The organism is Aquabacter sp. (assembly GCF_965279295.1).
GTDB lineage: Bacteria > Pseudomonadota > Alphaproteobacteria > Rhizobiales > Xanthobacteraceae > Aquabacter.
In genome coordinates, this window is sequence record NZ_CBDIHQ010000009.1 from 57672 (window position 1) to 115342 (window position 57671).

The 57671-nt window shown below is 64.3% G+C and carries 44 protein-coding genes and 1 tRNA gene (2 of these 45 cut by a window edge); 22 read left to right on the plus strand and 23 right to left on the minus strand.

The features are described from left to right. The 4 genes from ADADO0_RS03245 to ADADO0_RS03260 all read right to left on the minus strand — a co-directional run. On the minus strand, positions 1–486 hold the start of the coding sequence (locus ADADO0_RS03245; RefSeq protein ID WP_511303655.1) for a Na/Pi symporter. Its footprint begins 1110 nt before the window's first position; only the first 486 of its 1596 coding nucleotides appear in the window; the start codon lies at positions 484–486; the stop codon falls past the left edge of the window. Positions 487–711: 225 nt separating this feature from the next. After that, positions 712–11229: an autotransporter-associated beta strand repeat-containing protein gene (locus ADADO0_RS03250; protein ID WP_511303656.1), complete on the minus strand. Its 10518-nt coding sequence runs from the start codon at positions 11227–11229 to the stop codon at positions 712–714. A 170-nt stretch (positions 11230–11399) separates the two neighbouring features. Further along, positions 11400–12551 carry a hypothetical protein gene (locus ADADO0_RS03255; RefSeq protein WP_511303657.1) on the minus strand — a complete coding sequence of 384 codons (1152 nt, stop codon included), beginning with the start codon at positions 12549–12551 and terminating at the stop codon, positions 11400–11402. 11 nt (positions 12552–12562) lie between these two features. Beyond that, on the minus strand, positions 12563–14659 hold the full coding sequence (locus ADADO0_RS03260) for a tetratricopeptide repeat-containing sulfotransferase family protein (protein ID WP_511303658.1): 2097 nt from the start codon (positions 14657–14659) through the stop codon (positions 12563–12565). Between the two features lie 258 nt (positions 14660–14917). Here ADADO0_RS03260 and ADADO0_RS03265 point away from each other — a divergent pair, with 258 nt between their 5' ends. Further along, positions 14918–15814, plus strand: coding sequence for a dienelactone hydrolase family protein (locus tag ADADO0_RS03265; protein WP_511303659.1), 897 nt, complete (start codon positions 14918–14920; stop codon positions 15812–15814). 70 nt (positions 15815–15884) lie between these two features. Beyond that, positions 15885–17030 (plus strand): PQQ-dependent sugar dehydrogenase, encoded by a 1146-nt coding sequence (locus ADADO0_RS03270; protein ID WP_511303660.1) that lies wholly within the window; start codon positions 15885–15887, stop codon positions 17028–17030. 45 nt (positions 17031–17075) lie between these two features. Here the strand turns inward: ADADO0_RS03270 and ADADO0_RS03275 are convergent, their stop codons facing one another. Further along, positions 17076–18197: an LVIVD repeat-containing protein gene (locus tag ADADO0_RS03275; RefSeq protein ID WP_511303661.1), complete on the minus strand. Its 1122-nt coding sequence runs from the start codon at positions 18195–18197 to the stop codon at positions 17076–17078. A gap of 67 nt (positions 18198–18264) precedes the next feature. Then, a complete protein-coding gene (locus tag ADADO0_RS03280) occupies positions 18265–19224 on the minus strand; it encodes a Bug family tripartite tricarboxylate transporter substrate binding protein (protein WP_511303662.1) in 960 nt (319 codons plus the stop codon). Positions 19225–19462: 238 nt separating this feature from the next. Between ADADO0_RS03280 and ADADO0_RS03285 the strand changes: the two genes are divergently transcribed. After that, on the plus strand, positions 19463–20419 hold the full coding sequence (locus tag ADADO0_RS03285) for a LysR family transcriptional regulator (RefSeq protein ID WP_511303663.1): 957 nt from the start codon (positions 19463–19465) through the stop codon (positions 20417–20419). 47 nt (positions 20420–20466) lie between these two features. Here ADADO0_RS03285 and solA read toward each other — a convergent pair whose 3' ends face one another. The 11 genes from solA to ADADO0_RS03340 form a co-directional block, all read right to left on the minus strand. Beyond that, entirely contained in the window at positions 20467–21672 is a 1206-nt protein-coding gene (gene solA / locus ADADO0_RS03290; RefSeq protein ID WP_511303664.1) for an N-methyl-L-tryptophan oxidase, read from the minus strand. A 24-nt stretch (positions 21673–21696) separates the two neighbouring features. After that, the gene (locus ADADO0_RS03295; protein WP_511303665.1) at positions 21697–22707 is read right to left on the minus strand and encodes a membrane dipeptidase; all 1011 of its coding nucleotides are present in this window, start codon (positions 22705–22707) and stop codon (positions 21697–21699) included. Between the two features lie 23 nt (positions 22708–22730). Beyond that, entirely contained in the window at positions 22731–23519 is a 789-nt protein-coding gene (locus ADADO0_RS03300) for a polysaccharide deacetylase family protein (RefSeq protein ID WP_511303666.1), read from the minus strand. A gap of 2 nt (positions 23520–23521) precedes the next feature. Beyond that, positions 23522–24931 carry an MmgE/PrpD family protein gene (locus ADADO0_RS03305; protein WP_511303667.1) on the minus strand — a complete coding sequence of 470 codons (1410 nt, stop codon included), beginning with the start codon at positions 24929–24931 and terminating at the stop codon, positions 23522–23524. After that, complete coding sequence (locus ADADO0_RS03310) at positions 24928–25953, minus strand: ABC transporter ATP-binding protein (RefSeq protein WP_511303668.1); 1026 nt, start codon at positions 25951–25953, stop codon at positions 24928–24930. Before ADADO0_RS03310 ends, ADADO0_RS03305 begins: the two co-directional genes overlap by 4 nt. After that, positions 25937–26923: an ABC transporter ATP-binding protein gene (locus ADADO0_RS03315; RefSeq protein ID WP_511303669.1), complete on the minus strand. Its 987-nt coding sequence runs from the start codon at positions 26921–26923 to the stop codon at positions 25937–25939. The genes ADADO0_RS03310 and ADADO0_RS03315 overlap by 17 nt, the downstream gene beginning before the upstream one ends. Before the next feature lies 1 nt (position 26924). Further along, a complete protein-coding gene (locus tag ADADO0_RS03320) occupies positions 26925–27797 on the minus strand; it encodes an ABC transporter permease (RefSeq protein WP_511303670.1) in 873 nt (290 codons plus the stop codon). After that, a complete protein-coding gene (locus ADADO0_RS03325; RefSeq protein WP_511303671.1) occupies positions 27794–28774 on the minus strand; it encodes an ABC transporter permease in 981 nt (326 codons plus the stop codon). The genes ADADO0_RS03320 and ADADO0_RS03325 overlap by 4 nt, the downstream gene beginning before the upstream one ends. 57 nt (positions 28775–28831) lie before the next feature. Continuing rightward, complete coding sequence (locus ADADO0_RS03330) at positions 28832–30427, minus strand: ABC transporter substrate-binding protein (RefSeq protein WP_511303672.1); 1596 nt, start codon at positions 30425–30427, stop codon at positions 28832–28834. A 127-nt stretch (positions 30428–30554) separates the two neighbouring features. Next, complete coding sequence (locus tag ADADO0_RS03335) at positions 30555–31577, minus strand: LysR family transcriptional regulator (RefSeq protein WP_511303673.1); 1023 nt, start codon at positions 31575–31577, stop codon at positions 30555–30557. Between the two features lie 30 nt (positions 31578–31607). Beyond that, positions 31608–32666 (minus strand): AI-2E family transporter, encoded by a 1059-nt coding sequence (locus ADADO0_RS03340; RefSeq protein ID WP_511303674.1) that lies wholly within the window; start codon positions 32664–32666, stop codon positions 31608–31610. A 350-nt stretch (positions 32667–33016) separates the two neighbouring features. On the opposite strand from ADADO0_RS03340, the gene ADADO0_RS03345 reads away from it, so the two are divergent. Next, positions 33017–33907, plus strand: coding sequence for a DMT family transporter (locus ADADO0_RS03345; RefSeq protein WP_511303675.1), 891 nt, complete (start codon positions 33017–33019; stop codon positions 33905–33907). A 185-nt stretch (positions 33908–34092) separates the two neighbouring features. Here the strand turns inward: ADADO0_RS03345 and ADADO0_RS03350 are convergent. Beyond that, positions 34093–34168, minus strand: a tRNA-Phe gene (locus ADADO0_RS03350). 415 nt (positions 34169–34583) lie between these two features. Between ADADO0_RS03350 and ADADO0_RS03355 the strand changes: the two genes are divergently transcribed. Further along, positions 34584–36023 (plus strand): class II 3-deoxy-7-phosphoheptulonate synthase, encoded by a 1440-nt coding sequence (locus tag ADADO0_RS03355; RefSeq protein WP_511303676.1) that lies wholly within the window; start codon positions 34584–34586, stop codon positions 36021–36023. A 108-nt stretch (positions 36024–36131) separates the two neighbouring features. Here the strand turns inward: ADADO0_RS03355 and guaD are convergent, their stop codons facing one another. Then, positions 36132–37529, minus strand: coding sequence for a guanine deaminase (gene guaD / locus ADADO0_RS03360; RefSeq protein WP_511303677.1), 1398 nt, complete (start codon positions 37527–37529; stop codon positions 36132–36134). A 174-nt stretch (positions 37530–37703) separates the two neighbouring features. Here guaD and ADADO0_RS03365 point away from each other — a divergent pair, with 174 nt between their 5' ends. Beyond that, a complete protein-coding gene (locus ADADO0_RS03365) occupies positions 37704–38429 on the plus strand; it encodes a transaldolase (protein WP_511303678.1) in 726 nt (241 codons plus the stop codon). A 19-nt stretch (positions 38430–38448) separates the two neighbouring features. On the opposite strand, the gene ADADO0_RS03370 is transcribed toward ADADO0_RS03365, so the two are convergent. After that, positions 38449–39057, minus strand: a complete 609-nt coding sequence (locus ADADO0_RS03370) for a LysR family transcriptional regulator (protein WP_511303679.1) — start codon at positions 39055–39057, stop codon at positions 38449–38451. A gap of 187 nt (positions 39058–39244) precedes the next feature. Between ADADO0_RS03370 and ADADO0_RS03375 the strand changes: the two genes are divergently transcribed. The 4 genes from ADADO0_RS03375 to ADADO0_RS03390 all read left to right on the plus strand — a co-directional run bounded on the left by ADADO0_RS03375 (position 39245) and on the right by ADADO0_RS03390 (position 44348). Then, positions 39245–39922 (plus strand): L-2-amino-thiazoline-4-carboxylic acid hydrolase, encoded by a 678-nt coding sequence (locus tag ADADO0_RS03375; RefSeq protein WP_511303680.1) that lies wholly within the window; start codon positions 39245–39247, stop codon positions 39920–39922. A gap of 450 nt (positions 39923–40372) precedes the next feature. Further along, positions 40373–41569: a DMT family transporter gene (locus ADADO0_RS03380; RefSeq protein ID WP_511303681.1), complete on the plus strand. Its 1197-nt coding sequence runs from the start codon at positions 40373–40375 to the stop codon at positions 41567–41569. Between the two features lie 234 nt (positions 41570–41803). After that, on the plus strand, positions 41804–42421 hold the full coding sequence (locus ADADO0_RS03385; RefSeq protein ID WP_511303682.1) for a TRAP transporter small permease subunit: 618 nt from the start codon (positions 41804–41806) through the stop codon (positions 42419–42421). Positions 42422–42545: 124 nt separating this feature from the next. After that, entirely contained in the window at positions 42546–44348 is a 1803-nt protein-coding gene (locus tag ADADO0_RS03390) for a TRAP transporter large permease (RefSeq protein WP_511303718.1), read from the plus strand. A 66-nt stretch (positions 44349–44414) separates the two neighbouring features. Here ADADO0_RS03390 and ADADO0_RS03395 read toward each other — a convergent pair whose 3' ends face one another. Then, a complete protein-coding gene (locus tag ADADO0_RS03395) occupies positions 44415–45188 on the minus strand; it encodes an IclR family transcriptional regulator (RefSeq protein WP_511303719.1) in 774 nt (257 codons plus the stop codon). A gap of 131 nt (positions 45189–45319) precedes the next feature. Between ADADO0_RS03395 and ADADO0_RS03400 the strand changes: the two genes are divergently transcribed. From ADADO0_RS03400 to ADADO0_RS03430, 7 genes are all read left to right on the plus strand, one after another. After that, positions 45320–46162 carry a cyclase family protein gene (locus ADADO0_RS03400; protein WP_511303683.1) on the plus strand — a complete coding sequence of 281 codons (843 nt, stop codon included), beginning with the start codon at positions 45320–45322 and terminating at the stop codon, positions 46160–46162. A gap of 78 nt (positions 46163–46240) precedes the next feature. Further along, entirely contained in the window at positions 46241–47176 is a 936-nt protein-coding gene (locus ADADO0_RS03405) for a 3-hydroxyacyl-CoA dehydrogenase family protein (RefSeq protein ID WP_511303684.1), read from the plus strand. Between the two features lie 200 nt (positions 47177–47376). Then, positions 47377–48516, plus strand: a complete 1140-nt coding sequence (locus ADADO0_RS03410) for an ABC transporter substrate-binding protein (protein ID WP_511303685.1) — start codon at positions 47377–47379, stop codon at positions 48514–48516. Between the two features lie 28 nt (positions 48517–48544). Further along, positions 48545–49429: a branched-chain amino acid ABC transporter permease gene (locus ADADO0_RS03415; protein ID WP_511303686.1), complete on the plus strand. Its 885-nt coding sequence runs from the start codon at positions 48545–48547 to the stop codon at positions 49427–49429. A 2-nt stretch (positions 49430–49431) separates the two neighbouring features. Further along, complete coding sequence (locus ADADO0_RS03420; protein WP_511303687.1) at positions 49432–50475, plus strand: branched-chain amino acid ABC transporter permease; 1044 nt, start codon at positions 49432–49434, stop codon at positions 50473–50475. Beyond that, entirely contained in the window at positions 50472–51263 is a 792-nt protein-coding gene (locus ADADO0_RS03425; RefSeq protein ID WP_511303688.1) for an ABC transporter ATP-binding protein, read from the plus strand. Before ADADO0_RS03420 ends, ADADO0_RS03425 begins: the two co-directional genes overlap by 4 nt. A gap of 1 nt (position 51264) precedes the next feature. Beyond that, a complete protein-coding gene (locus tag ADADO0_RS03430; RefSeq protein ID WP_511303689.1) occupies positions 51265–51978 on the plus strand; it encodes an ABC transporter ATP-binding protein in 714 nt (237 codons plus the stop codon). 185 nt (positions 51979–52163) lie between these two features. On the opposite strand, the gene ADADO0_RS03435 is transcribed toward ADADO0_RS03430, so the two are convergent. Together ADADO0_RS03435 and ADADO0_RS03440 are read right to left on the minus strand one after the other, a co-directional pair. Next, a complete protein-coding gene (locus ADADO0_RS03435) occupies positions 52164–52760 on the minus strand; it encodes a flavin reductase family protein (protein ID WP_511303690.1) in 597 nt (198 codons plus the stop codon). A 62-nt stretch (positions 52761–52822) separates the two neighbouring features. Continuing rightward, positions 52823–53563 carry a GntR family transcriptional regulator gene (locus tag ADADO0_RS03440; RefSeq protein ID WP_511303691.1) on the minus strand — a complete coding sequence of 247 codons (741 nt, stop codon included), beginning with the start codon at positions 53561–53563 and terminating at the stop codon, positions 52823–52825. Positions 53564–54093: 530 nt separating this feature from the next. On the opposite strand from ADADO0_RS03440, the gene ADADO0_RS03445 reads away from it, so the two are divergent. The 5 genes from ADADO0_RS03445 to ADADO0_RS03465 all read left to right on the plus strand — a co-directional run. Next, entirely contained in the window at positions 54094–54789 is a 696-nt protein-coding gene (locus ADADO0_RS03445) for an amino acid ABC transporter permease (protein WP_511303692.1), read from the plus strand. An 8-nt stretch (positions 54790–54797) separates the two neighbouring features. Continuing rightward, on the plus strand, positions 54798–55556 hold the full coding sequence (locus tag ADADO0_RS03450; RefSeq protein ID WP_511303693.1) for an amino acid ABC transporter ATP-binding protein: 759 nt from the start codon (positions 54798–54800) through the stop codon (positions 55554–55556). A 23-nt stretch (positions 55557–55579) separates the two neighbouring features. Then, positions 55580–56446, plus strand: a complete 867-nt coding sequence (locus tag ADADO0_RS03455) for a substrate-binding periplasmic protein (protein ID WP_511303694.1) — start codon at positions 55580–55582, stop codon at positions 56444–56446. Positions 56447–56601: 155 nt separating this feature from the next. Then, positions 56602–57501, plus strand: coding sequence for a polysaccharide deacetylase family protein (locus ADADO0_RS03460; protein ID WP_511303695.1), 900 nt, complete (start codon positions 56602–56604; stop codon positions 57499–57501). Between the two features lie 140 nt (positions 57502–57641). Beyond that, positions 57642–57671 carry the start of an FAD-dependent monooxygenase gene (locus ADADO0_RS03465; RefSeq protein ID WP_511303696.1) on the plus strand. It continues 1056 nt past the right edge of the window, so 30 of the gene's 1086 nt are visible here — the first part of the coding sequence; its start codon is at positions 57642–57644; the stop codon falls past the right edge of the window.

Genomic DNA, 57671 nt, shown 5'->3' on the forward strand with positions numbered 1-57671 from the left:
TGCGGCGTCGTTGATGGAGACGCCCTGCGGCGCCCCCTTGATGAAATCCAGGCCGAGGAACAGCAGGGACAGTCCCAGCGCCACCGCCATCCACTCGCGCCGCGCCGGGGTGCGGTCGATCTTGAACTGGTAGCAGAGCCCCACCAGGGCGACGAGGTAGAGAACCGCGACCTTCAGATCGATGGCGGCGATGAACACCAGGGCGGATGTGCCGACATTCGCGCCCGCCACCACGGCGATGGCATCGCGGGTGGTGAGCGCACCGCCGCGCACCAGGTTCGCGACGATCAGGGTGACGGCATTGCTGGATTGGGCGATGGCGCCGGTCAGCGCGCCGCAGGTGAAGCCGGTGATGCGCGATCGCGTGGCGCGCTTCAGCAGCGCGCGCACCCGCCGGCCCATGGCCTGCTGAAGATGCGCGCTCATCAGCTTCAGGCCGACGAAAAGAAGCCCCAGGCCTGCCAGCAATTCAGCCAGAACGAGCATTCACACCCTCGAAAAACCACTGCGATGGTGGCTTCATAGCGCCTCTGCGCCGCCGCGTCGCCACGCCGGTCCGGACCCCGGAACGAAGCGTTGAAATCGTTTGATTTTATCTCTCGCCGACGGAGCCGGCGGCATGGTCCCGCCCCCGCACGCAGACAGCACCGACACAAGCAAAGGGGGAGGTGATGGCTCACCTCCCCCTTTTTTACCGTGTGCGGTCCGCGATCAGAACTTCAGGGAGAACTGCGCGGTGAAGGCGTTCTGGCTGGCTTCGCTGGCGATTTGGCCGACGTAGTTCACCTGGAGTGTGGCGAGGTCGGAGAGGGCGTAGGCCAGCCCCGCGCCCATCAGCAGCGTGTTTTCGGCAATCGGCACACCCGAGACCTGGAACGGTGTCGCCCCGCCCTGGAACAGCATGTTCGCGGTCGGCGTCGTGTCGCCGAAGGCGTGCTGCCAGCCGAGGGTCGCGCTCGGGGTGAGCGCGCGCCCGCCGAGCATGAAGGAGGTCGCCGCCCGCACGCCCAGGGTGGTGTAGAACGTGTTCTGGTCGTTGGTGTTGACGTTCAGGCCAGCGCCGGAGCTGAGCAGCCCGCCTTCGGTAAGCGACCCGCCCGAGATGTTCACGTAGGCAAAACCCGCGAACGGCTCGAACGCATAGCTGCCGACGCTGAAGTCGTAGCCCACTTCGCCGAACACCTGGGTGGTGCCCACGTTGTAGCCGCCGTTGGTGGCGCCGGAGAAGCCGGGGAACACCACGGAGCGCGTGACCGAGATGTCATGCCAGGTGTACGAGGCGCCGCCGCGCAGCGCCCAGGCGCCGAACTGGCCGCCCGCGTAGAGCCCGATGTCGTAATTGTCCATCGAGCCCGAGGAGTTGCGGGCGTCCACGTCGAACTGGGTCTGGCTGAAGCCCGCAACGACGCCGACCCGCACATTGTCCAGGACGCCCACGTCCACACCGGCGAAGAAGCCGCCGATGGTGCTGGAGATCGAGGCGGCATTGGTGTTGCCGAAGGCATTGCCCCAGCCGCCGTAGCCCTGCATCCACAGGGTGGGCGTCAGATCCTGGCTCAGCTTGGCGGTGGCCGGGCCGGCCGCTTTCGCGGCATAGCTCAGCGCCGTGTTGCCTTGCGGCGTCACGGACTGGCGCAGGCGCGTGCCCACCGCATCCCTGAGGTAGTTGGTCTCCTGCTGGATCACGGTGTTGACCGAGGGATAGATCTCGCCGGAGAGCTGGTTCAGTGCGGGCGCGACAGCCCCCACCGACAGGCCCATCAGCGCGTCGAACACTGGGTTGCCCCCGCCCAGCGTCTGCGCCGCCACCGCCACATTCACCTGGTTCGGCGTCTGCGCGTAATAGACGAAGTCGACGCCGGTGTAGGTGAGGACTAGGTAGACGTTGTTCAGGTCGTAGCCGAGTTCTGGCTGGAGGAAGGCGTAATCGGAGGTCACGCCGCCAAACGTGCCGGAGACGGTGCCCGTGGTGGTGATGATCGGGATCATGCTTTCGGCGGGGTAGCGACCCGGCACCGCGAGCACCTGCACCGTCGCGCCGGAGGACAGGGTGACGTTGCCGGTGGCGAGGATGAGGTCGTGGGCGCCCGAGGGCGTCACGTCGACCGCATAGACCGAGCCGGAGTTGAATGTGACAGGCCCGCTCACCGTCAGCGTGCCGGGCGAGTAGCCCGGTGCCACCGTGCCGCCGCTGTTGACCGTCAGAGAGCCGATGGTGGCCGTGCCGCCCAGCACGCCGCCGTCATTGACGGTGAACGGCGAGGTGGTCGTGGAGCCTTGCTGAAGCTGCACGAAGCTGTTGTCGACCGTGATCGGGCCGGTATAGGGCGCGGAGAACTCCACCGTGCCGCCGCCCATGAAGGTCACCGCACCGTTGCCGGTGATCGCCCCCGTGAAGGTGTAGGTATCGGAGCGGTTGAACACCAGATTGGCGTTGTTCACCACATCGCCGCTGATCGCGCCGGTGGTCCCGCCGTTGCCGATCTGCAGCGTGCCGTCGGAGATCGTGGTCACGCCGGTGTAGGTGTTGGTGCCGGTGAGGATCAGGAGGCCCTCGCCGATCTTGACCAAGCCGCTCGAGCCACTGACCACGCCCGACAGGGTGAGGGCCTGGCTGGCGTCGACCTCGAACGTGCCGACGCGCGACGGCGCCATCGGCGCGCTCTCGCTCAGGGGCAGCCCGAGCGTCACGCCGTTGCCATAGGTGAAGGTGCCGCTGGCCCGCAGGATGCCCGACCCGCCGACCGTCAGGTTGCCGGTGCCGAGCGGGGCGGCGCTGGTCACCTGCAGGGTGCCGCCGGTGATGGCGGTGCCGCCCGAATAGGTGTTCACGCCGGTGAGGGCCAACGTGCCCGCGCCGGTCTTCAGCACCGAGCCGGTGCCGGAGATCACGGCGGCGAAGGTGATGTCGTCGCTCCTGTTGAAGGCCAGGGCGGCGTTGTTGACGATGTCGCCGAGGACCGAACCAGAGGTCCCGTTATTGCCCAGTTGCAGCGTGCCGCCGGAGATGGTGGTGCCGCCGGTGTAGCTGTTCGCCGCAGTGAGGATGAGCTTGCCGAAATCGGCCTTCTCAAGCCCGCTGGTGCCGGTCAGCTCCGAGGCGATGGTGGCGACCGTCGAGGTGCCGTCCACGGTGCCGTCACCGACGCGGATGACCGCCGGCGTTGCGCCGGCGAGCGTGATCGATGCGCCGCTCACCACATAGCCGCTGGTGACGAACTGCATGCCGGCGGCCGAAACCTGGCCGAGGCTGCTGTCCACCGTGACGAGGCCGGCATCGCCCTGGAACACCGCGAAGCCGCTGTTCCAGGTCCGGGAGATCGTGCCGTTGGCGTTGGTCCAGTTGGTCTGCGTGTTCGCCTGCCAGACGCCGTCGCCGCCCACCACGGTGCCCGTGGGGCTGAGGGTGGTGCCGTTCCAGAAGGCGATCGGGCCGTTCGGGCTGTCGATGAACAGGTTCACCTGGTTGTTGATCGAGGTCTGGATGCCGCCGGCATAGCCCTCCGGCACATTGCCCACCTCCATGCCGTTGTTGGTGAGCATCCCGGAGTAATTCATGATCCGGTAGACGCCGAGGCCGAAGCCCGTGGTCGCCGTCACGTTCAGCGTGCCGGCGAGGGTCAGGTCGCCGGTGACGTTGAACATGGCCGAGCCGCTGGGCGCGCCGAGCGTCACGTTCACGTTCGCGCCCGAGGCCAGGTCCAGGCCGCCCATGGTGAGGACGGTGCCCTGCACGCCCGCGAGGGTGCCGCCGCTCTGCACCGACACCAATTCGGTGATGGTGCCGCCGCCCGAAAGCGTGCCGATTTCGCCGACCGTGACGGGGCTGCCGGTGAGGCTGCCGTTCACGATCAGGTTTCCGCCCGCTACGAGGGTGGGCCCGGTGTAGGTGCTGTCCCCGGCCAGCGTCAGGGCGCCGGTGCCGGTCTTGGTCAGACCGCCGGTGCCACTGATCGCGCCGCCGAAGGTGGTGCTGGCATTGTTGCCGCCGGTGATGAGCGAGGCGCCGTCCAGAACCACCGCGCCCGTGCCGGCGATGGAGCCGACCGTCTCGGTGCCTTCCTGGAGGAGCAGTTGCGCGCCGGCGGCGATGTTCACCGCACCGGTGTCGCTGAGCGCATTCCCGCCGACCGCATTGAGGATGCCGGCGTTGACGTTGGTGGCACCGTTATAGGTGTTGGTGCCGCCGATCAGCAGGGTGCCGGTGCCGGTCTTGTTGAGGTCGCCGTCGCCGGAGATGGTCCCGGTGAGCGTCAGGATTTCACCTTCATCCACCGAGAAGCCGCCGGTCAGGCCCGCGGCCAGGGAGAAGGTGTTGCCATAGACATAGGTGCCGCTGGAGCGCAGCACGCCCGCGTCTTGCAGCGCCACGTTTCCGGTGCCGAGCGCGCCGGAGGAGCCCAGCACCACGGTGCTGGCATCCGATATCGTGGTGCCGCCGGTATACTCGCTGGGGCCGGCGAGGGTCTGCGTGCCGGTGCCGGTCACCGCGAGGCAGCCGGAGCCGCTCATGTTGCCGGAATAGCTGCTGGTGAGGCCGCCCGCCACGATGAGGCAGTAAGAGTTCAGCACCACGGCACCGGCGCCCGACAGGGCGCCGACGGTCTCGTCGGTGTCCATCAGTTCCAGCGTCGCGCCGCTAAACACGGTCACCAGAGCGGTATCGGACAGCGAGGAGCCGCCGCCGATGAGCAGGCGCCCGGCGACGACGCTGGTGGCGCCGCTGAAGCTGTTGGTGCCGGTGAGCGTGAGGGTGCCGGCGCCATTCTTGAAGAGCCGGCCGGTGCCGGAGATCACGCCCGCATAGCTGATGTCGTTTGAGCGGTTGAAGTTGAGAATAGCATTGTTGACGATGTCACCCTGGACCGAGCCGGTGGTGCCGCCGTCGCCAATGCCCAGCACGCCCTGGGAGATCGTGGTGTTGCCGGTATAGGTGTTCTCGCCCGTAAGGATGAGTTGCCCGCGGTCGGTCTTATTGAGACCTGATGTGCCCGCGAGGACCGAGCCGATGGTCGCGTGATACGCCCCCCCCGGTACGGTTCCATCGCCGACCCGAATGACGGTCTGGCCGCTTTCGGCCGCCAGCACGATCGTGCCATCCGATACGTTGTAGCCGTCCACAGCGAACTGCATGCCGGTGACAACCACAGGGCCGCTTTCGCTGTCCACCGTCACCGTGCCGGGCGCACCCATGAACACGGCGAAGGTCCCGGCGGCATAGGGGCCGTTGACCGCGCCGCTGGCGGTTGTCCAGTTGTCGGCCTGCGGTCCGACGGTCATGTTGGTCCAGATGCCATCGCCGCCGTTGACTACGCCGTTATTCTTCGGGCCGGCGCTGCCGTCCCAATAGCTCAGGCTCTGGCCGTCCGTATTGACCAAATTGATCTGTCCGGGAACGGCAACCTGAATGAAGGTGGTGGATCCGGTGGGCATGGTGCCCAGCACCAGGCCCTGGTTGGTGAGGTCGCCGTCGTAGCTGATGACGCGATAGACGCCCGCCCCAAAGGTGCCGCCTTCCGATTGCGTGACGTTCAGCGTTCCCGCGAGGGTCAGGTCGCCATGCACGATGACGAGGTCGTTGAGCGAACCGCCGACCGTGTTGGCCTGGCCGAACTCGAAGTTCAGGATGGAATTGCTTGCGAGGGTCAGGCTGCCGTCGATGGTCAGCGTGCCGGGGCTGTTGCCCGGCGCGAGGATGCCGTCAGTGATGCTCACCGAGCCGCCGAACGTGCCCCAGCCGGCCAGAGTGGCGCCGCCGCTCACCGCGAGGGTGCTGGTTGGACCGCCGAGCCAGCCGTTCAGGACCAGCTTCGTGCCCGTCACGGTGATCGCCCCGCCGATCGGGGCCGTGTCATCTATCGTGGCGGCCCCGCCGTAGCCCGACACCACCAGAGTGCCGGCGCCGACGATGTCGAAGCCGAGGGGGTCCGAGCCGAGTTGCAGGACCGGCCCCGAAAGCGTCAGCGACCCGGCATCGACCGATATGCGGGTATTGCTCTGAACCGCGACCAGACCGGCCCAGCTATTGTCGCCGCTCACGCTTTCAAGCGCGCCCAGGGCCGCACCTGTCCCGTTGAGGGCCAGGATTTTGTTGCCCACGGCAATGCCGCCCTCAAGCTGAAGCGTGGCGCCGGCATTGAGAAACGCCGCGTTATTGAAGGCACTGGTCGCACCGAGGGCGGACCCATTGGTGATCTTTAGGATGCCGCCGAGGACAAAGGTGTTTCCGAGGTAGGTGTTGGTGCCGGTCAGCGTCAGCGTCGTGGTGTCGGATTTAAACAAGCTTGCGGTGCCCGCCAGGACCGAACTGATCGTGGCGTCCGTCGTATTGAATGCCAAGCTATTGGATGCGGTGATGGTGCCGGAATTGACCGTGCCGCCGGAGTAGTTATAGGCCGCCGCCGAGACATCGGCGTTCAGAACGCCGCCGGACTGCGCGAAATCATTCTGCGAAACCGAAAGTCCCGCAGTAATGGTGCCGCCGGAAAAGACGACAGAGCCCTGGGTTATGGTCTTGCCGCCGAGATCCAGCATACCGCCGGACTGGTTGTAGGCGCCGAGCACGGTGACGTCGTTGGCGAGCGAAATGGTCGCGCCGGTGTTGAACACCGAAAACCCGGTGACGTCGATATTGTCGTTCAGCAGCACGTTGCCGGAAAACACCAGATCGGACCCGGTGTTGCTGATTTGACCCATATCGGCGACGTCGAGCGTGGCGCCTGCGCCGGTCAGCGTTCCGAAGGCGCTGCCCGACCCACCGACGATGGTGAGGTTCTCGGCGGACGCGTTGTTGATGGCGCCGGCGATCGTCCCGCTGTTGATGATGGTCGTCAGGGTGCCGCTGGAATAGTTGTAGATGGCGATGGCGCCCTGGATCAGGCCGCTGTTGGTCAGCGTGCCGATCAGGCCGCCGTTCGCGATGGCGGTTCCCGTCACGGCCTGGATCAGGTTGCTGTTGTCCAGGCTGGCGATCACGCCGCCGTTGTTGTTGTAAATGCCAACGAACCGGCCTTGGATCGTGCCGGAATTGCTGAAGACATCGATCGTCGAGCCATTATTATTAATGGCATAATAAGCATTGGAAATGATCTGACCTTCGTTGGTCAGGGTGCCGATCGTACCGTTATTCCAGTTGCTCAGTGCGGAGGCTGAGCCTCTGCTAAGGATCAGTCCCGAGTTGATGATCGTGTCGATCAGGCCGCCATCATTAAATACACCGCTGTTGCCGTCGATCGTTCCCGAATTCGTCAGGGTACCGATGTAGTTCTGATTCAGGATCGCGGTCGCCGCGGTCGATATGATCTGACCTTCGTTGAGAATGCTGAGTATGACGCCGCTATAATTGTAAATAGCCTGCCCCGTTCCGCCCTTGATCGTGCCGGTGACGGTATTGTTCAGCGCCTCAATGGTCGTGTCGGAATATACGTTATAGATACCCCGGTAACCCGAAATGATCTGCCCGCTATTGATAATGGTGCCGATTGTGGAGGTTTCATCATTATAAATAGCGACATTATCCGCGCTGATCAGGCCGGAATTATTCAAAGTCAGAATTGTCGATTGGTAGTAATTGCGAATGCCGTCATTGCCCTGGATTATTCCAGTGTTAAGCAAGCTCGCAATTGTATTCGCGTAATTATAAACCGCAGCCGAGGTTATCCCTAGTATGCGGCCACTGTTGTCAAGCGTTCCAATATATTGGTCATTTTCAATGCCAATGCCGCCGGATATCAATCCAGTATTCAAAAGGCTTAAAATGGTGCCGGCATTGAGGATGCCGATGCCGCTGGTGCCACCCGTTATGAACCCGGCGACGATGATTCCGTCGATCACGGTCCCGGTATTGGTCAGCGTGCCGATGGAGCCGCTATTCTTGATCGCGGTACCGGAGGCGGATGAGATCAAATTCGAGTTGCTAAGCGACAGGATCGTGCCGCCAGCGTCGTTCCATATCCCCTGCCCACCGCCTTCAATCACGCCTTCGTTGATAAAGGTCTCGATGAGAGCGTCGGAGAGGCCGTTATAGACGCCGCGATAGGGAGAGCTGATCGTGCCGGTATTCGTCAGGCTGCCGATGGTGGTGCCTTCGTAATTGACAAGCGCGGTACCTGACGTGCCCAGAATCAGGCCAGAGTTGTTCACAGTTCCGATCGTGGCAAGATAATAATTGTAAAGACCATAGTAACCCTGGATGGTTCCGGAGTTCACTAGGCTTTCAATCGTTCCGCTATAGTTGTAGAGGCCAACCGACGAGGCGCCAATAATTGTGCCGCTATTATTGACGCTCTGGATAAAGCCGCCCGAATTGTAGAGGCCCCTATAAGCCGAATCTATCTGTCCGGTATTGATCAGCGTGAGGATGGTGCCGGAGGTATATACGCCTGTTGAGTAATCCGCCGTTACTTTTCCGCTGTTGTTGAAAGTGTCTATCTGCCCGTAGTTTGCAACGCCGAGATTGCCGCTGATCTCGCCGGAATTTGTGAGGGTGCCAATCGTGCCGGTGTTATAGACCCCGGTGCCCGTGGCGGATATTAGGCCGCCAACAAGTGCGCCTTCGGCGTTGAAGGCATTATTTTCAAGAGTATCGATATTACCTGAGTTGAAAATGCCGTCAGAGCCCGAAATCACGCCGGAATTCACGACAGATCCGATGGAGCCTGTATTGTTAAGGGCTGAGGATGAACCCGAACTGATCGTGCCGATAACGAGCATGACACCATCAATGGTGCCGATATTCCTCAGGCTGGTGATGAGCCCGGACGTGCTGATGCCGTAACCGCTGGTGCCTTCGATCGTGCCGGTGTTGGTGAGCGAGGTGATGGTCCCCTCACTCGCCAGGCCGACCGGACCGGTGATCAGGCCGGAATTTGTGAGGGTGCCGATGGAGCCGGTGTTGTAGAATGCGGTGGTGCTGTTGCCCCTGACGATGCCGCCAACGAGAGCGCTCCCATCATAAAGCGCGTCATTCTGAAAGAGTGTGAGGTTGCCTTCGTTGGCGAAGCCGCCGTAGCCGGAAAGCAGGCCGGAATTGATGATGGTGCCGATCGTTCCGCCGGCATTGTAAACCGCCGTCGTCGAGCCTGCTGTGATGATGCCGCCGGCGAGCGTTCCGCCGCTGACCGAGCCGACGTTTTCGATGAAATCGACCGTGCCGCTATTGCGGATACCGTACGTCCAACCCGAAATCACACCAGTATTGGATATTGTATTGATGCTTCCGCCAAAATTACGGATGCCATCGCCATTGGCGGTGCTGATAAGCCCGGAGTTGGAGAGGACGCTGATGCTTCCTTCTTCCAGATAAACGCCGCTGCTGTAGCTGGATATCGTTCCGCTATTTGTCAGGGTTCTGACAGAGCCGCCTTCGACGCTGATGCCGGTGCCCGAGTTGGACGATATGAGGCCGGCGTTTGTGAGCGTGCCGATGCCACCGAAATTGCGCACGCCGATGCCGGTGTCGGCGGAAATCACGGCGTCGGCGAAGTTATGCAGCGTTTCGATGTTGCCGCGGTTGAAGACGCCGTTGCCCCTGCCGCCGCCGGTCACCGTTGAACTGATGGTGCCGCCGCTCAAATTCTCCAGGGCCGAAATGGTCCCGGAGTTGAAGACGCCGGCAATGATAGCGGTCGAGCTGCCGGTATCGGCGACCACGTAAATCACGCCGGCGTTCGTAAGAGTGGTGATCGTGCCGTCGAGGTTGCCGACGCCGAAGACCGACTGGCGCGGGCCTGCGACGAGCTCGGCTGTGGCGTGAATGTCGCCGGAATTGCTCAGGCTGCCGATGACGCCGCCTGCGTTCAAGACGCCGGCGAGGACATTGCTGGAGCCGACCGTCAGCCCGCCGCCGCCTATGATGGCGGCGCCGACTTGGTTCGTCAGGCTGTTGATGGTGGATTGAACATTCAGGAGGCCGCCCAGGAGCTGCCCCGAACCGGTCGCCTCGGCCTGAAACGACCGTATGGTGCCGCCCGACTCGTTGGTTATGCTGTTGACGGCGATCGTGGACAGCGCATTCGCTATGCCGGCTTTTTTGCCCTGAATGAGACCGCTGTTGCTCAGGGCTCCGAGCGTTGAATCGTACGCGCTGACAAACCCCGTCGATCCGGCGGTGATGATCCTGCCGGAATTGTGCAGGGTGCCGATGCTGCCGGAATTGACGCTGACGACGCCGTTCAGGTCGCCGCTGATCGTGCCGGAGTTGTTGAGTTCGCCGATCCGCCCGCCGTTGGAGAGCACGCCGGTGCCGCCCGAACCGCTCGATCCGCCCCGGATCGTGCCGGAATTCGTGAGCGTGCCGATCACGCCCGAGTTGTTGATGCCGGTAACGCCGACAATCAGCGCGGTATTCAGAAAATTCGTGATGGTCGCGGACGGCCCTGTGGCAACCGCTGCGCCGGCATTCGAAGATATGGTGCCGTTATTGGTTGCGCCGGAAATCACACCGGCCATGACGCCGAGCGCAACGCTGCCGCCGCGCGTTGCGGTGATCTGGCCGCTGTTGGTCAGCGAGCCGATGCTGCCCGAACTGATGATGCCGCTTCCACCCGAGATGATGCCCTCATTGGACAGGATCCCGATGCTTCCGCTCGCGGCGTTCAGAATGGCGATGTCATACAAGCCGTTGTCGGCTTCGCTGAGGATGGTTCCAGTCGACGCATTGGTCAGTGTGGAGATCACGCCGGTATTGTAGACGGCGGCGAAAATCCCGGTTTCGTCGGCCGCAACCCCTGCCGCCATGATGGTTTCGCTGTTGTACAGCGAGATGATGGTGCCTGCGATGTTGGCGACGCCGGCGACGGTCTGCCCCACATTCTGGCTGTTACCGCTGCCCCGGATGGTGCCGGTGTTGCTCAGGCTCCCCATGAGCCCGCCGCGGTTCATCACGCCGACGAAAATCACTTCGGAGCTTTGCTCCGACGTCGAGTCGGCGATGATCTGACCGGCGTTGGTCAAGGTCTGGCCGCCGGTGAGGATCGCGTCCACGCCGATGGTGGTCGAGGGGCCGCCGACGACACCGTTGCTGGTGATGGTGAGGTCGCTGCCCGTCCAGATCACGCAGGGGACGGTCTGGGCAGTGATGATCGTGGTGTCCGCCGGTACCTGTGTACATGCCTGGGCGAAGGCGGGGTCTATGCTGCTCAGGCTTGCGGACGTCGCGATCAGGGATACCCCGGCCAGAAGCTGCCAGCGGGTGGAGCGGCTCGTGGAGCGCTGCTTGTTTTGATTCATTTTTTCCCCCGCGACGGTTCAGGCAAAGAACCGGCACATAAACGTCGACATTTCACCTTATTTCCGCACGGGGAGAGTGTGAAGGCGTATTCATCCGCCGCTCACCTGATTCCGGCTATACGAATGGGTAGATGCAATTTTGTCACGGAAGTCAGCGCTTTCGAGGCGCTCTATCCGTGCAGCGCGGCCAATTCGCCCCTTAGGCGCGACATGACGCCGGCCCAATCGCCAAGGCTTGGCTGACGGAACAGCCGCAAACTCGGGTACCAGGGCGAATCGTCCCGGCCGAGCAGCCAGCGCCAGTCGGGAACCAGCGGCAGCAGAACCCACGCCGGGCGGCCCAGCGCGCCCGCCAGATGGACCGGTGAGGAATCCACCGAGATCAGCAAATCGGCCACGGTGAGGATGGCCGCCGTGTCCTCGAAATCCCGGATGGTCTCATCGAGCGCCTTGATCCGCATGCCCTCGGGCGGGCTATCGGCCTCGGCGGCGCTCGGTCCCTTCTGCACCGCCAGAAAGGTGCCCTCGAAGCCATCGGCCAGCGGGGCGAAATCATTCAGGCGCATGGAGCGGTTGGCGTCATTGGTGTGCGTGGGGCTTCCCGCCCACACCAAGGCCACCCAAGGCCGGGGCAGATCGGCAAGCTTGCGCCGCCACGTCTTCACCCGCGCGGGGTCGGCGGTGAGGTAAGGCATCGGCCCCGGTAGGTCGTCCAGGGTCAGGCCCATCACCATGGGCAGCGACATGAGTTCGCAAAAGCTGTCGAACGCCGGGGGCAGGGTGCCGCGTTCCAGAATGGTGTCGAAGCCGCCCATCCGCTTTGCTAGGGAAAACAGCGGCGGCGTCACCTCCAGCACCAGATTGGCGCCGCTGCGTGCCTTCGCCTGCCGCGCCAGACGCATGAATTGCAGCGTGTCGCCGAAACCCTGCTCGTCGTGGATCAGCAGGGTTTTTCCCGGCATCGGCGCGCCGTTCCAGCGCGGGCGCTGCACCTTGCGCTCGATGCGCGTGGTGTGGGGCATGGAGTAGCGCCACTGGTATTCCCGCCAGCCGCGCTGGAAGTCGCCGAGCAGCAGCAGGCTCTCCGAGAGGTCGAAGCGCCCGGTGAGATCGCCGGGCAGGGCCTCCACCAGCTTGGCCTGGATGTCCCGCGCCTCGGCGATGCGCCCCTGGGCGCGAACCGCGCGGGCCAGCAGCCGCCACGTCTGCGCCGGCCCGACACCGGCGGCGATGCGCGCCGCGAGAATGCGTTCCGCCTCGCCGAAGCGGTTCTGCGCCATCAAGGCCACCGCCTGCTGTTCGGCGGCGTTTCCGGCGTTCATCGCGCCGCCACTCATTGGGGCTGGCCGAGCGCGTCGAGGAGGGGCTGGAGGTGGGCGGCATACGCCTTCCAGCGCCCGGCGGAGGTCTTGTAGATCGGCTGGCGCACCTGCGTCATGCTCGCGGTGCGCACCGGGCGGTTGGTTTCATGGAAGGCGAGGCACCGGTCGTCCCACGGCAGGCCGAGCGCCTCCAGAAGGCGGCGGGACTGCCCTTCCTGGTCCGCCACCATCTCCTGATAGTCCACCTCGATGAAGTGGCTCGCGGGCAGCACGGCCCGCCAATGATCCATCAGGGCTTCGTAGTGGCGATAGAACTGCCCGAGTTCCGTAAGGTCATAGGTGAAGCGTTGCTCGGCGGCGAACAGCTTGGTGTAGCAGGACAGGCAGGTGTCGACCGGATCGCGCCGTGTATGGATGATGCGGGCATTGGGCAGGATCGCGTGGATCAGGCCGGCGTGGAGGAAATTGGCGGGCATCTTGTCCACGACGTGCCGACGTCCCAGGGAGAGCGGGGTGATGCGGTCCATATAGGCCGAGCCCAATGCCGCGATCTGCCCGGAATCCAGTGTCTCGGCGGTCTTGGGGTAGGCGCCGGTGGCGGACGCCAGGGATTCCATGAAGGGCAGTTCCCCCGCCCCGTGGACCGCCGGATGGGACGCCAGGATCTGCTCGATCAAGGTTGTCCCGGAACGGGGCATCCCCAGGATGAAGATCGGCATGTCGGAGGCATGGCCTGCGCCGGCGAACTTCTGAAGCAGGGCAGGCGAGAAGGTTTCGGAAATCCCCCGCATCCAGGTTCCGGTCTCCGCGCCATTATAGCTGAAGGTGGAGCGTTTCCTGCGGTTTCCCGCATCGAGATGGGTGAAGGCAAGGTCGCCGTCTCCCGCATCCATATAGGCTTTGCCCAGGGCGAAATGGATCGCGATGCGGTCATTGATCGGCTGGCGCCCCTCTGGACCCAGCAGCGCTTCCATCTGCGCGATGTCCGGGTCGCCCTTTGAGAAACGCTTGAGTTCCGTGCGGTTGGCCCAGGCCGATATGTTGCGTGGATTTTCCTGGAGCAGCGCATCGAATAGCTCAAGCGCCTGCTGCTTGGCCCCAAGCTCCATGTGCAGGGACGCCTTGTTGGCGATGGCGCTCTCGCGCGCCCGGCCGGGGATGGTGGCGGCCTTGTCAAAGGCGGCGATCGCCTCGTCGTGGCGGTTGGCCGCCTGAAGCATCTCGCCAAGCACATTGTGGGTATCGGAGCTTTGCGGCGCGCTCGCCACCGCCCGCCGCGCCGCCTCCAGCGCCGCTTCCATCCGGTCCACGCGCTTAAGCAGGCGAGCCTGTGCCACCAGCGCACCGAAATGGGCCGGGGCGAAGGAGAGCAGCGCATCGAGCCAGCGCAGCGCATCGGCATAGCGCAGCCGGGACAGTTCGACGCCGGCCAGATTGATATAGGCGTCGGGAAGCCGGGGGTTGAATTCGATGGCGCGGCGCGCCGCCTCTGCGGCTTCGTCCAACTGCCCGAGTTCGTTCAGCAGGAAGGCGATGTTGCTTTCCGCTTCGGCATAGCCGGGGCGGATCGCCAGGGCGCGCGCATAGTGAAGCCGCGCCTTTTCCAGTTCGCCAAGGCGATTGTAGGTGTTGGCGAGATTGTTGTGTGCCTCTGCGCTGTCCGGCTGCAAGCGCACCACCCGCTCCAGGCAGGTGACGCTTTCCTCGAACTTTCCGGCCTCTTGCAGCACGATGCCGAGGTTGTTCCAGGCCGAAACCAGCGTGGGTTCGAGCGCGGTCGCGCGCCGTCCCGCCTCCTCGGCCTCCGCCAGCAGACCCTGCTGCCGGCACATTTCCGCGAGGTTGCTGAAATAGAGCGCCGGCGCCCGTGGCGAGAGGCAGGCCTGGCGCAGATGTTGGATCGCCAGCCCGTGATTCCCGAAGGCGTGGGCCATCAGGCCCAGGATATGCAGCGCATCCGGCTGGCCCGGCCACGCGGCGAGCACACGCTGGCAGAGAAGCTCGGCCTGTTCGGCCTGCCCGGCGTTCCAATGCTCATTGGCGCGCTGGAGCGCCTGCTGGATGGTGAGACTCTGGGGTTGCGCGACAGGAACGGGTTTGCGGGTCATAAGCACCAACAGACAAGGCCAGGAGGTCGAGATAGGCACAGCGGCGCCCGGAAGAGACACCCGGCGCACGGTCTTTGCGTCCCGGTCTCATCTCCCGTCACCTGCATTTTCCTATACCCCATCTCGCAGGTTTTTAAGGGGCCTTTTGTCGGCCTGCGATTCCGAAGCCGCCTGCGGCCGGCCTGCTCTCCAGAACTTGTTTGTCGCTCCGCGCCGGTCCGTGGCATGACCCACGCGGCAATTGACGAGGAGACCGCCATGGACGCCCCACACACCACCCGTTCTCCCAACCCCGCGCTTCAGGGCCTCGATGGGCTCGCGCGCGAGCCTTTCACCCGCCGTATCTTCGTCATGTCGAGCCTGATCACGGGCTTCACGCTGGCGACCGACGTGGTCCACGCCCAGGCCATCCGCACCGACGACACCGCCCTCGTGGCGGGCGACGTGCAGATCCCCACCGCCGACGGCAACATGCCCGGCTATCGCGCCATGCCACAGGGCAACGGCCCGTTCCCGGTGGTGCTGGTGGTGGAGGAAATCTTCGGCGTCCACGAATACATCAAGGACATCTGCCGCCGCCTCGCCAAGGACGGCTATTGCGCGGTGGCGCCCGAGCTTTATGCGCGCCAGGGCGACCTCTCCAAGATGACCGACGCCAGCCAGATCGTGCGCGACGTGATCTCGAAGGCCCCCGACGCGCAGGTCATGTCCGACCTCGACGCGACGGCGGCCTGGGCGGTGAAAAGCTCCAAGGGCGACCAGAACCGCCTCGGCGTCGTCGGCTTCTGTCGTGGCGGCCGGGCGGTGTGGCTTTATTCCGCCCACAATCCCAAGCTCAAGGCAGGCGTGGCATTCTACGGCCCGCTGGGCGGCCAGCGCACCGATATCCAGCCGAAGACCGCCTCGGACGTGGCGGCGGACGTCAAGGTCCCGGTGCTCGGCCTCTACGGCGCCAAGGACACCGGCATCCCCGTGGCGGACGTGGAAAAGCAGCGCGACGCCGCGCGTGCCGCCGGCAAGAACGTGGAGATCGTGATCTATCCCGAAGCCGGGCACGGTTTCCACGCCGATTACCGGCCGAGCTACAACAAGGCGGCGGCCGATGACGCCTGGGCGCGCATGCTTGCCTGGTTCAAGCAGAACGGCGTGAGCTGAGCGGTATAACTCTGCCCGGCGGCGCTGCGGCCGGGCAGGCGCGTTTCCATACAATACGGCGGGAGGGACCATGGCTCGTCGCACCTGGATCGTAGCGTGGGCGGCGCTCGCCGTGGCACTGCTGATCCATGCCTCCGCGCACGCCGACAGCATCAATGCCGGCGGCCGCAGCATCAGCCCCAATCGCCCCTTCGCGACGCAGGCTGTGGCGGAGTTCAATACCCCCTGGGCCCTCGCATTCCTTCCCGATGGGCGCATGCTGGTCACGGAGAAGCCGGGCCGCATGTTCCTGGTCACGCAGGAGGGTGTGAAGACGCCGATCGGCAATGTTCCGGCGGTTGCGGCGCAAGGCCAGAACGGCCTGCTCGACATCGCGGTCGCCCCGAATTTCGCGGCCAGTTCGACGCTCTATTTCACCTATACCGAGCCGGGCGAGACAGGCAGCCGGCTCGTGCTCGCCCGTGCGCGGCTCGACCTCTCCGGCGGCGCGGCGAAGCTGTCCGATCCGGCGGTGATCTGGCGCCAGAGCCCCGCGGGCGGCGGCGGCCAGCCCGGCGGCATCATCGCCTTCGATCCACAGGGCACCCATCTGTTCCTGACGGTCGGCGACCGCATGGTGCCGGGCAGCGCGCAGGACCCGAAGCAGGCGCGCGGCAAGCTGCTGCGGCTCAATCTCGATGGCTCGACCCCGCCCGATAATCCCAATGCGAGGGCGGGCGGTGTCCCGGCCCAGACCTGGAGCACGGGGCATCGCAACCCCTATGGCCTCGCCTTCGCGCCCGACGGCAAGCTCTGGCTCCACGAGATGGGTCCGCGCGGCGGCGATGAACTCAACCTCATCGCGCCTGGAGTGGACTACGGCTGGCCCCTCGTCTCCAACGGCGACAATTACGACGGCACGCCGATCCCGCGCCACGCCACCCGGCCTGAATTTGCCGCGCCCGCGCTCTATTGGACCCCGGTGATCGCCCCCGCCGGTCTCGCCTTCTACGAGGGCGCGATGTTCCCGCAATGGCGCGGCTCGGCCCTGATCGGCGGCCTGCGGGTGCAGGCCCTGGTGCGTGTCAGCTTTTCGCCGGACGGCCAGCCCGACGAGGCCGACCGCTGGGACATGGGCGCCCGCATCCGCGACGTGGCGGTCGCCGCCGATGGCGCCGTCTGGCTCATCGAGGATGCAAACCCCGGCCGCCTGGTTCGGCTGACCCCGGCACGCTGAGGGCACACGACGCCACCTGACCCCGGCGGCGTCGTGATGGGGGTGTCAGATGCGCTCGATGATGGTGAAGCCGCGCTGGCGGTCGGTCAGATAGACCAGCCCGCGCGTGTCGATCGTCACATCGTTGCTCTGAACCCGCTCCGCGCCCGTAGGCACGTCCGGGACGAAATAGGCAGCCTCGCGCAAGGCATGCGGGTTTGAGATGTCCACCACCCGCACCCCATGGGCGAACCATGCCACGGGAATTTCCGTGCCGGTGATGATCTCGCATGGCTGATGGCAGGCGGTGGCCAGCGGCTGGGGACCATCCTCTATGCCCTCCACCTGGAAGCTGCCGACCGGCATCGGCGCGCGCTCGTCGGTAATGTCGACCATCCAGAGGAAGGCGGGGACGCCGTCGAGCGGGCGATACACGTCCTCGTCCGCCACCACCATGTAGCGCCGGCCCCGGATATCGAAGGGCACGGGAAGCGCCGTGTGGGTCGGGCAATGGAAAGGCGGCGACCAGTCCAGGCCGGAAATGCGCTGCGGCTTGGTGAGGTCATCGATATCAAGAATATGAAAGCCGGCCTGCCAGTAGCTGGTGTAGAGGCGATTGCCCATCCGCAGCGGATGATGGCAGCGGTGGGCGGTGCGATCCCAATTGGGAGTTTCGCCACCGGCGGTCCACTGGCCCGGCATCCACCAGCGGCTGACTTCGACGGGCTTTGAGGGGTTTTCGAGGTCGAGGATGATTACGAAGTGGCCGAGATACCCGTCCGCGGTTGAGGAAAGATAGGCATATCGTTCGTCCAGATCGAACCTGTGAACGCCTTGCCCGCCGGTTTCCCACCGGCTCAGCAGGCGCGGCGCGGCGGGGTTGGAGATGTCGTAGATGCAGACGCCGCCCTTGAAGTCGGGAGAGGGCAGGCTCTTGTCGTTGTTGTTGATCTCTTGGTTGATGACCATGATGTCGCCGGCCACCCGCACCTTGTGGGAATGGGTGCCGGGCGTCATCGGCAGTTCGGCGAGAAGCTTGGGGTTCTTCGGGTCGCGCACATCGACGATCGACGTGCCGTGCGGCGCGCGCATATGGCCGACATAGGCGATGCCGTCACGCACGACGATTTGGCCGCCCCCCGCGCAATCGAAATAACCCGCCTGCTTCATGCCAAGGGACTTCGCCATTGGTCTTATCCTTTTCTGATCCTGGGTACGCTGTGCTTGGGTCGTCATTGGTGCATCGGCGCCGGCTTCAGGGCTTGATCCCCGCCGCATTGATGACCTTGGCCCATTTGTCGATCTCGGCCCGCACATAGACCGCAAACTCTTCCGGCGTGCTGCCGATGGCGTCGATCCCCTGGGTCGCGAACGCCGCGCGAACGTCATCGGACTTGATGGCCTCGTTGGCGACGCGCGCGAGCCGGTCGATGATGGCCTTGGGTGTGCCAGAGGGGGCAAAAAGCCCGAACCACACGCCGGTGTCGAACCCCTTCAGGCCGAGTTCGTCCATGGTCGGAAGGTTGGGTGCCGCGCCGGCCCGCTTGAGCTGGGTCGAAGCCAGCGGGATCAGTTCACCCGATTTCTGCGTGAGCACGGTGGGGGCGGGAACGAACATCATGCTGGTGCGCCCGGCGATCAAATCCTGCATCGCCTGCGAACTGCCTTGATAGGGGACATGCACCAGCTTCACGCCCGCCATCAGGCCGAACAGTTCGGCCGATAGGTTGGGCGATGTGCCATAGCCAGATGAAGCGTAGAGGATTTCATTGGGCCGGCTGCGCGCCTTGGCGATCAGTTCGTCCAGGGTCTTAACCCCCAGCGAGGGGTGCACCATCAGGATGTTCGGCACTGTCGCCAGGAGCGCGATCGGGGTCAGATCCTTGACGAAATCGAACCCCGCATTCGGCGCGAGCGTCACGTTGACCGTGGTCGCCGCCGACCCGAACAGCAAGGTGTAGCCGTCCGGTTGCGCATGGGCGACGAAGCCGGTGGCGATGTTGCCGCCAGCCCCGGTCCGGTTCTCGATGACGAACGTCTGGCCGAGCAATTGCCCCATCTTCTGGGCGACGATGCGCGCGGTCACGTCGGTCGAAGACCCGGCGCTGAGCCCCACGACCAGCTTCACGGTCCGGCTGGGATAGGCGTCCTGCGCCATCGCAGGCACGGCGAACAGACCCGTTATCAGGGAGATGAAAACCGCTCTCCAGCGCATAGGCGTTTCCTCCAGGTTGAGTGACGTTTCGGCGCGACACGAGGTGCCGCGCCGCCTGACGTCGGCCCTTCTTCGGGGCTTTGTTCTTGAAGGATGACCCGGCACGGTCCGCGTATCTCTCTCGAAGCCGATGGCTTCATCCGCGGGGCGCCGAAATTCCCCCTTCCTGAGCGAGTTATGCCGTTGCAATCCATTAGCGATAGGTAGAGTTTTGTGATGGGGATATAAGGCATAGCTAATGACTGACGGGGCGGGCTGGGAGTGGAAAATCGGCCGCAAGCTGCGGCTGCGCGATCTCCATGTTGTCTTCACCGTTGCCGAGTGCGGCAGTATGGCAAAGGCGGCCACCCAGCTTCATGTCACTCAATCCGCCGTTTCTCAGATCATCGCGGAGGTGGAGCAGGAGCTGGGTGCGCAATTGTTCGACCGAAGCCGGCGCGGGGTCCAGGCAACCGCCTACGGGGAGGTGCTGCTGAGGCGCGGGAGGGCGGCGTTCGACGAGCTTCGCCACGGCATCCAGGAGATCAATTATCTCAAGAGCGAAGGCACGGGCGAAATCCGCATCGGCTGCCCGGAAACGCTCGCCGCATCGGTGCTTCCGTCCGCCATCGATCAGTTTTCCAGCCGATGGCCGGGCGTTACGTTCGAGGTCGAGACCTTCACCGGGGCGGCAGCGGCCACGAAGCTACGCGACCGCAGCATCGATCTTGTCTTCGCCCGGGGCGGTCCGGGTCTCAATGCGTTGGCCACATCCGACGACTTCAAGATCACGAAGCTGTTCGATGATCGACTGACCGTGGTCGCCGGCTCCCAAAGCCGCTGGGCTGGTCTTTCGCCTATCGACCTGCCGGATCTGGTCGAGGCATCATGGATCGTCCTGCCTTATGGGTGGGGTGAAGAGGCTGTGCCTGACGCCTTCCGGCTGCGGGGCCTTCCACCCCCGCGCATCGCTCTGAAGACGTTCTCCATTCACCTGCGCCTCCACCTGCTGGTGACGGGACGGTTCGTGAGCGCGCTTCCGGCGTCGGTGCTCCGCCTGCATCAGGCAAGTTTCGGGCTGAAGGAGCTGGGAATCGCGTTGCCGCAAACCCCCTATTCGGTCGCGATCGTCACCTTGAAGAACCGCACGCTGAACCCGGTGGTGGACCACTTCATTCGCTCCACCACCGAAATGCTCGCGCCGCGCGTCCTTTGAGAGGGCGCGAGGGCGTTTCGATCAGGCAGGCGAAATCGCACGAGTGGTCAGATGGTGGCGGCGGCGTTTGCGAGGCGTATCAGGCGTCCCGCGCCGAATTCTCCCAGGAGCGGCGTTTCTACCTGCGTCAGGTGACGCGCCACCATCTCGCCGATGCCGGCGGAATGCTTGAAGCCGTGGCCGGAGCAGGCGGAGACCAGGATCACGTTGTCCAGATCCGGGTGGGCATCGATGAGAAAGCCGTGGTCGAGCGCGGTGGTGTAGAGGCACACGGCCGTGCGCACCGCCCGCGCCGAGACGCCGACCACCTTGCCGCGCACATGCCGCTCGTGCATCCGCGCCACCTCTTCGGGGCTCACCGTTCGGTCGACCTCGGCGATATTGCAGGCGAGGCTGTATTGCTCGGTGGCGAGCTTGACGGTGCCGGGGCTCGCCGAGGGCGGGAAGCCGTACACATAGTCTTCGTCGCTGGCGCCGTGCATCCAGATGAACACCGGGCTATCCGGCGGCAGAAGGTCGGGCTGGGGCAGGTCGAACCAGTAGAGAACCTGGCGGTGCACCGCAAAGGCGGGGTGCAGGTCCGGGCTGAGGAACGCCCCGACCCACGGTCCTGCCGCCACCACCACCTTGCCGGCGCGCAGCGCTCCCTTGTCAGTCTGGATCCGAACCCCTGAACCGTCCCGTGACAGCATCGTCACCCGCGTGTCGGTGTGGATGTCCGCGCCCAACTCCCGCGCCCGGCGTAACTGGGCGGCGATGCAGGCTTCGGGCCTGACATAGCCGCCGCCAGGCTCGAAATAGCCGATCTCGTCGCCGCCGAGCCCGATGAATTGGGGAAAACGGCGCTGGATGTCCCCGGCGTCGAGCACGTCATGGGCGATGCCGTTGGCCTCGGCGACGGCGATTGAACGCCGGACGAAATCGGTCTTGCCGTGATGGGAATTGGGCGCGTTGGCCGATGCCATGACCAGTGCGCCGGACTGGACCAGCAGGGTGTCGCCGGTCTCGTCTTCCAGTTCCCGCCAGATGCGGTGCGATGCCCGCACCAGCGGCACATAGGCCGGCCCCTCGCCAACCGCCTCGCGGGTGATCCTTGTATCCCCGTGGCTCGACCCCATGTCGTGCGGCGGCGACAGGCGATCGATGCCGATCACCCGCACACCGCGCTTTGCAAGCTGGTAGAGCGCGGCGCCGCCCATTGCGCCGAGCCCGATCACGGCGACATCCCAGGATGCTGACGCGAAGCTGTTCAAGGTGAGGGTCTCCGTGAACCGCGCTCAGGCGCGCCAGTCGCCGGGCAGGGCCGCGCCGGAAGGCTCCAGCGCGCTTTCGAGGAAGCGCAGCCAGTTTTCGCCCATGACGCCGCGAATGCGGGTCTCGCTCCAGCCGGCCTGCTCCATGGCGCCGGTCAGCGCGCCATAGCCGGCCAGCGTCTCAAAACCCTTGACGGTGGGCGCCGTGCCCTTGGACGGCACCATGCGGCGGGCATAGCCCTTGTCGTGGCGCAGCCAGTCGAAGAAGCCCTCGTCCTGGTTCTGGGTGAAATCCGTGCCGATGCCCACATTGGCCTCGCCGCAGATGTTCATCATGTAATCGAACAGCCCGATGCAGTCGGCGAGGGTCGTGTCCGCCCCGGTCTTCAGGAAGGGGGGATAGGTGGCGAGGCCGACGAAGCCGCCTCGCTCGACGATGAAGCGCAGTTCTTCGTCGCTCTTGTTGCGGGGATGGTCGAACAGGCCGCGCGGGGCGACGTGGGAATAGGTGCAGGGCCGCTTGGACGCCAGGATCGCCTGACGTGTGGTGTTCGGCCCCACATGGGAGAGGTCCACCAGCATGCCGAGCCGGTTCATCTCGCCGACCACCTCGTGGCCGAAGCCGGAGAGCCCGCCGTCATTTTCCTCCCAGCAGCCGCTGCCGACGAGGTTCTGCGTGTTGTAGGTGAGCTGGACCACGCTGATGCCGAGATCCTTGAACAGGGCCAGCGTATCGATGCGGTCTTCCAGGCCCGTGGTGTTCTGCCAGCCGAGCATGATGCCGACCTTGCCCAATTCCTTGGCGCGGCGGATGTCGGCGGCGCTGCGCACCTGCATGATGATGTCGCCATGCTCCACGAACCAGCGTTTCCACTGGGCGATGTTCAGCATGGTGTCGCGGAAGTTTTCCCACACGCAGCAGGTGCAGTTGGCGGCGGTGAGGCCGCCGGCATGCATGGCCTCGAACACCTCGCGGCTGAAATTCGAGATGATCAGGCCGTCGATCACGATGGCGTCGTCGTGGAGTTTGGTCATTGCGATGTGTCCGGGGTTCGGCGTCAGGCGACGGTCTGCGCGATTTCGGAAGCGGTCATGAAGCGCACGCGCGAGCGCGCCTTGATGGTGTCGATGTGCCGGGCCAGCATCTTCAGCCGGCCGGGATGGCCGATCATCTCGACGTGCAAGGTGAGGTGGTAGAAGGCGCCGGGCCAATCATAGAGGCCGTCGAATTCGTCTTCCCAGATGGTCTGGACTTCACCCGCCGGGCGGATGACGCGGCCGACCTGCCCGCCATAGGTGAAGAACGGCGCATCGGCGAGATGCCACTGCACCGGCACTTCGACCAGCGGGACGGGCTTGCCGTCTTTCATGTGGCGGTAGGGGCGGGCGCGGTCGTGGAAATTGGTGGAGACGGTGACGCCCTCCGCCAGCACCAGGTCCAGCGTGCGCTCGGACCAGTCCCAGCCGGCGGAGCGCCAGGCGGTGGGGCGGATGCCCGTTACATGCTCCAGGGCCTCGATGCCGCCGACCAGCTCGGCCTTTTCTTCTTCCTCGCTCAGCCCTGATACGCCGCGATGGTTCAAGCCATGGCTGCCCAGCTCATGCCCGCGCTTGGCGACCTCACGCACCGCATCCGGGTGACGGTTGCTGGCGAGGCCGGGCACAAAGAAGCTGGCCTTTACGCCCTTCTCGTCCAGCAGGTTGAGCAGGGGGGTGAGCCCCTCGTAGATGCCGAACGTGCCGTTCGAAAGCATCACGGGGCGGTTGGCATTCTTGGGATCGCGGCCGATCCAGGCGGCTTCGGCATCGAGGCAGATGCCGAACACCACGGGGAAGATATCGCTCATGTCTATCCTTGCCTTCTGATGGGCTTTTCCTTGCCGGCCGCGGCCGACAGAAGCTGGTTGACGCGGGTGAGGTCCGATTGGCTGGAGAGCGCGAACAAGGCGTCGCGCAGGCCGCGCGCGGACGCGGGGTCGAGGGCATCGCCGATGCAGGCATCGAACTTGGCTGTGAGGTCTTCATCGCTCATCGGCGCGCGGGGATGGCCGGAGGGGAAGATCACCTGTTCCTCCAATAGCCGGCCGTCCTTGAGCCTCACCTTGAGGCGGGTACGCTCGCGGCCGATGGCCGGCGCGCCGGGGGCGGCGAGGTCTGGATCGATGCGCATGGACACCTTCGGCCAGAACGCCCGCAGCGCCGGATCGGCAAGAGCGGGCGGGTCGAAATCGCCGGAGGCGACCTCGTCCTTGCCGGCAACGATGGCGAGGCAATGGTTGAGACTGAAGCGCGCCTGCATGGGCGAGGTGGGCACGGCATACATCAGATTGCCGAACACAATGGCCGACACGTCCGCTTCGGCCGAGACCACATCCTGGGGCGTGAACGGCACGCGGTGGCGCAGGTTCTTCAGCGCGTCCATGGGGCGGTGGGCGCTGGCGCAGCAGGGATAGGCTTTCAGCCAGGCGCCGAACGCCTCCATGGCGGGCGGCCCGGCGAGCCGCTCGGCCATCGCTGCGAGCCCCGGCATGCCGTCGCCGCCGAACAGATCGGTGAACGACCAGCGGCCATCGAGGATCGCCTCACCGGCGGCGCTGATGCCCGCTTCCGCGAGGCAGGCGGCCATGATGCCGGCCTGTGCCGCGAGCCCGGCGTGGATCGGCTTCATGTCGCTGCCGAATTGCCGCTTGGAGCCGCTGGAGAAGCTGGTGGCGGCGCTGATGGCGACCGCCGTGCGCTCGGCATCCAGCCCCAGTAGCCGCGCGCATCCGGCGGCGGCGGCGATCGGGCCGAAGGTGAGGGTGGTGTGCCAGCCTCGGTCGTAATGCACCATGTTCATGGCGGCGGCGAACGCGGCCATGACGTCGAACGAGATCAGCAGCGCATCGGCGAGACGAGCACCCGATGTGCCCCGCTCCGCGCCGAGCGCGAGGAGCGCGGGCACGAACACGGCGCTGGCATGAGCGGCGGCGGGTTCCAGCACATCGTCGAAGTCGAGCGCATGCGCGGCCGTTGCGTTCACCAGCGCCGCCGCAGGCGCGGCGAGGCCGGTGCCGCCGGCAATCTCTATGGCTGCGCCGGGCGCGGCCCAGGGCGCGAACACCGCCCGCGCCTTAAGGGTCGCGGGGTCGGCGCGCCCGGCCACCATGCAGGCCACCGTGTCGACATAGGAGCGCGCCGCCGCGTGGCGCAGGGCCGGGCTCCAATCGTTCGGACGGTCCGCCGTGTGGCGGGCAAGCTGCATCAGAGGACCGCTCATGCCGCGATCTCCGCGCCGGCGCGGCCGAACGGCCAGCTTGGTGCCTCATGCGCGAAATGGCATCGCGACACCTGCCCATCGGCAAATGCCATGGCGGGCGGCGTTACCGTCTTGCAAATGTCCCGCACCACCGGGCAGCGGGTGTGGAAGCGGCATCCCGGCGGCGGATTGAGCGGCGAGGGAATGTCGCCCGCCAGCGGCGGCGCCGGCCGGGCCCTGGCGCGGCGCGGGTCGGGCAGCGGGCAGGAATCGATCAAGGCGGCGGTGTAGGGATGGCGCGGCTGCGCGAAGATGAGGTCGGTCGGCCCCTCTTCCATCACCTGCCCGAGATACATCACGCACACCCGGTCGCACAGCGAGCGCACGACGCCGAGATCATGGGTGATGAACACGTAGGACAGGCCGAGTTCGGTCTGAAGCGTCTTCATCAGGGCGAGGATCTGGGCGCGGATGGAGATGTCGAGGGCCGAGACGGCCTCGTCGGCCACGATCACCCGGGGGCGCACGGCGATGGCGCGGGCGATGCAGATGCGCTGGCGCTGGCCGCCGGAAAACTGGTGCGGGTAGCGGTCGAGATAATCCTCGCCCGGCGCGAGACCCACCGCATCCAGCAGGCGCGCCGCCTCGGTGCGCAATTCGCTGGGCGGCACGATGCCGTGGATCTTGAGCGGCTGCGCCAGGGTGCGGAAAATGGTCTTGCGCGGGTTGAGGGATTCGAACGGATCCTGGAACACCATCTGCACCGAGCGTCGGTAGCGCCGAAGCTGATCCGTGGTCAGGTCCAGCAGCGGCGCGTCGTCGAGGCGGACCTCGCCGCCGGTGATCTTCACCAGCCCAAGCATGGCGCGGGCGAGTGTGCTCTTGCCGCAGCCGCTCTCGCCCACCACGGCGAGGATTTCGTTGCGCTGGAGCGACAGGCTGACCCCGTCCACAGCGTGAACCGTGCCGCGCGCGCGGCGGAACAGGCCGCCGCCGACCGCGAAATGCACCTTCAGGTCGCGCACCTCAAGCAGCGCGGTCATCGGCGCCTCCTTCGGCCAGCCAGCAGCGTGAGCGGGTGCCCGCCGCGACATCGAACAGCGGCGGCGCCTCGCCCATGCAGCGTGAAAAGCGTTCCGGGCAGCGCGGGTTGAAGCTGCACCCGGGGGGAAGATGCGCGAGGTTGGGCGGATTGCCCTGGATCGCCTCGAACGACGTCACGCGCCGCTCCGGCCCAAGGGTCGAGCGCATCAGGGCACGGGTGTAGGGATGCTGCGCCCGGTAGAAGATGTCCTCGACGGAGCCTTCCTCGACGATCTTCCCGGCATACATCACATAGACCCGGTCACAGAATTCGGCGACCAGGCCGAGATCGTGGGTGATCAGCAGCATGGCGCTGCCGAGGTCGCGCCGCAGCCCCGCGAGGAGGCGCATGATCTGCGCCTGCACGGTGACATCCAGCGCGGTGGTGGGCTCGTCGGCGATCAGCAGGCTTGGGCGCGCGGTGATCGCCATGGCGATCAGGATGCGCTGGCGCATGCCGCCGGAAAGCTGGTGCGGATAATAGTCGATCACGGTCTCGGCGGCGGGAATGCGTACCAGCTTCATCGCCTCCAGCGCCTCCGCCCGTGCGCCGGCGCGCCCAACCTTGCGATGCAGCCGGACAGCTTCGGCGATCTGGTCGCCAACCCGCATGAGCGGGTTCAGATAGGTGGCGGGGTCCTGGAAGATCATGCCCATGCGCCCGCCGCGCACCGATCGCATCTGACGCTCGCTGAGGGTGAGTAAGTCTTGCCCCTCGAACATCATCTGGCCGGACAGGATGCGGGCCGGAGGGCGCGGCAAGCGCATCAGGGACTGGGCGGTCATGCTCTTGCCCGAGCCGGATTCGCCCACCAGCGCCACCGCCTCGCCGGGCTGGATATTCAGCGAGACGCCGTCCACCGCGCGCACCCGGCCGCTGTCGGTGAAGACGTGGGTGACGAGGTTTTCCACGGTCAGGAGCGCGGCCATGTCAGCGGTCCCTCGATCGCGGGTTGAGCACATCGTTCAGTCCGTCGCCGACCACGTTCAGCGAGAGCACGGCGAGGAAGATGGCGATGCCGGGAAAGGCGGTGGTCCACCAGGCGGTGCGCATGATTTGCTGGGCCTCCTGGAGGATCAGGCCGAGGCTCACCTGCGCCGGGTCGCCCAGGCCCAGATAGCTCAGCCCCGCCTCCAGCAGCATGGCCTGCCCCACCAGCAGGGTGGCGTTGACCACCACCGGGCCGAGCGCATTGGGCAGGATCTCCACGAAGATCAGCACCCCCGGCGGCGCCCCCGCCACCCGCGCCGCATCGACGAACTGGCGCGAACGCAGGGTGAGGAATTCCGCCCGCACCAGCCGGGCGATGTCTGGCCAGCTCAGGATGGCGATGGAGGCGATGATGTTCCAGATGCTGGCGCCGAAGAACGCCACCAGAACCACCGCGAGGAAGAAGCGCGGGATCACCTGGAACACCTCGGTGATGCGCATAAGCAGGTCGTCCACGAGGCCGCCCGAGAAGCCGGCGATGCCGCCCACGAAAATACCAACGGCGGTGGCGATGCCGGCCGCACCGAAGCCGACCATCAGCGAGACGCGGAGCCCGAACAGCACCCGGCTGAGCACGTCGCGGCCGAGTTCGTCGGTGCCGAACAGATGCGCCATGCTCGGCGCCTCCATGGCCGGGCCGACCCCAATCGCACCGGGCTCGAACGGCGCCAACAGCCGGCAGGCCACTGCCGCCAGGAGCAGCGCGCCCAGGATCACGGCTGCGATCGACGCACTGCGGTTGCGCCCGAAGATGCGCCAGGAGGACACCGCGCGGGGCGGCGGCGGGGTGGTGGAGATCTCGACGGCGCTCATCGGTACACCACGCGCGGATCGATGGCGGCATAGATGAGATCGGTCACCACATTGGCGGCGATCACCATCAGTGACAGCACGGTGAAAAGGCCCATGAGAACGGGATAGTCCCGCGCCTGGATCGCCTCGTAGAGCAGCCGCCCCATGCCGGGCCAGGCGAACACGGTCTCGGTGAGGACCGAGCCGGCGAGCATGAAGCCGAAGTTCATGCCGATCACCGTCACCACCGGCAGGACCGCATTGCGCAGGGCATGGCGATAGACCACACGCCCCTCCGGCGCGCCCTTGGCGCGGGCGGTGGTGATGAAGTCGAGTTGCAGCGTTTCCTGCATCTTGATGCGGGTCAGGCGATAGATCAGCGCTAGATGATAGAGGCTATAGGTCAGCGCCGGCAGCGCGAGATGGTGCAGCACGTCGAGAATGCGGCCCCAGCCCTGGGTGGGTGCCCGCAGGCTGTACATGCCCTGGGTGGGAAACCAGCCGAGGTGCAGCGAGAAAACGATCAACACCAATTGCCCGAGCCAGAACACCGGCATGGAATAGCCAGCCAAGGCCAGGAAGGTGCTGGCCTGGTCGGTCACAGAATAGGGCCGCCGCGCCGCCACCGCGCCGAGCAGGACACCGAGCACCGAGCTAATCACCAGCGCAGTCACCATGAGCAGAAGGGTCGCCGGCATGCGGGTCAGGATCAGGTCTAGCACCCCCTGCCGGTAGCGCAGGGAATAGCCGAGGTCGAAATGCGCCATGCGGGCGAGATAGGCCCAGAGCTGCGTCATGAGCGGCTGGTCGAGCCCGAACTCCTTGCGCAGCCCGTCGATATATTCCGGGCTGGCATCCATGGAGCCGACCAGGAAGTCGATGGGGTCGCCGGGCGCCGCGTGGATCAGGAAGAAGTTCAGCAGGATCACGACCAGGATCAGCGGAACGGCCTGCGCGAGGCGCCGGATGACATAGATGAGTATGTCAAAGGATGGCATCGCGCCTGCCTTTCGCTGTGAGATGTGCCTGGAGAGTGAGGTGGGGCAAGAGGTGCCTCACTTCACCTCGTAGGCATCTTCCCGGCTCTGGATGTAGCCCTGCGGCCCGGTGATCACGTCCTTGAACTTGGCCGAGACCGCATTCACCGTGGGCACTTCGAACAGGGGCAGGGCGGGCATGTCGGTCATGAGGATCTTCTGGATCTCCTTCCACATGACGGCACGCTTCTCCCGGTCCAACTCCTTGAACTCGGTGTCGAACAGGGCGTCCGCCGCCGGGCTCGAATAGCCCATGGCGTTGACGTAGGGCGCCTTCTTGATCTGGTTGGAGTGGAACCGCGGCGTCACCGAGAACGTCGGATCGGGGCCGGTTGTGAACAGCTGGTTGGCGAGGTCGAAGTCCCAGTTGCGGAACACCTTGTCCACGAAGGCGAGGCGGTCCATCACCTGCACCGTCACGTCGATGCCGACCGCCTTGAGATTGTCCTTGATGATCTCGGCGGCGCGGCCCTCATAGTCGCGGCCGGTGCCCCAGGCGATGCGCAGGGAGAAGCGTTTGCCGTCCGGCCCGCGCTTGAAACCGGCCTCGTCCATCAGCGCGTTCGCCTTGGCGACATCGAGCGGGTAATTGTACTGGTCGGTGAAGATCCAGCCGAGGCCGCTGTTGATCGGGCTTTTCGCGACCTTGCCTTCGCCGAACAGCGCCTTCTTGCGGATGTCCTCGCGGTCGATGGCATAGGCGAGCGCCTGCCGGACGCGCACGTCCCTCAGGTACTCGTTGCGCATGTTCATCAGCATGAAGCCGTTGGTGGCCGGTGCCTCGCCGCCTTTGTCGACGACGACGAACCGCTTGTCCTTCCGCAGCTTGGCAACCTGGTCGTAAGGCACGATGTACCAGTGCAGGAAGTCTAATTCGCCGCGCTCGAAGGCCAGCATGCGCGCGCTGGAATCCGGCACGATCTGGAACACGATGCGGTCGAGATAGGGCTTACCCTTCTTGAAGTAGTCGGTGTTCTTGACCACCTCGATATGGCTGCCGCGTTCCCAAGCCGCGAACTTGAACGGACCCGAGCCGATCGGCTTCTGGTTCGCCGGGTTGGTCTTGGGATCGGTGCCGGCGTAGATGTGCTTGGGCAGGATCAGCAGGCCGCTCGACAAGGGCGAGGCCAGCAGCGTCAAGAACGGCGCGTAGGGCGTTTTCAGCTTGATCTCGAACGTGTTGGGATCGAGCGCCTTGGCATATTCAACGTTCGGCCACCACGAAGCCGCGCGCGGATGCGACTTCGCCACCGCTTCGTTGAAGGTATATTCCACATCCTCGGCGGTGACGGGCTTGCCGTCGTGCCACTTGGCGTTCTTCACCAGATTGAAGGTGTAGGTCAGGCCGTCGGGCGAGACCGACCATTTCTCGGCGAGGTCCGGCGTCGGCTGGAAATTATAGTCCAGTCCGATCAGGCCGCTGTAGATGTTGGTGGCGGGGATGAACGCCACCGTATCCGTGGTGGTGTGCGGCGCCAGCGTGCCCGGTTCGCTCTCCAGGGCAATGATAAGCGTGCCGCCCGGTTTCGGCTGGGCGACGGCGGGCGTCATCACGCCGCCAAGGATCATGGACAAAGCGAGCGCGCCGCTCGCGATCAGGCCGGAAATGCGCATCGGATCCCCTCTGGATTATGGGCAACGTGCGACGGGAAGGCTTAATGCCTCTTATGGATGTTACATTATGCGGCAGTGGGGCTTTTTGAGCATCATGAGAAAAAATGTCGATCAACATGAATTGAATTCATGTTCGGTCGGCTGGAATGGTCACCTCCTCCGCGAGCCACAGGGCGACGGCGGCGAGTTCCGCCTTGCAGCGGGTTGCCACGATCTCGCGCGCCGCGACGGCGATGCGCACCGGAAGATCCGAGAGTTCGTCCTGATGTGAGACCACGGAAATCTTGCGGCGCAGACGCGGGAAAGGCAGGGGCTCGATCCGCAGGCGCGGGACATGCATGGCGCTCTGGAGCAGGCAAAACGGGGTGGTGATGGTCCAGCCGATGCCAGCCGCCACCATGCCCAGCACCGCGTCCGAGGTATCGAATTCAAACCGTCCGGTGGCGTCGATCCGCAGGCGGCGCAGATACTGCTCGATATCCTGGCCGGTGAGCGAGCGCGCGCTGTAGCGCACCAGATTGAGCTTGTCCCCGATCGCCTGGAGCGAGCCGATCGGGCCGACGAAGGTCGAGGGCAGGGCGACCACATACGGTTCCGAGAACACCTCGTGGATCTCGTACACCGTGTCGTCCAGATTGGTGTTGGACGTCACGATCAGATCGACCTCACGCGTGATCAGCGATTGGATGTGGTTCAGCGACAGGCCGGACCAGATCGACCATTGCGCCGCCTCCTGATGCAGCAGCCGCACCAGATGCGGACCTACGGTCGAAACCACGGAATCGGCCATAGCCACGCGCAGGCGGGGCACCGCCTGATAGCTGGAGGCCCGCACCCGCACCGCCGTCTCTCGGGCATCGCGCAGCAGCGCCTCGGCCCGCTCCAGCAGCACCCTGCCGCCGGCGGTGGGGGCGATGGGGCGAACCCGCCGGTCCAGCAATTCGGTGCCGAGCGTCTTCTCAAGGGAGGCGATGGCGTGGGAGACGCCCGATTGCGTGAGGCCGAGCCGCTGCGCGGCCAGCGTCATTGAGCCGGTCTCCAGGACGCCGACGAAGATTTCCAGCGCGCGCAGGTCGAAGATCGGGTCCCGTGTCCGCGCGCTGGGTGCGGAGAAGGGCGCGCGATCCTGATCCCGTGGTCTGCTCGGCATGCCGCTCTCCGCCCGCCCTTGCGAGGGTCCTCACACGCTGCTGTGATCCTGATCCTGCGCCAGCAAAGACCAGACCGCGACGAACAACGCCGCGATCAACGGTCCGATGACGAAGCCGTTGACGCCAAACAGCGACAGGCCCCCCAGCGTCGAGACGAGAACCACGTAATCCGGCAGGCGGGTGCCCTTTCCGACCAGCGGCGGCCGCAGGATGTTGTCGATCAAGCCGATCACGAACATGCCGACGCCCATCAGGATGGCGCCCTTCAGATAATCGCCCGAAATCAGGAGATAGGCGGCCGTCGGCCCCCAGACCAGGAACGCACCGACCGCCGGCACCAGCGACAGCATGGCCATCAGCACGCCCCAAAGCAGCGCGCCGTTGATGCCGAGCGACCAGAAGGTGAAGCCGCCAATCGCCCCCTGGATCAGGGCGATGATGACATTGCCCTTCACCGTCGCCTGCACGACATCGGAAAACTTGCCGAGGATGCTGTCGGTGTAATGCGCGCTCAGCGGGCTGGTCCTGCGGATCTGGGCGGCGAGCGAGCGGCCGTCCCGGAACAGGAAGAACAGCACATAGAGCATCACGCCGAGGCTGATAAACAGCTGTGCGGTGCCCTGGCCGATGCTCAGAGCACTGGCCGCAATGGTCTGTGATGCCTGCCCCAGCAACGATGAGAGCCGCTCGCCGATCTCGCCCACGGTGCTGAGATTGAAGGTCGGCAGAAGGTCGCGCAGGAAGTCGGGCAGAGTCTCTTGGAACCGGGTGAGGATCTCCGCCAGATTAAACTCGCGGGTGGAAATGCGATGGTAGAGCCCGGTCGCTTCCTGGGCCAGCGAGGCGAGGATGATCGCCCCTGGAATGACGACGATGCAGATGCACAGCAGGACGTTCAGGCCGGCGGCGAGGTTTCTCCGCCCGTTCAGGGCGCCGACCAGCCACCGCTGAATCGGATCGAACAGGATCGCCAGGATCACCGCCCAGAGCACCGCGCCGAAGAATGGGAGGAGCAGCCAGAAGAAGGCCGCCGTGACCCCGACGATGACCACCATGAAGCTGATCTGCTGAACGTTTGGCGATGGCATCAGAAAACGTGCACCCCTGCTTCGAGCCCTGGTCCCAACGTTTACATCAATCGCCCCGGCGCGGACATGGCCGCCCTGTCGGATTGTCCCGGCCGAGATCGCCGGGCACGCGGGTTGGAGCCCCGCGAGGCGTTAAACACCGCTACCCTCTCTAAGGTCCATGCCTGTCTTCAAGGTGCGCCGCGCATCAAGGCGATGATGATGGCGGCGGCCTTGCATCCGAGGAACCGCGCGCGAACACCCAATTGCCCGCTACACCTCCCCCGGGTGTTTGGATTAGACAGCAGCGTGTTGGCTGACGCGGCAGAGGTTTGCGCGCGGCCATCATTCAATTGAGGCGACGCCGTTTCATGCTCTGGGCTGTTTTCACGATCATCGCCGCCGCCGCGCAGACAGCCCGCAACGCAATGCAGCGGGAACTGACGGCGAAGCTTGGCACCGCCGGCGCGACGCATGTCCGGTTCCTGTTCGGCTTTCCATTCGCGGTTCTGTTTCTGATCGGAACGATGGCGGTCACCCGCCTGCCGCTGCCCTCGCTTGCAACGCCTCTCTTCTGGCCGTGGGTCGCTGGTGGTGCGCTGTCGCAGATCATCGCCACCGCGCTGATGCTCGCCGCCATGAACCGGCGGTCTTTCGTCGCCGCCACCGCTTACATCAAGACCGAGCCGGTGCAGGTCGCCATTTTCGGACTGGTTTTTCTGAACGAACGCATCGGCGCCAGCACAGCCGTGGCGATCATCATCGCTACCGCTGGGGTTGTTATCATGTCGATGAAGCCGGCCGCCGCCGGCACCGCGCGCCTCGGCTCGACCCTGCTCGGCGTCGGAGCGGGCGCGATGTTCGCGCTTTCCGCTATCGGCTATCGCGGCGCCATCCTCTCGCTCGGCTATCCGGACTTCGTGATGGCGGCGACCTTTACGCTGGTGGTCAGTCTTGGCATGCAAGCGGCCGCTCTCACCCTATTTCTTGCCCTGCGCGATCCGCGCGTCTTGCAGATGATCCTTCGGTTGTGGAGGCCATCCTTGCTCGCCGGCTTCATGGGCGCACTCGGATCTCAATTCTGGTTTCTGGCATTTGCCATCACTGCCGCGGCGAACGTGCGGACGCTGGCCGTTGTGGAAGTGTTGTTCGCACAAGCGATATCTAAGTTTGTTTTTAAGCAGGCGACTTCGTTTCGAGAGGTCGGCGGTATCGGTCTGATCGTCGTCGGCGTCGTCATGCTTCTTTGGACCACGCATTAGACATGCTGTGGTCAAAGTGCTTCAGAGCCGGCCGCAGGCAAAATTGAGTGGGCGTTCGCCATGCCGATAAAGAGGCCTATAAAACGCGTTGCCATGCCATCGCGTGATGCCATCTGGCCCGCAATCGTCCGCACAAAGCCTTTATTCTAAAGGCTTTTTAGCGGTCTGGCATCTGAAGAGGGCAATGGTGCCCAGGGCCGGAATCGAACCAGCGACACTGCGATTTTCAGTCGCATGCTCTACCAACTGAGCTACCTGGGCGCCGGGGGAAGCAGAGAAGCTGTCCGGAGCGGGGTGTGTATAGAGAGTTCGCGGGGACCTGTCCAGAGAGGCCGGATGCCGGGGTGGCAGCCTGTGGATACATCGACGCGGAAGGCCGTGATAGCCGCGATTTCGGCGTCGTCCGCCGTGCGGGATTTGCTGGCCGCAGGTTTGGAGCAGGTGCTGGTCCTGGGGCGGCTGCGGGTGGTGCATGAACGCAGTTCCGACGCTGAACCCGCCGATAGGCCAGGCTCGCGCTCGGCATATTCTCCCGCACATTCCTGGGCGCATTTAGGTGAAACCACGCGGGTTACTTGCGCCCTCACACTGGTGTATAAGCCCCGGCTCCGGCTGAAGGAAAGCCGTGCCGTCCCATGAAGGCCGGCGCAGCCGGAAAGACTTGATGGAGAGTGTTATGCCGACCCGTCCCGTTTCCGACCGCACCCCGAGCGCTGAGATCACGTCTCGCCGCGCCGAAGGCTGGCGTCCGGATACGTGGCGATTTTCGCCCTCGGTGCAGATCCCGGCCTATCCCGACCCCGCGCTGCTCATGAGCGTCGAGGCGAAGCTCGCGAGCTATCCACCGCTGGTGTTTGCGGGCGAGGCGCGTCGCCTGAAGGCCGAGCTTGCCAAGGTCGCGCGGGGCGAGGCCTTCCTGCTCCAGGGCGGGGATTGCGCCGAGAGCTTCGACGAGCATAGCGCCGACAACATCCGCGATTTCTTCCGCGTGTTCCTGCAGATGGCGGTGGTCCTCACCTTCTCCGGCGGTTCGCCGGTGGTGAAGGTTGGCCGCATCGCCGGGCAGTTCGCCAAGCCGCGCTCGGCCGACACCGAGATCGTGGATGGCGTGGAACTGCCGAGCTATCGCGGCGACATCGTCAACGACATTGCCTTCACCCCCGAGGGGCGCATTCCCGACGCGCGCCGCCAGCTCGATGCCTACCGGCAGTCGGCGGCGACGCTGAACCTGCTGCGCGCCTTCGCGAACGGCGGCTATGCCAACCTGTCCAACGCGCACCAGTGGATGCTGGGGTTCGTGAAGGATTCACCTCAGTCTCATCGCTACCAGGAACTGGCGAACCGCATCACCGAGGCGCTCGACTTCATGCGCGCCTGCGGGATCGATCCGCAGTCCCATCCCGAGATGCGGACCACGGATTTCTTCACCAGCCATGAGGCGCTGCTGCTCGGCTACGAGCAGGCCATGACGCGGGTGGATTCCACCTCCGGCGACTGGTACGCGACCTCCGGCCACCTGCTGTGGATCGGCGACCGCACCCGCCAGCCGGACCACGGGCATGTGGAATATTTCCGCGGCATCCGTAATCCCATCGGCATCAAGTGCGGCCCATCACTGACGCCCGACGGCCTCATCCGCCTGCTGGACGTGCTCCAGCCGGACAATGAGGCGGGCCGCATCACCCTGATCTGCCGCTTCGGCTCGGACAAGGTGGGCGATGCCCTGCCGGCGCTGGTTCGGGCGGTGGAGCGGGAAGGCCGCACGGTTGTGTGGTCGTGCGATCCCATGCACGGCAACACCATCAAGGCGGCCTCCGGCTACAAGACCCGCCCGTTCGAGCGGGTCCAGTCGGAGATCCAGACCTTCTTCGATGTGCACGCGGCCGAAGGCACTTACGCCGGCGGCGTGCATCTGGAAATGACCGGCAAGAACGTCACCGAATGCACCGGCGGCGCGCGGGCGATTTCGGATGAGGACCTGCGGGATCGCTACCACACCTATTGCGACCCGCGTCTCAATGCCGATCAGGCCATCGAGATCGCTTTCCTGGTGGCCGAGTTGCTGAAGCGCGAGCGTCAGGCGCGCGGCCGTCCCGAGGTGGTGGCGGCAGAGTAGACCTCGCCGGTTTCATTCGGGTGATGACGTCATGAAATGCTCCGGCTCAGTCCGGGGCATTTTTTTGAGCGGACACCGGCGCCGGGGTGCTTTGATGTCGTTGTAACGTCATCTTTTCTTGTACATGCGCCGGCCCATCACCCAGGTTTCGTCGACCGCGCGATCATCGCTGATCATCATGAGCGCGAACAGAACGTCGGCGGCCTCCTCCATGGTCTGCGGCCCGTCCGATCCGACCGCCAGCGACTGATGCCAGGGCAGGGCCATGGGGCCGGCGTTCCAGTCGAGCGCGACGAAGTCGGCTTCCTTGCCCGGCTCGAAATTGCCGAGCACGTCGTCGATATAAAGCCCTTCCGCGCCGCCCAGGGTGATCGACCAGAAGCCGCGATAGGGCGAGATTTTGTTGCGCTCCGCTTCGGCGAGATTCTTGCGGGCGGGCTCCAGGCTGCCGTCCAGCCGGGTGTTGTTGCACATGCCGACCTTGTAGGCGTCATCAAGAACATTGAGCATTGAGAAGCGGTTACCGGCGCCGATGTCCGATCCGAAGGCCATGCGCACCCGGCTGTCCGGGTCGGTTGCGCGGCCGATGCGGAACAGGCCGGAGCCGAGAAACAGGTTCGAGCAGGGGCAGAACACCACCGTCGCCCCGCTCCTGGAGAGGCGGGAGAATTCATCATCGGAAAGCCAGATGCCGTGGCCGCCGGAGAATTTCGGGCCGATCAGGCCATAGCGTTCATAGACCCCGAGATAGTCGGCGCACTCGGGATGGACTTCGAGCACCATGCGGCATTCGGTGGGGTTTTCGGAGATATGGGTGTTCACCCAGCAGTCGGGGTGTTCCTGCTTCAACTGCTGGCAGCGCCGCAAAAGATCATCGCTCGCGCCGACCGCGAAGCGTGGGGTGATGGCGTAGAGATTGCGCCCGTGGCGGTGATAGCGCGCGATCAGTTCCTTGCTGTCGCGGTAGAAATTGTCCGGCGTGTCGGCGTACTCGGGCGGTGCGTGGCGGTCGATGCCGGTGAGGCCGGCGATCACACGCATGTTGCGGCGGCTGGCTTCCTCGAAGAATTCCTCGGTCGCCACTGGCGCGGTCGTTGTAAAAGCCTGGCAAGTTGTGGTGCCGGATGCCAGCAATGTATCGAAGAACCGCCGGGCGCCATCGCGGGCATAATCGCGGTCGTGGTATTTGATCTCCTCCGGAAAGACCCATTTCTCAAGCCAGGGCAGGAGTTGCTCGCCGAAAGCACCAAGAACCCGCGTCTGGGGGAAATGAATATGGCCGTCGATGAAACCGGGTAAGATCAACCGGTTCGTGATGTGGGTGATTTCCAGTCCCGGATAGCGTGGCGCGAGGCGGGCGAAGGGTCCGAAATCGGCGATGATCCCGTCCTGGATGACCATCAGCCCATCCGCATGGAAACGCGCGGCCTCGGCTTCCCGGCCGATGTATTTCCAGGGATCGTCGAGGAAATCGAAGAAGGCCCCGCGGATGCCGAGAGTGCTCATGGGCGCAGGATTCCAGCCATTGGCGATGGTACTCCAGGGAGCGTTCCGAAGGTTAAGCGGAGCGTGCCGGGTGCACAATGGCCGTGTTGGCAAGGGCTTGGCAGGCTGGCCTCGGGGAAGGTTTTATGCCACAAGCACGCCCGCTCAGGATGTCTGGAAACCGGGAAGACCGCGATGGATGTCGCCTCGTTGAACGTCAAGATCTACGCCGATGGTGCCGACCTCCAAGGCATGATCGACACGTATCGGACGTACCCCTTCGTCAAGGGCTTCACCACCAACCCGACCCTGATGCACAAGGCCGGCATCACCGACTATGAGACCTTCGCCCGGAAGGTGCTCGAAGTGATCCCCGACCGGCCGATTTCGTTCGAGGTGTTCTCCGACGATTTCGCCGAGATGGAGCGCGAGGCGCGGTTCATCACCACCTGGGGCGAGAACGTCTATGTGAAGATGCCGGTGACCAACTCGGCCGGCGAGAGTGCGGCGCCGCTGATCCGCCGGCTGGCCGATGCCGGGGTGAAGCAGAACGTCACCGCCATCATGACCATCAAGCAGGTCTACACCACCGCCGAGGCACTGGCGGGCGGGCCGGCGTCCAACATCTCGATCTTCGCCGGTCGGGTCGCCGACATCGGCATCGACCCCATGCCGATGATGTATGCTGCCGCCGAAATCGTCGCCTCCGAGCCGCAAATCGAACTGATCTGGGCGAGCGCGCGCGAGGCGGTGAACATCGTTCACGCCCACCAGGCGGGCTGCCACATCATCACCGCCACCCCGGACCAGATCGCCAAGGCCGCCGCCTTCGGCAAGAAGACCCCCAACGATCTCTCGCTGGACGCCGTGCGCGCCTTCCGCAAGGATTCGCTGGCTGCCGGGTTCACCCTGAATTTCTAGGCGCCGGCGCGCGCTGTCCTCAGTCCTGGGACGGCGGACAGTCGCCGATCAAAAGCGCCCGCGCGCGGGTGAACTCGCGGCAGCTTGCGAGGCCGGGCCAGACCACCAGCGACGCCGTCTTGTGCGTTCCGAAGCCGGGCGCGAGCGTCAGCAGTTCGGCGTGCAGGCCGGGGTAGGGGCCGGGGCCGGGCCGGAGCAGGGCATCGAGCCGGCCGGCGAGAAGGTCGGCCACGTCGTCCGTTGCCACCCCGCGCACATAGTCCGGCGAGCGCCTCGTGCCGGCGAGACGGGCGAGCAGGCGGTCGGGTTCCTCACTCAGGGCCGGCGAGATGCCGAGGCGCAGCGGCTTGGTCTTCAAAGCCTTCGCCACGGTGTCGCTGGCCCTCGACAGGCGTCGGAAGGCGTCCCCCACCTCCGGCAGCAGAGCCTCGCCCTGGGCGGTGAGGATCAGGCTGCGATGCAGACGCTGAAACAGCGGCACGCCGAGCGCCTGTTCCAGATGCTTCACCTGCTGGCTCACGGCGCCGGGCGTGACGGAGAGTTCCATGGCGGCCGCCTTGAAGCTCAGGTGGCGGCCAGCGGCCTCGAAGGCGCGCAATCCGTTCAGCGGCGGCAGGCGATGGCTCATGGGTACGGTCCCGGCATGACGGTGGCGGCTTCAGAATAGAAAAACTCTTCCAGGGCGTCAGAAACAATCGGTTGAGCGGGGCACGGACGTGCGGGAGAACTCACGCAACGATGTCTGGAAGATCATCATGCCCCAGCGCAACATCAATGCCGAAACCGTTCGCCGCCAATTGTGAGAGAGATGCCCAATGGCTGAGACCATCCATCCCTTTTACGCCGCCCATCGCGAAGCGATGGAGGCGGCCATGCGCCATCGCCTCGACCTTGCCGAAGCGATGTTCGGCGCGCGCGCACATCTCACCGATATTGCTGCGATCCGGCAGGAGGTGATGGACGAGTTCGACATCGTCCTCACCCAGATGCCCTATGTTGGCGGTGCGGCCAGCCGCATGAGCGATTTCTTCATGCGCCTCATGGGCTTCATGGCCATCAGCCGGGTGCTCCGGCGGCACGGCGTGACGCTGCCGGTGATCGGCGACATCGAGCGGGAAACCTACACCGCGCAATTGCTCACCACGCCTGAAGCCGAACGCCTTGCCTCGGGGCGCCAATTCATGTCGCCTGAGAACCAGGCTTTGCTGCGCGCGCAGGCTTTAGAAAGTCATCGAGAAGAATTTCCGGAAGACTTCGTCTACGATTTCATCGCGCCGGGTCCGGCCGACACCTTCGCGTTCGGCATCGACTACAAAGCCTGCGGCTTCTGCAAATTCGCGGCCCGCCATGGCGATAAGGACATCCTCCCCAACATTTGCGGGCTCGATTTCGACGCCTATGCCACGCGCGGCATCCACCTGGAACGCACACAAACCCTGGCCGGCGGCGCGAGCCACTGCAATTTCAGGTTCTCGCGGCTCTCCCCGGATTAGGGAGTGTTGCGTCATGCGCGGTGGCTCCCTCTCCCGCTTGCGATAGCCCTGCGAAAGGGATCTCGCAAACTCCCACGGTTCGTTAAGTGCCGAGGCTGGGCTGTTTTCAACCTCGCCCCGAGGGGGAGAGGTCGGCTGCGAAGCAGCCGGGTGAGGGGGCTCCGACATTTCCGGACTGGAAAGAGTTGTCCCCCCTCACCCCAACCCTCTCCCCCCCGGGGAGAGGGGGCATCGCGCGGTCACTCAAGCAACATCACGGATCCCCGCCAGCTCCTTTCGCAGAAGTCTCGCTTGCGGGGGAGGGCTGGGGAGGGGGTAGCAGCCCTAAGAAGAGGCTCTGCACCCGGCCATGTCTCACCAATTCCCCCTCCCTACCCCTCCCCACAAGCGGGAGAGGGAATAACGCAATACTCCCGATTAGGGCGACGTGTGCTTCCGCGCGTTCATCAAGTGAACAGCACATCGACAGGCGATGTGCTGTCTTTGATTCCCGGCAGCAAAATCCTGAACGCGGAAGGACCGAAAGGAGCCCATGGCGATCATCGTCTTTCGGCGGAGCGGATGCCTCAGCAAACACGCTTGAATGGGGTCAGGCTGCTCGCTAACATCGGCGCATCGACCGAGTGGCAACTTAGGGTTCCGGGCGGCAGCGCCGTCGCTGGACCGAGCGTCGCAGAAACCGTGGGTGTTCCACGGCTGCACCCGAGGGATAAAAACCCAGAGGCGGAGACGTCGAGATCAACCAGCGTCAATGGCGCTAAGGAGGTCTCGATGGCATTTGCCTCGCTGCTGCTCGTGGTCCTTGCATCCTTCATCCATGCAAGCTGGAATCTACTCGCCAAACGGGCTGCATCGGTCGGCCCGATTTTCGTCTTCGCCTACAATCTCATCGCCTGCGCGGCCTACGCACCGTTGGTGCTTTATCTGCTCCTGGCAGGCAGCGGCATAGCCTGGAACTGGGTCGGCGTCGGCTTCGTCCTGATTAGCGGCCTGATCCATCTGGCTTACAGTCTTTGCCTACAACGCGGATATCAGGTGGCGGATTTGTCCGTGGTCTATCCGGTCGCGCGGGGCACCGCCCCGATGCTCTCGACTTTGGGCGCTTTCCTGATCCTTGGGGAAACGCCGTCCGGACAAGGCGTGTTCGGCCTGCTTTTCGTGATCGCCGGAATTGGCCTTATCGCCACGCAGGGCGATTTATCGGCATTTCGGCAGCAGGACGGACAATCGGGCGTGCGCTGGGGTACCGCGACTGGTGGGCTGATCGCGTCCTATACGGTGGTCGATGCCTACGCGGTGAAAACGCTGGGAATTGCGCCGGTCGTGCTCGACTGGTTTTCAAATCTGCTGCGGTTCTTCCTGCTGGCGCCGCTTGTCATCGCAAAACCGCGCCGGGCCATGGAGGCCATGCGCGGCTATTGGTGGCTCGCGATGGGCGTCGGCCTGCTCTCGCCACTCTCTTATATTCTCGTGCTGGCGGCACTGACCTCGGGAGCACCGCTTAGCCTGGTCGCTCCCATGCGCGAGATGTCGATGATGGTTGGTGCGCTTTTGGGAATGCTGATCCTGCGGGAAAAGGTGGGGCCGTGGCGACTTGCGGGGTGCGGCGTGCTGATCGCCGGCGTCATCCTGCTTTCGGGAGCATAAGCGAGTCCTCTCGGCTTTGCACCGGGCCGAGCTGCGATGCGCACCTCTCCATCTATCTTCTGTCCATCCCCGCCGCCAAACCGCGCCCCATCCCCCGCCCACGCCTGTCGTTTGGTCCGGTGGCTACCATACGAACAGCTACTTGCATGCTGATCGCGCTTCCTTATGGTGCCGGCTCAACGGTGCCCAAAAGAATGGTGCCGATTGGGAATTGCCCGTTCGAGGGGTCGCCACATGAATATGTTGCTCGCGCTCAGTCGAGCCATCGATGCCATTAACGTGCGCATCGGGAAGTCGGTTGCCTGGTTGATTGTCGTCGCCGTGCTGGTCTCGGCCATCAATGCGGTCATCCGAAAGGTCTTCGACTCCTCATCCAACTCCTGGCTCGAACTTCAATGGGTGCTGTTCGCGGCGGTGTTCCTGTGCTGCGCGCCCTGGACGCTGATCGACAACGAGCACATCCGCATCGATATCTTGAACGCCCGGCTGTCACGCCGCGCGCGGAACTCCATCGATCTGTTCGGCGGCCTGTTTTTCCTGCTGCCCTTCACCCTGGTCATGCTGGTCACATCCTGGCCCTTCTTCATCGCCTCCTACAGCATCAACGAGCAGTCCCTGAACGCCGGCGGCCTGCCCCAATGGCCGGCCAAACTCCTTGTGCCGGTCGGCTTCCTTCTCCTGTTCGTGCAAGCGATTTCCGAGATCATCAAGCGGATCGCGATCATGATGGGGAGGATTGAGGACCCTCATGACGGCGCCAGCAGCCACGCCGTGCTGGAAGCGGAGGTAGAGCGTTTGCTCACGGATGCGCCAAAGGTGGGCGACCCCGTCGATGTCGGCCCGTCGCGCTGAGGATAAGACCATGACTTTCACCTTCTTCCTGCGCGCCGTCGCCTGCGCCCTTTTCCTCAGCTTCATCTCGGCGGATCTTGCGCTCGCAGCCGATGGAAGCTCCCCGTCCTGGCTGGTCCATAACATGGCTCCGATCATGTTCCTGGCGCTGATTGGGTTCCTGCTGCTGGGCTACCCTGTGGCCTTCGCGCTGGCGGCCAACGGCCTGATCTTCGGCCTCATCGGCATCGAGCTTGGGCTGTTCGGCCCGGAGTTCCTGAGGGCGCTGCCGGAGCGTGTCTACGGCACGATGAACAACGAGGTGCTGCTTGCGGTGCCGTTCTTCACCTTCATGGGGCTTGTGCTGGAACGCTCCGGCATGGCGGAAGACCTGCTCGACACGATCGGCCAGGTTTTCGGCTCCATACGCGGCGGACTTGCCTACGCGGTGATCTTCGTGGGCGCGCTGCTCGCTGCCACGACCGGCGTCGTCGCTGCCTCGGTGATCTCCATGGGCCTCATCTCGTTGCCCATCATGCTGCGATACGGCTATGACCGGCGCGTCGCGTCCGGTGTCATCGCGGCGTCGGGCACGCTGGCCCAGATCATCCCACCCTCGCTGGTGCTGATCGTCATGGCCGACCAACTCAACCGCTCGGTCGGCGACATGTATGCGGGCGCGTTCATCCCCGGCCTGCTGTTGGCGTGCCTCTATGCGCTCTACATCTTCATTGTCTCCACCGTGTTCCCAAGCGCCGCGCCAGGCCTTCCCCTGGAGGCGCAGACGCTACGGGACAAGGACCAGAAGGTTCTTCCCGGCCGCATCCTCGGTGCCATCGCGGCCGCGGGCTTCGCCTTTCTGATCTCCACGGGTGGATTGCCTGGCCTGACCTCGGGTCTTGTGCCGGGCGCCGCGAATATGGCGCTCTGGGGCATCGTTTCGTTCGTCCTGCTCTACTCCGTTATGTCAGGCGCCGCGCGGCTTCTCACCCCATCCCTGTTCATCGTTCTCGCCCTCGCCATCGCGCTGGCGATCGTCGCGATGCAGCGAACCTCGGTGAAGTTCGGCGCGGACTATGTTGTGCTGACCATGTCCGCCACCGTCGCGCTCGCCTTCGTGGTGGCGGTGATCAATAGGGTGTTGCGACTTGGCCTGCTTTCGCGCCTCGCGGAACAGGTGATCTTCGTCATGGTGCCGCCCCTGGCGCTGATCTTCCTGGTTCTCGGCACGATCTTCATCGGCGTCGCGACGCCAACCGAGGGCGGAGCCATGGGCTCGGTGGGCGCGCTGCTGCTCGCCATTGGCCGTGGCCGGCTGAAGTTCGACCTGCTGCGGCAGGCGACCTATTCCACGGCAAAGCTCTCAGCCTTCGTGCTTTTCATCCTGATCGGCGCGCGCGTGTTCTCGCTCACCTTCTACGGCGTGGACGGGCACCGTTGGGTGGAGGAGCTTCTCGTCTCGCTGCCGGGCGGTCAGACGGGGTTCCTCATCGCGGTGAACGTGCTGGTGTTCGTTCTCGCCTTCTTCCTCGATTATTTCGAGCTGGCCTTCATCATCATTCCCTTGCTGGGGCCTGCGGCCGACAAGCTCGGCATCGATCTGATCTGGTTCGGAGTCATCCTCGCGGTGAACATGCAGACCTCTTTCATGCATCCACCGTTCGGGTTCGCGCTCTTCTTCCTCAGATCCGTCGCGCCAAAAGTTCCCTATCTGGATCGCATCACAGGCAAGAAGACAGAGCCTGTCACCACCGGTCAGATCTATTGGGGCGCGTTGCCGTTCGTGTTCATCCAGCTGATTATGGTCGCGCTGGTCATCATCTTTCCGGGCATGGTCACGCACTATAAGAGCGGCGGCATACAACTCGACCAGGGCGCGGTGCAGAAGCAGTTCGACAATCTTAATCCTGGAATGGTTGAACCGCCGCCGCCAGAGCTGAAGTTCTAGGGCGCGGCGGCCTCGTTCCCTGCGTTCTAGGAGCTGCACGCCGGACCGCACACCGCCCGCATTTGATTAAATCTCTGTATTCCTGAGGGATGACCCAATTTTATCTATGATCAGCTTCTTGTGCACAAGAAGCTGGCGGATGGCTTCGTCCTTGGCGGTTAGAAACCGGGACGTGGGCACGGGAACCGAGATTGCGTAAATCCCGCCTGAAGCGTCGCGGAAGCCGACACCCACGGCGCTGATGCCCACCGTGTGCTCCTCGTGATTATAGCCGATGCCGGTGCGCCTCACCTCGGCGATCTCGGCAAGGATGGCGTCCGTGCGCTTGGTGCCCCGCAGCTCCTTGCGGATCAGTTCGCGGGCCCGCTCCGGCTCCAGGAGCGAAAGGCAGCATTTGCCATTGGCGGTGTTGGTGAGCGGGAAAATGTCGCCCACAGCCGAGACCGCGCGCAGACGGTGGGTGCCGGTGACCTGATCGAGGAACAGCACCTCGTTTCCGCGCATCACGGAGAAGTCCACGGTTTCGCCCGTGCTCTGCGACAGCGCGATGATGTGAGGATGCACCAGTTCCACGATGTCGATCTTGCCGGAGCGGGACAGCGCGTGGATCTCAGGGCCCAGCCGATAGCCACCCTCCGGCCCGGCTGAAATCACGAGATGCTCATCCACCAACGCGTTGACGATGCGCTGCACGGTGGAACGCGGCAGATCAACCCGGCCGGCAATCTGCGCGAGGCTAAGCCCCGAGCGGACATTCTTCAGCGCTCTCAGGATCGTCGCCGCCCGCGCGATCACCTGGATGCCACCGCCTTGCGCTGCGCTTACTTCGCCGCCTGCCATGTTCAACCTTATCTCGTGTACCATCATACAGTACACCTGTATCATTCAGTTTGACCACCCCCGTGTGTCCGCCTTACCCCTGCCGTCAACAAGATCTGTCCATTATCGGACATGGCGCTGGGAGGCGTTGAATGACTGTCACTATCCGTGGCATTGAGTTCCAGTCGAATCTCGACAACGAAATGGGCCTCAAGTTTTTTAATCTTTCGCACCGCTTCGGGTTCCAGTCTCCGAATTGGCCGTATTTCCAGGATGTGCAGATCGAGCGCGTCCATTACATGGCGAAGTCTGGCGTCCTTTCTCAGCGCATCACCACCTCGATGCACAATACGACGCATATCGATGCACCCGCCCATGTGGTCGAGGGCACGCCCTTCATCGACGAGGTGCCACTGCCGCATTTCTTCGGCACCGGCATCGTCATCTCGATGCCGAAGAAGAAATGGGAGCCCATCACCTATGACGACCTGGAAGCCGCCGCAGGCGCCCATGTGCGGCCCGGCGACGTGGTCATCATCAATACGGGCTGGCACAAGCTCTACGAGGACAGTGCCGATTACTTCTGCTACGCGCCGGGCTTCGTCGCCTCCGCCGGCGACTGGTTCGTCGAGAAGAAGGTGAAGGTGGTCGGTCACGATACCCAGGCCAACGATCACCCCCTCGCAACCGCTATCGGCCCCCATCGCAACGGGCCGCTGCATCCGCACCTCGCCGACGAATACAAAGTCTGGTCCGGCGGCCGCGACTGGAAGGACGACCATCCCGAATGGGAGCCGGTCCACCGCAAGCTGTTCACCAATGGCATCCTCGGCATCGAGAACGTGGGTGGCGATCTCGACGCGGTGACGGGCAAGCGGGTGACCTTCGCATTCTTCCCCTGGAACTGGGACCGGGGGGATGGCTGCATCATCCGGCTCGTCGCCATGGAAGACCCCAAGCAGACCTATCGCATCGAGGCGGGCAACGCGCTCTGACTCCAATCCCCAACCGGCCCCTCCGCGCCACGCGTGCGGACGGGCCGTGCCCTGTGCCCGCCACAGGAGGAGAAGGGCATGACCAGAATAATGAACGTGGCCGTCATCGGCGCCGGCCTCATGGGGCACGGCATCGCGCAGGTCTTCGCCTGCGCCGGCGCTGAGGCGAGGGTTTTCGATGCGTCGGTTGAGGCCCTCGCCTCGCTCGGCGATCGGATACGCGCCAATCTCTCGGCGCTGGGCCAGGACATGGGCGCTGCCGACCGCGTCATCGGCTGCACGACGATTGCCGAAACGGTCGCCGCCGCCGATCTCGTCATCGAGGCGGCGGCCGAGAACCTCGCCGTCAAGCAGGCCCTGTTCGCGCAGATCGAGGGGGCGGCACCGCACGATGCGATCCTCGCCAGCAACACCTCCGTCATTCCCATCGGCGCCATCATGTCCGGCCTTGCGCGCCCGGAGAGGGCGCTGGGCACCCATTGGTGGAATCCGCCATTCCTGGTCCCCCTGGTGGAGGTGATCGGGACGGAACGGACGGCGCCGGAGATCATCGACCGGACGCTGGATATCCTCGTCGCCGTCGGCAAGACACCGGTGCATGTACGCCGGGATGTCCCGGGCTTCGTCGGCAACCGCCTTCAGCACGCCCTTTGGCGCGAGGCCATCGCGCTGGTCGCGGAAGGGGTCTGCGATGCCGAGACCGTCGACACGGTGGTGAAGGCGAGCTTCGGCCGCCGTCTCGCCGTGCTTGGCCCGCTGGAGAATGCGGACCTGGTGGGGACCGACCTCACCCTGGCGATCCACGAGACCATTCTGCCGGCCCTCAACCGCGACGCGGCGCCCTCGCCCTTCCTGCGGGACTTGGTCGCGCAGGGACGGCTTGGAATGAAATCCGGCGCCGGCTTCCGGAACTGGTCGCCAGAGGCGGCCGCCGAGGTCCGAAGCGGAATGATCCGGCACCTCAAGGCCGCCGCCGAGGATGCACGCCAATCCGACGGAGGAGCTGAGGCGTGATCCGGTCGAAGAAGGTCATCACTTGCGCAATCAGGGGCGGCATTCACACGCCGACGGTGTCCCCGCGGCCGCCGAAGACGGCGCAGCGACATGGCAACACCCACTGACGTGCGCGCCATGCTCGCGCTGAAGGGAGGCAACCGCGTCGGTTTCTAGGAAGAACGCAGATCAACCACACAAAAACAAAGGGAGGAACAAGAATGAACCGCATGTCCCGCCGGGCGCTTCTCGCGCTCGCTACCCTGGTTTCCGGCACCTTGGCAATCGGCCCGGTGATAGCTCAGACCCCCGAGCCGATACGCATCGGCGCGATCCTGTCCACCACGGGGCCGGGCGCCGGCGCCGGCATTCCCCAGCGCAATGGGCTGCTGCTCGCGATGAAGCTGTTGAACGAGCGGGGCGGCATCGCAGGCCGGCCGATCCAGCTCACCATCGAGGACGACGGGTCCAGCCCGGATGCCGCCGTCACCAAGGCCAACAATCTCATTTTCACCCAGAAGGTCGCCGCCATCATCGGCCCGACATTGACCGCCTCGACGCTTGCCGTGGGCGGCGTCGCGGACCCGGTGAAAGTGCCGGTGATGGCCTTCACCGGCCTCGGCGTGCCCCTGGAGAAGACGCGCAAATGCGTGTTCCACATGCTGCCTTCGCAGGATTTGAACGCCCGCGCCCTGCTTGAGGTCGCCTCCAAGGCGCTGAACGTCAAGAAGCTCGGCGTGCTGCACGATTCCGCCTACGGCAACATCGTTATGACCAAGCTCAGGGAGGTAAATCCGGACTATCCGGTTGAGATCGTCGCGGTGGAGAAATGGGAAGTGGGCGCCACCGACGCCACCACCCAGGCGGCCAAGGTGAAAGCCGCCAGCCCGGACGCCATTGCGGTGATCGGCAATTCCGCCACCCCGTTCCGCAACGCCCGGCAGATTCGCATCACCGTGCCGCTTCTCTCCGCGCTCGGCACGGCGACCTATGAATATGTGAAGGCCATGGGCGATGCGGGAGACAATATCGTCTTCGCCGAATTCCTGGTCGCGGAAGACCCGCTCCCCGCGCAGGTCGCCTTCGTGAATGCCTTCCAGAAAGAATACGGCGTGCTGCCGAAGACCATGGAGGCCAGCGCCTTCGATGCCTTCAACGCGGTCGCCGCCGGGCTCGCCAAGGTGGGGCCGAACGCACCCGCAGGCGCGTTGTGCGACGCCATCCGTGGTCCGTTCGATGGGGCCATGGCACGCTTCGACTTCTCCCAGGACGACCTCACGGGACTGACTTTGCAGAGCTACGTCTTCTCGAAGCTCGACAAGGGCAAGTTCGTGCGCCTGCCCTTCAAGGCCGGCTCCTGAAGCGCGATCACAAGCCGGAGGCGCCACCATGGCCTTGATGCTGTTCACGCAGGCTCTGCTCGCGGGCATCACCAACGGCTTTGTCTATGCTCTCGTGGGCGTCGGCATCGCCGTGATCTTCAAAGGCAGCCAAGTCATCAACGCCATGCAGGGCGAACTCGCCGTGGTGGGCGCCGCCACGGCGGTGTTCGGCGCCACGGCCTGGGGGCTCCCGCTGTCCCTTGCCGTGGTGGCGGGCGCGCTCACGGGGATGGCGGTCGGCATCCTCGTCGAACTCGGCCCCATCCGCGCCCTGTTCGACCGGCGGGCACGGGAAGAATCCTTCCTGCTGCTGACGGTCGGCCTCGGCTTCACCTTCTCGGCGGGGGTCCTCTACCTGTTCGGGCGCGAGGAGCATCTGCTTCCCGCGCTCGGGGACGAGGTCTACGAGGTGTTCGGGGCGATCATCCGCGAGCATGCCTTGTGGGTGATCGGCATTTCCGCCGCGCTCATCGTCGCGCTGCGCCTGTTCTACCGGCACACCCATCTCGGACTGTGCATGATTGCCGCCTCGATCGACGCCGATGGCGCCGGCACCACCGGCATCAATGTCCGCGCCATGCGCACCGCCACCTTCGCGCTGGGCGGACTTCTCGCGGCACTGGCGGGGCTTCTCGTCGCGCCGCTCATCGGGGTCGGCTACCAGATGGGGCCGCTTCTCACGCTCAAGGGCTTTGCCGCCGCCATTCTCGGCGGTCTCGCCAATCCGCTGGGCGCGTTGGTGGGGGGCCTCGTCATCGGCATCCTGGAGGCGCTCTCCATCGTCTTCGTATCGTCGGGGCTGAAGGACGCGGTCGCCCTCACGCTCCTCATTGTCATCATGATCTTCGTCCCCGACGGCATTCTCGGCCGCGGCGGACGCAAGGGAGGCTGAGCATGTCCCAGCGCGTATCCCGACCGGCGACCCCTTCCGGCCACACGGCTGCGGCCGGGGTGCCGATCCAGCGGCGCCCCTTTGCCGGTAAGGCAGCACTCATTGCTCTCGGCATCGCCCTATTCCTCGCCCTGCCGTTCGTCCTGGAGCGGCACGCCGTCGATCTGCTCGTCTTCTGCGGACTCTACGCTATCGCGGGTGCGGGGGTCGGATTTGTCCTCGGGCAGGGCGGGATCGTCAATCTCGGCCAAGCCGCCTTTTACGGCATCGGCGGCTACGCCAGCGCATACTGTTCGGCCCGGCTCGGCTGGCCCGCGCTCGCCGGTATCGGCATCGGCGTCGCCATATCCCTTACCGTCGCCGCCATCATCGGCCGTCCGATCCTGCGGCTGTCCGGCTATTTCCTGGCGTTGGCGACGCTGGCGCTCGGCATCATCTGCACCAACCTCTATTTCGAGGCGGACTTCATAACGGGCGGAACCCTCGGCGTGCCGGGTGTGCCGAAACTTTCCCTCGCCGGCTTCGTGTTCGATACGCCGGCGCGCTTCTACTTCCTGGTCTGGCCGATCGCGTTCGTCACCATTCTCGCCATGCACAATCTGATGGGGAGCCGCATCGGCCTTGCCATGCGCGCCATGCGCGATGCCCCAGACGCCGCCATGGTGATGGCCATCGACAACGCCCGGCTGAAGCTCTGGATGTTCATGATGTCGAGCGCCCTCGGTGCTCTCTCGGGGAGCCTATTCGCCCATTATGTGGGGTTTGTGAATGTGGATAGTTTCGGCGTCGACCGATCCATCATGTTCCTTTTGGTGCCCGTCATCGGCGGGGCCTCGGTGCCCGCCGGCGCCATCATCGGCGCGCTGTTCATCGGCCTCGTCCCCGAGATGCTGAGCACGTTCGGCGACATTCATCGCGTCCTGTTCGGGCTCACCCTCATCGCATCCGTCGTGTTCTTTCCCGATGGCCTTTGGGGCATCGGCCGCGGCACGCTGAATTTCGTCCGCCGCCGCACGGCCGGTGCGCGGGAAAGGGCCGCGCCATGAGCGGGAATTTGCAGCGCGCTTCCGCGACCACGGAGGAATGGGCGCTGGAGTTGAAATCCATCGGCCATCGCTTCGGCGGCTTCCAGGTGCTCCATGACGTGAGCTTCGGCATGCCGGGAACCGGCATAACCGGGCTGATGGGGCCGAACGGATCGGGCAAGACGACACTGTTCAATATCATCTCCGGCTTCCTGACGCCCGCCTCCGGGGACGTGCTGTTCCACGGATGCAACATCCGCGCGGAAAGCGTCCGCCGCCGCAGCCTGCATGGGCTGGTGCGGACCTTCCAGACGCCGAAGGTGTTCGAGCGCCTGACGGTGGCCGAGAACATTATGGTCGGCGCCTACAAGTCTGGCCGCTCAGGCTTTTTCGCCGGCCTCGCCGGCCTTCCCTCCGCCCGCCGGGAGATGGGCGAGATACGCGAAGAGGCGTTCGCGAGCGCACGGCGTTTCGATCTCGGCGGCATATTCGAAAGGCCCTCCGCCCTTCTCACCGCGGGCCAGCGCCGTCTGCTCGAACTGGCCCGCGCCTATCAGGGAAAACCCTCGCTGCTGATGCTCGACGAGCCGTCCTCCGGTCTCACCACGACCGAGATCGATGTGCTCATCGCCAAGCTGAGGCTTCTGGCGGAGGAGGGTATCGCCATCCTGCTGGTCTCCCACGACATGGAGTTGATGGGCGTGACGCAACGGGTCCACGTCCTCAATTTCGGGCGGATCATCGCCTCCGGCACCATGGCTGAACTCAAAAACGATGCCGCCGTGCGCGAAGCCTATCTCGGAGTGTGACATGCTGAGCGTAACGGGTCTCTGCGCCGGATACGGCCACCTGAACATCCTGAAGGGCATCGATCTCACCGTCGCAAAGGGCGATGTGGTCGGGATTGTCGGCGCGAACGGCGCCGGCAAGACGACGCTCGTGCGTGCCCTCGCAGGCCTCCTGCCGGCGCACGCCGGGGAGATCCGGCTGGGTGATACCGATATCACCCAGATTCCGCCCCACCGCCGGGGCGCCCATGGGATCGCAGTGGTTCTGGAAAACCGCAATCTCTTCGGCGAACTGACGGTGCGCGAAAACCTTGCGCTTGCCACGCGCAGCGGCAGGCGCCGTCGGCAAATCTTCAATCTGGAACGCATCGTCGATCTCTTCCCTGCCGTGGGCGAGAAATTGAATGTGCGATGCGACCTGCTCAGCGGAGGCCAGCAACAGCAGGTCGCCATTGGCCGCGCCCTGCTGCTTCAGCCGGAACTTGTGGTGATGGACGAACCTTCCACCGGCCTTGCGCCCAAAGTGGTGAAGGACATCCTCGACGTGCTCGCCCGCCTGCGCGGAGACGGCATGAGCGTCATCCTCGTGGAGCAGAATATCGCCATCGCCTCAAGCGCAACGAGCCGCGCTTACGTGATGGCGACCGGCCGCGTGGCTCACGTCATCCCAGAGGGGGGATGGCCCGCCTTCGTAAACGACGAGACCTTGATGGGATCATATCTCGGCCAAAACTAAAGAAAGAGCCGTAAAATTCGCTGGCGGTGCGAGCCTGGGGATCGGCGGCCGGGGTGCGTCCGGCCGCCCCTGTTCAGGTCAGGATCAGGTGGGATCAGTTTGGCTTGGTGGCGGCCTAGATTGGGGCTGCCGACCCGCTTCATGACCGGCCGTCCATTGGCGGAACCGACCACGTCAGATTCGCCTTACCCGTTGGTGATGCGAACGATTTCACCCAGCTTTCCGTATACGGCGCCGGCGAGGCGTCCGAGCGGCCTCAGGCGCTCCGAATCCACCTTGCCGTCCGCGATCAGGCCATCCCTGACGTGAAACACCTTGATTTCGCCAACGATGAACTCCGCGCCTGCACGACCGAACGGGATGATCTGATCCAGTGTGCATTCGAGGTTTATCGGGCACGGCATGACGCGCGGAACGTCAATCGTGTCTGACGGCACACAGTCCAGATTTAGCATCTCCAACTCGCTGATATCGGCGGTATAATCGGCTGCCGACTGGTGCACTTTCTCGATCAAGCTGTCGTCCACGATATTTACGACAAATGCCCCCGTCTCAAAGATATTGCGCGCCGTATCTTTTCTCACTCCGTCCCGCAATCCGCAGTTAAAGCCGATCATCGGAGGATCCGAGGATACGAACGTGAAGCAACTAAAGGGTGCTATATTGGACTTCCCCGAGCGCGATTGGGTTGAAATCCAGGCGATGGGGCGGGGCACGACGACCCCCGTCAATAATTTGTAGGCGCCCGGTTCATCCAGGTCGCTCGCGAAAATCTTGGCCATATCAGGAGCCCAAACGGGATTGGAGATATCGGGTCTCGTCACGCGATATAGTCATCGCTGCGTCAGCCGGACTTGTCCGTGAGTTGCATGAGCCCGAGCTTCAGATGCCGACGAAGGATTCTCTCGGTTCGATCGGGAGAGCGAGCGCGCAGCGCCTCGACGATCTCTTGATGGTCCTTCAAGGCCTGATCGACCAGCTTCTTTTCCGTCCGCGTGATCCATTTCGGATGCAGGAAATATTCGTTGAAGCTTGTGAGCATCTCGATCAGCCGCGGCGAACATGAGGCCTGAACGATCGTCAGGTGAAACTGATGATTGACGCGCACGCGCTCCGCAGACGAGGCCTTCTGTCCCTTCTTCACCAGATCTTCCAGGGTCTGAAGCTGCGCGTCGGTGATGCGTTTCGCGGCCAGACGCGCGGCGCAAAGCTCCAGGGCTTCACGGATATGGTGAATGTCCAGGATATCGCCGGCCATATCGACCACTTCGACACCGGTGGTCTCATGCTCGCGAACCAGCAGATCGCCGATAAGGCGCGATATGGCTTCTCGAACCGGGGTCCGGCTGACGTTCAGCGCCTGGGCGATCTCCACTTCGCGTAGGCGCGCACCGGCTTCGTATTCGCCGGAAATAATCGCCCGGCGCAGATGCCGGTAGACCTGATCCGCCACCCGCGCGGACCGCATGACCGTGGGCTTGACGGCAGCCGCAAGGTGCGCACTTTCTGCCAGTTCCGGAGCGAGCTGGGTGGAGGCATCGGTCTGTTGCCCTGCACCCTTGGTTTTTGTAGCAGCATTGCGCATGCCCGGCCCCCTGTATCGATCTTCTACCGAGGGCCTCAACAGAGGCGCCTGTCGTCTTCCAGCCTGCCCGTGATGGACCCTCGTCCGCGAGTGAAGCCCGCGGGATGACGATGCACGCCATGTCGGCACGCGCCGTGATGAAGGCGCCAGACGTGCCGCACGACGGCGCGAACTTCAAGAGGCGTTGAGTCCATCGCCGAGACCCGCCGATGAGGATTTCTGCATTCAGCATTCAGAATGCAATGTCAACATTAGGGGCTGTTTCGAGCGAGCGTCAAGCAAGCGTATTCGCTCATCTTCAGTCGCTTCTTCAGTCATTTCATCAGCTTTTGGCACGCCGGCGGGATTCTGATTAACTCTGCGGCAGTGCCTGCCGGGACATTGTGCAAAGTAGGGCCGCATCTTGAAATCAGGCCCGGCACGCCCGCGCGGCAGGTCGGAAAATGCTGGATCGGCGCCCAGCGCGCCCCGGTGGCACGCCTCTTGCGATCATCAATCCTGCATGCAGCATGCAGCACTCTGAGTGCGACATGCAGTGCGATAGGAGTGGCTCGCGGCTTATGGACTATACGTGGCACTTCCAGATCGTCTGGGACTATCGAGCGGTGTTCGTGCGCGGCGCGATCATGACCGCGCAGATCACGTTCTGGGCGACGTTGATCGGCCTGAGCCTCGGTCTCGCGCTCGGCCTGATGCGGCGTAGCCAACTCTTGGTGCTCCGCGCTCCCGCGGCGACCTTCATCGAGCTTTTCCGCTCGACCCCTGCGCTGGTGCAGCTCGTGTGGATTTACTACGCCCTGCCGATCGTGACCGGCCTTCAGTTGAGCAACACGGCCTCGGTCTCCATCGGGCTCGGCCTGCATGCCGCCGCCTATTTCGCCGAGATCTTCCGGGCCGGCGTGAACTCCATCAGCAAGGGGCAATGGGATGCCGCGCGCGCAATCGGCATGACCTATACCCAGTCTATGCGCAGGATCATCCTGCCGCAGGCCACCCGGCGGATGATCCCGCCCATCATCAACGAGTTTGCCTCCCTCATTAAGCTGACGACGCTCGGCTCCGCCCTTGCGGTCTACGAACTGCTTCACGAGGCGAACAACCTCATCAACAGCACCTATCGGCCGCTCGAGATCTACACCGTCCTGGCCCTGGCCTTCGCTGTTCTCATCTACCCCATCATCTACGCCTCGCAGCGGCTGGAGCAGCGGTGGCAGATCCGCCAATGAAAACCCCAATGATCAAAGCCCGCAACGTGCAGAAATCCTTCGGCAACCTGCATGTCCTGAAGGGGATCGACCTCGATATAACCAGGGGCGAAGTTCTGGCGATCATCGGCCCGAGCGGGTCGGGAAAAAGCACGCTGCTCAGGTGCATGAATTTCCTCGAGGCCTACGATCACGGCGAGATCTGGTTCGACGATCAGCTTGTCGGCTACCGCAAGAAGGCCAACGGAACGCTCGTTAAGGAAAAGCCTGCCCGGATCGCCGCGATCCGTGCGCGCATGGGCATGGTGTTCCAGAGTTTCAATCTGTTCCCGCACATGAGCGTGCTGGAAAATCTGATCGAAGGCCCCACCATCGTCCTCGGGCGTAAGCGCGAGGAGGCGATCGCGCAGGCCAAGGTGCTGCTCGATCGGGTCGGTCTCTCGGCAAAGAGCGATGTTTATCCGGAAACACTATCCGGCGGCCAGCAGCAGCGCGCGGCGATAGCGCGCGCGCTGGCCATGAACCCCGAAGTCATGCTGTTCGATGAGCCGACCTCAGCGCTCGACCCGGAACTCGTCGGCGAAGTGCTGGATGTGATGCGGGCACTCGCCGCCGACGGCATGACTATGGTGGTCGTCACGCATGAGATGAGCTTCGCGCGGGAAGTTGCCGATCGCGTGATGATGATGGACGACGGCAATCGCGTCGAACTCGACGCTCCCGAGAAAATCTTCACCAACCCGTCGCACCCGCGCACAGCGGAATTCCTGCAGCGCGTTCTGCGCTGACTTATTCAGAAAAGGATCACATCATGAAGACTATCTTCCGCTACCCGCTTCTCCTCGGCAGCATGCTGGCCGCCCTTGTGGTGTCCGCCCATGTGGAGACCGCGAAGGCGCAGGTCATGGACCGCATCCTGAAGGATCGGCAGATCAAGATCGGCTATATCCCATCGCCCCCCGGAACCATCAAGGACCCGGCTTCAGGCGATCTGAAGGGCTATTACGTCGACGGTGTGCGCTACATCTTCAAGACCATCGGCGTGGAGCCGATTTTCGTTGAAACCACCTGGGCCAATTTCGCCGCCGGCCTTCAGTCGGGCCAGTTCGATCTGTCCATGGCCGGCACGTTCGCCACCATCCAGCGCGCCGCCGCCGTCGAGTTCACCAAGCCCATCCATTATCTCGGTTACAGCGCCGTGGTGAAGAAGGGTGACGAGCGCTTCAAGACCTTGGCCGACTTCAACAAGGAAGGCCTTAAGATTGCCGTCGTCCAGGGCGGCGCGGCGCAGGAATACGTCAAGGAGAACTTCCCGAACGCCACAATGGTCGCCCTCGGCACCGGCAACCTGACCGCGCCGTTCGTGGAAGTCTCCGCCGGACGCGCCGATGTCGGCATCGAGGATGCCTGGCAGGCCCGCCGCTATGCCTCGACGCAGGCCGGCGTGACGGACCTGTTCCAGGACAACCCCTATAACCTGCTCCCCATCGCCTGGACCGTGAAGCGCGGCAACCAGGACCTCCTGAACTTCATGAACACGTCTATCGACTTCATGCTGCTGACGGGCCGCTGGGAGCGCATGGCCGCCCCTTACGGCATGACGGGTCGCTTCTACGACCGGCCGACGCTGACCGCGTTCGGCACGGTCACGGAAGCACCGGCTGCCGACAAGAAGTGAGCCACTGAGACGGGCGAACCAAGGCCCAACACCGGCCAAGGGAACGACCGTGCACACCGAGCACGGTCGTTCGTCCCGGCGGCTTATGGGCCTTCGGATGGTGTGTTGGCGGGCGGCGTGCTGGGCGGACCCCGGCGAGGGGAAGGGACAAGGTCATGATTGAAAACCCGATAAAATGGCCGAATGGCGCGAAATGCGCTGTCGCGATCACCTTCGACATGGATACCGACAGTCTGCTGCACTATGCGCATCGCCTCACCGCAGATACATTGATCGGCACCGCCTCGTTGCTGCGGTACGACGTGGTCGGCGTCGCACGAATTCTCAAGATTTTCAAAAAGCACAATATAAAGCAGACGTTCTTCGTGCCCGGCTGGACGGTCGAGCACTATCCGGACACCGTGAAGCAAATCGTCGCCGAGGGTCACGAACTCGGCGCGCACGGATATCTCCATGAACGGCTGGACACCTTGTCGGCTGAGATGGAGGACTACTGGTTCATGCGCAATCTGGAGGCGCTGGAGAAGGTCGCGGGCGTCCGCCCGCGTGGCTTCCGGGCGCCAAGTTACCGCTTCTCCAAGAACACTTTGAATTTTCTCGCCCGCGAGGGGTTTATCTATGACTCATCCCTGATGGGGGATGATGTGCCCTACATCATCGAGGGCGACAGAGGCAGCGTTGTGGAATTGCCCACGCATTGGGCGCTGGATGACTGGCCGCAATTCACTATCAATTCGGATCTCGGCTACGCGATGCAGGTCAATTCGCCCGAACGCGCCATGGATGTCTTCATGGCTGAGTTTGAGGCGGCCTGGGAATATGGCGGTCTCTGGATCGCGGTCTGGCACCCCTTTGTGATGGGACGCTTGGCCCGGTGTGCGCGCATGGAAAAGATGATTCAGTATATGAGCGACAAGGGCGGTGTGTGGTTTGCCACGCTGGAAGAGATCGCGGAGCATACAAATCGGATGATCGCATCCGGCGACTACACGCCACACAAAGAAAAAATACCGTTCCATGACGCGATTGCCGATTCTTGGAGCAGGCATCGCTGACGGATCGCCTTTTGCTTGGCGGTAGAAACTGAATTCTGGACACCGACAATCCTGAAGCGCCGGGAACGCCGGCCACAGAAGCTTGCGGGTCATTGCTCGAAAACGCTACTCGCAAGTTTATGAGACGAAGGAAGATCGAGATGCGCGTTGGAATTTGTGGCGGCGGATTG

Bases quoted from the DNA above. Each gene is read 5' to 3' on its own strand.
- ADADO0_RS03425 (WP_511303688.1), top strand. From the start codon at position 50,472: ATGAGCGGGAATTTGCAGCGCGCTTCCGCGACCACGGAGGAATGGGCG.
- ADADO0_RS03450 (WP_511303693.1), top strand. From the start codon at position 54,798: ATGATCAAAGCCCGCAACGTGCAGAAATCCTTCGGCAACCTGCATGTC.
- ADADO0_RS03255 (WP_511303657.1), bottom strand. From the start codon at position 12,551: ATGAACGCCGGAAACGCCGCCGAACAGCAGGCGGTGGCCTTGATGGCG.
- ADADO0_RS03395 (WP_511303719.1), bottom strand. From the start codon at position 45,188: ATGGCAGGCGGCGAAGTAAGCGCAGCGCAAGGCGGTGGCATCCAGGTG.
- ADADO0_RS03330 (WP_511303672.1), bottom strand. From the start codon at position 30,427: ATGCGCATTTCCGGCCTGATCGCGAGCGGCGCGCTCGCTTTGTCCATG.
- ADADO0_RS03295 (WP_511303665.1), bottom strand. From the start codon at position 22,707: ATGACCAAACTCCACGACGACGCCATCGTGATCGACGGCCTGATCATC.
- ADADO0_RS03355 (WP_511303676.1), top strand. From the start codon at position 34,584: ATGCCGACCCGTCCCGTTTCCGACCGCACCCCGAGCGCTGAGATCACG.
- ADADO0_RS03270 (WP_511303660.1), top strand. From the start codon at position 15,885: ATGGCTCGTCGCACCTGGATCGTAGCGTGGGCGGCGCTCGCCGTGGCA.
- ADADO0_RS03455 (WP_511303694.1), top strand. From the start codon at position 55,580: ATGAAGACTATCTTCCGCTACCCGCTTCTCCTCGGCAGCATGCTGGCC.
- ADADO0_RS03460 (WP_511303695.1), top strand. From the start codon at position 56,602: ATGATTGAAAACCCGATAAAATGGCCGAATGGCGCGAAATGCGCTGTC.
- ADADO0_RS03265 (WP_511303659.1), top strand. From the start codon at position 14,918: ATGGACGCCCCACACACCACCCGTTCTCCCAACCCCGCGCTTCAGGGC.
- ADADO0_RS03400 (WP_511303683.1), top strand. From the start codon at position 45,320: ATGACTGTCACTATCCGTGGCATTGAGTTCCAGTCGAATCTCGACAAC.
- ADADO0_RS03250 (WP_511303656.1), bottom strand. From the start codon at position 11,229: ATGAATCAAAACAAGCAGCGCTCCACGAGCCGCTCCACCCGCTGGCAG.
- ADADO0_RS03390 (WP_511303718.1), top strand. From the start codon at position 42,546: ATGGCTCCGATCATGTTCCTGGCGCTGATTGGGTTCCTGCTGCTGGGC.
- ADADO0_RS03410 (WP_511303685.1), top strand. From the start codon at position 47,377: ATGAACCGCATGTCCCGCCGGGCGCTTCTCGCGCTCGCTACCCTGGTT.
- ADADO0_RS03420 (WP_511303687.1), top strand. From the start codon at position 49,432: ATGTCCCAGCGCGTATCCCGACCGGCGACCCCTTCCGGCCACACGGCT.
- ADADO0_RS03325 (WP_511303671.1), bottom strand. From the start codon at position 28,774: ATGCCATCCTTTGACATACTCATCTATGTCATCCGGCGCCTCGCGCAG.
- ADADO0_RS03365 (WP_511303678.1), top strand. From the start codon at position 37,704: ATGGATGTCGCCTCGTTGAACGTCAAGATCTACGCCGATGGTGCCGAC.
- ADADO0_RS03260 (WP_511303658.1), bottom strand. From the start codon at position 14,659: ATGACCCGCAAACCCGTTCCTGTCGCGCAACCCCAGAGTCTCACCATC.
- ADADO0_RS03315 (WP_511303669.1), bottom strand. From the start codon at position 26,923: ATGGCCGCGCTCCTGACCGTGGAAAACCTCGTCACCCACGTCTTCACC.
- ADADO0_RS03285 (WP_511303663.1), top strand. From the start codon at position 19,463: ATGACTGACGGGGCGGGCTGGGAGTGGAAAATCGGCCGCAAGCTGCGG.
- ADADO0_RS03430 (WP_511303689.1), top strand. From the start codon at position 51,265: ATGCTGAGCGTAACGGGTCTCTGCGCCGGATACGGCCACCTGAACATC.
- ADADO0_RS03280 (WP_511303662.1), bottom strand. From the start codon at position 19,224: ATGCGCTGGAGAGCGGTTTTCATCTCCCTGATAACGGGTCTGTTCGCC.
- ADADO0_RS03435 (WP_511303690.1), bottom strand. From the start codon at position 52,760: ATGGCCAAGATTTTCGCGAGCGACCTGGATGAACCGGGCGCCTACAAA.
- ADADO0_RS03275 (WP_511303661.1), bottom strand. From the start codon at position 18,197: ATGGCGAAGTCCCTTGGCATGAAGCAGGCGGGTTATTTCGATTGCGCG.
- ADADO0_RS03415 (WP_511303686.1), top strand. From the start codon at position 48,545: ATGGCCTTGATGCTGTTCACGCAGGCTCTGCTCGCGGGCATCACCAAC.
- ADADO0_RS03340 (WP_511303674.1), bottom strand. From the start codon at position 32,666: ATGCCATCGCCAAACGTTCAGCAGATCAGCTTCATGGTGGTCATCGTC.
- ADADO0_RS03370 (WP_511303679.1), bottom strand. From the start codon at position 39,057: ATGAGCCATCGCCTGCCGCCGCTGAACGGATTGCGCGCCTTCGAGGCC.
- ADADO0_RS03385 (WP_511303682.1), top strand. From the start codon at position 41,804: ATGAATATGTTGCTCGCGCTCAGTCGAGCCATCGATGCCATTAACGTG.
- ADADO0_RS03335 (WP_511303673.1), bottom strand. From the start codon at position 31,577: ATGCCGAGCAGACCACGGGATCAGGATCGCGCGCCCTTCTCCGCACCC.
- ADADO0_RS03345 (WP_511303675.1), top strand. From the start codon at position 33,017: ATGCTCTGGGCTGTTTTCACGATCATCGCCGCCGCCGCGCAGACAGCC.
- ADADO0_RS03445 (WP_511303692.1), top strand. From the start codon at position 54,094: ATGCAGTGCGATAGGAGTGGCTCGCGGCTTATGGACTATACGTGGCAC.
- ADADO0_RS03305 (WP_511303667.1), bottom strand. From the start codon at position 24,931: ATGAGCGGTCCTCTGATGCAGCTTGCCCGCCACACGGCGGACCGTCCG.
- ADADO0_RS03320 (WP_511303670.1), bottom strand. From the start codon at position 27,797: ATGAGCGCCGTCGAGATCTCCACCACCCCGCCGCCGCCCCGCGCGGTG.
- guaD (WP_511303677.1), bottom strand. From the start codon at position 37,529: ATGAGCACTCTCGGCATCCGCGGGGCCTTCTTCGATTTCCTCGACGAT.
- ADADO0_RS03300 (WP_511303666.1), bottom strand. From the start codon at position 23,519: ATGAGCGATATCTTCCCCGTGGTGTTCGGCATCTGCCTCGATGCCGAA.
- ADADO0_RS03310 (WP_511303668.1), bottom strand. From the start codon at position 25,953: ATGACCGCGCTGCTTGAGGTGCGCGACCTGAAGGTGCATTTCGCGGTC.
- ADADO0_RS03440 (WP_511303691.1), bottom strand. From the start codon at position 53,563: ATGCGCAATGCTGCTACAAAAACCAAGGGTGCAGGGCAACAGACCGAT.
- ADADO0_RS03375 (WP_511303680.1), top strand. From the start codon at position 39,245: ATGGCTGAGACCATCCATCCCTTTTACGCCGCCCATCGCGAAGCGATG.
- ADADO0_RS03405 (WP_511303684.1), top strand. From the start codon at position 46,241: ATGACCAGAATAATGAACGTGGCCGTCATCGGCGCCGGCCTCATGGGG.